The sequence below is a fragment of the Thermomonas sp. HDW16 genome, assembly GCF_011302915.1.
Classification (GTDB): domain Bacteria; phylum Pseudomonadota; class Gammaproteobacteria; order Xanthomonadales; family Xanthomonadaceae; genus Thermomonas.
Map to the genome: position 1 here is coordinate 740880 of NZ_CP049872.1, position 56365 is coordinate 797244.

Annotated in this window: 47 protein-coding genes, 2 tRNA genes, 3 rRNA genes, 1 pseudogene and 1 riboswitch (2 of these 54 only partly in view); of the genes and pseudogenes, 25 read left to right on the forward strand and 28 right to left on the reverse strand. The window is 64.6% G+C overall.

The features are described from left to right. Positions 1-103, forward strand: partial view of an O-antigen ligase family protein gene (locus tag G7079_RS03275; RefSeq protein ID WP_166055524.1) — the 3' portion only. It extends 1190 nt beyond the left edge of the window; 103 of the gene's 1293 nt are visible here — the last part of the coding sequence; its start codon lies beyond the left edge, outside the window; its stop codon occupies positions 101-103. Then, complete coding sequence (locus tag G7079_RS03280; RefSeq protein ID WP_166055526.1) at positions 100-858, forward strand: glycosyltransferase family 2 protein; 759 nt, start codon at positions 100-102, stop codon at positions 856-858. The genes G7079_RS03275 and G7079_RS03280 overlap by 4 nt, the downstream gene beginning before the upstream one ends. On the opposite strand, the gene lpxL is transcribed toward G7079_RS03280, so the two are convergent. Further along, on the reverse strand, positions 837-1769 hold the full coding sequence (lpxL, locus tag G7079_RS03285; RefSeq protein WP_166055528.1) for an LpxL/LpxP family Kdo(2)-lipid IV(A) lauroyl/palmitoleoyl acyltransferase: 933 nt from the start codon (positions 1767-1769) through the stop codon (positions 837-839). The two genes, G7079_RS03280 and lpxL, sit on opposite strands and share 22 nt — an antisense overlap. Before the next feature lie 44 nt (positions 1770-1813). On the opposite strand from lpxL, the gene waaA reads away from it, so the two are divergent. Next, positions 1814-3106 (forward strand): lipid IV(A) 3-deoxy-D-manno-octulosonic acid transferase, encoded by a 1293-nt coding sequence (waaA, locus tag G7079_RS03290; RefSeq protein WP_166055530.1) that lies wholly within the window; start codon positions 1814-1816, stop codon positions 3104-3106. Between the two features lie 5 nt (positions 3107-3111). Here waaA and G7079_RS03295 read toward each other — a convergent pair whose 3' ends face one another. From G7079_RS03295 to G7079_RS03305, 3 genes are all read right to left on the reverse strand, one after another. After that, on the reverse strand, positions 3112-4443 hold the full coding sequence (locus G7079_RS03295; RefSeq protein WP_166055532.1) for a TolC family outer membrane protein: 1332 nt from the start codon (positions 4441-4443) through the stop codon (positions 3112-3114). Positions 4444-4480: 37 nt separating this feature from the next. After that, positions 4481-5134, reverse strand: coding sequence for a protein-L-isoaspartate O-methyltransferase (locus G7079_RS03300; RefSeq protein WP_166055534.1), 654 nt, complete (start codon positions 5132-5134; stop codon positions 4481-4483). Between the two features lie 147 nt (positions 5135-5281). Then, positions 5282-5950, reverse strand: coding sequence for a TetR/AcrR family transcriptional regulator (locus tag G7079_RS03305; RefSeq protein ID WP_166055536.1), 669 nt, complete (start codon positions 5948-5950; stop codon positions 5282-5284). 95 nt (positions 5951-6045) lie between these two features. On the opposite strand from G7079_RS03305, the gene G7079_RS03310 reads away from it, so the two are divergent. Both G7079_RS03310 and G7079_RS03315 read left to right on the forward strand, forming a co-directional pair. Next, the gene (locus G7079_RS03310; protein ID WP_166055538.1) at positions 6046-7125 is read left to right on the forward strand and encodes an efflux RND transporter periplasmic adaptor subunit; all 1080 of its coding nucleotides are present in this window, start codon (positions 6046-6048) and stop codon (positions 7123-7125) included. Positions 7126-7131: 6 nt separating this feature from the next. After that, positions 7132-10311 (forward strand): efflux RND transporter permease subunit, encoded by a 3180-nt coding sequence (locus G7079_RS03315; RefSeq protein WP_166055540.1) that lies wholly within the window; start codon positions 7132-7134, stop codon positions 10309-10311. A gap of 224 nt (positions 10312-10535) precedes the next feature. Here the strand turns inward: G7079_RS03315 and leuB are convergent, their stop codons facing one another. The 9 genes from leuB to ilvC are packed head-to-tail and all read right to left on the reverse strand — an operon-like array spanning position 10536 to position 20209. Then, complete coding sequence (leuB, locus tag G7079_RS03320; protein ID WP_166055542.1) at positions 10536-11624, reverse strand: 3-isopropylmalate dehydrogenase; 1089 nt, start codon at positions 11622-11624, stop codon at positions 10536-10538. After that, positions 11624-12214, reverse strand: coding sequence for a 3-isopropylmalate dehydratase small subunit (gene leuD, locus G7079_RS03325; protein ID WP_166055544.1), 591 nt, complete (start codon positions 12212-12214; stop codon positions 11624-11626). The genes leuB and leuD overlap by 1 nt, the downstream gene beginning before the upstream one ends. Further along, positions 12214-13629, reverse strand: a complete 1416-nt coding sequence (gene leuC / locus G7079_RS03330) for a 3-isopropylmalate dehydratase large subunit (RefSeq protein ID WP_166055546.1) — start codon at positions 13627-13629, stop codon at positions 12214-12216. Before leuC ends, leuD begins: the two co-directional genes overlap by 1 nt. Next, positions 13629-15173: a 2-isopropylmalate synthase gene (locus G7079_RS03335; protein ID WP_166055548.1), complete on the reverse strand. Its 1545-nt coding sequence runs from the start codon at positions 15171-15173 to the stop codon at positions 13629-13631. Before G7079_RS03335 ends, leuC begins: the two co-directional genes overlap by 1 nt. Beyond that, positions 15170-16276: a threonine dehydratase gene (locus tag G7079_RS03340; protein WP_166055550.1), complete on the reverse strand. Its 1107-nt coding sequence runs from the start codon at positions 16274-16276 to the stop codon at positions 15170-15172. The genes G7079_RS03335 and G7079_RS03340 overlap by 4 nt, the downstream gene beginning before the upstream one ends. Before the next feature lie 4 nt (positions 16277-16280). Beyond that, entirely contained in the window at positions 16281-17216 is a 936-nt protein-coding gene (locus tag G7079_RS03345; RefSeq protein ID WP_166055552.1) for an aminotransferase class IV, read from the reverse strand. Then, a complete protein-coding gene (locus G7079_RS03350; RefSeq protein ID WP_166055554.1) occupies positions 17207-17443 on the reverse strand; it encodes an ACT domain-containing protein in 237 nt (78 codons plus the stop codon). Before G7079_RS03350 ends, G7079_RS03345 begins: the two co-directional genes overlap by 10 nt. Position 17444: 1 nt before the next feature. Beyond that, complete coding sequence (gene ilvG, locus G7079_RS03355) at positions 17445-19190, reverse strand: acetolactate synthase 2 catalytic subunit (RefSeq protein WP_166055556.1); 1746 nt, start codon at positions 19188-19190, stop codon at positions 17445-17447. Continuing rightward, positions 19190-20209: a ketol-acid reductoisomerase gene (gene ilvC, locus G7079_RS03360; protein ID WP_166055558.1), complete on the reverse strand. Its 1020-nt coding sequence runs from the start codon at positions 20207-20209 to the stop codon at positions 19190-19192. The genes ilvG and ilvC overlap by 1 nt, the downstream gene beginning before the upstream one ends. 372 nt (positions 20210-20581) lie before the next feature. Here ilvC and ilvD point away from each other — a divergent pair, with 372 nt between their 5' ends. The 3 genes from ilvD (at position 20582) to G7079_RS03375 (ending at position 25244) form a co-directional block, all read left to right on the forward strand. Next, on the forward strand, positions 20582-22423 hold the full coding sequence (gene ilvD, locus G7079_RS03365; protein WP_166055560.1) for a dihydroxy-acid dehydratase: 1842 nt from the start codon (positions 20582-20584) through the stop codon (positions 22421-22423). A gap of 40 nt (positions 22424-22463) precedes the next feature. Continuing rightward, positions 22464-22566, forward strand: a riboswitch (TPP riboswitch). A 70-nt stretch (positions 22567-22636) separates the two neighbouring features. Beyond that, on the forward strand, positions 22637-24523 hold the full coding sequence (thiC, locus tag G7079_RS03370; protein ID WP_166055562.1) for a phosphomethylpyrimidine synthase ThiC: 1887 nt from the start codon (positions 22637-22639) through the stop codon (positions 24521-24523). A 25-nt stretch (positions 24524-24548) separates the two neighbouring features. Continuing rightward, positions 24549-25244, forward strand: coding sequence for a potassium channel family protein (locus tag G7079_RS03375; RefSeq protein ID WP_166055564.1), 696 nt, complete (start codon positions 24549-24551; stop codon positions 25242-25244). Positions 25245-25268: 24 nt separating this feature from the next. Here the strand turns inward: G7079_RS03375 and G7079_RS03380 are convergent, their stop codons facing one another. From G7079_RS03380 to G7079_RS03390, 4 genes and pseudogenes are all read right to left on the reverse strand, one after another. Next, positions 25269-26165 (reverse strand): DUF2785 domain-containing protein, encoded by an 897-nt coding sequence (locus G7079_RS03380; RefSeq protein WP_166055566.1) that lies wholly within the window; start codon positions 26163-26165, stop codon positions 25269-25271. Positions 26166-26283: 118 nt separating this feature from the next. Continuing rightward, positions 26284-26832 (reverse strand): inorganic diphosphatase, encoded by a 549-nt coding sequence (ppa, locus tag G7079_RS03385; RefSeq protein WP_166055568.1) that lies wholly within the window; start codon positions 26830-26832, stop codon positions 26284-26286. A gap of 154 nt (positions 26833-26986) precedes the next feature. Beyond that, complete coding sequence (locus tag G7079_RS13390) at positions 26987-27442, reverse strand: OmpA family protein (protein ID WP_343160886.1); 456 nt, start codon at positions 27440-27442, stop codon at positions 26987-26989. Between the two features lie 9 nt (positions 27443-27451). After that, positions 27452-29482: pseudogene (locus G7079_RS03390) on the reverse strand (sodium-translocating pyrophosphatase); the annotation flags it as partial. A gap of 208 nt (positions 29483-29690) precedes the next feature. Here G7079_RS03390 and G7079_RS03395 point away from each other — a divergent pair. Beyond that, positions 29691-30200 (forward strand): hypothetical protein, encoded by a 510-nt coding sequence (locus G7079_RS03395; protein ID WP_166057821.1) that lies wholly within the window; start codon positions 29691-29693, stop codon positions 30198-30200. Positions 30201-30207: 7 nt separating this feature from the next. Here the strand turns inward: G7079_RS03395 and G7079_RS03400 are convergent, their stop codons facing one another. From G7079_RS03400 to G7079_RS03410, 3 genes are all read right to left on the reverse strand, one after another. Beyond that, positions 30208-30432, reverse strand: coding sequence for a DUF167 domain-containing protein (locus tag G7079_RS03400; RefSeq protein ID WP_166055572.1), 225 nt, complete (start codon positions 30430-30432; stop codon positions 30208-30210). Between the two features lie 71 nt (positions 30433-30503). Next, positions 30504-31304, reverse strand: a complete 801-nt coding sequence (locus G7079_RS03405; RefSeq protein ID WP_206203241.1) for a CsgG/HfaB family protein — start codon at positions 31302-31304, stop codon at positions 30504-30506. 90 nt (positions 31305-31394) lie between these two features. Continuing rightward, positions 31395-32651, reverse strand: coding sequence for a 6-phosphofructokinase (locus tag G7079_RS03410; protein WP_166055576.1), 1257 nt, complete (start codon positions 32649-32651; stop codon positions 31395-31397). 134 nt (positions 32652-32785) lie between these two features. Between G7079_RS03410 and G7079_RS03415 the strand changes: the two genes are divergently transcribed. The 3 genes from G7079_RS03415 to G7079_RS03425 are packed head-to-tail and all read left to right on the forward strand — an operon-like array spanning position 32786 to position 35331. After that, positions 32786-33364 (forward strand): adenylate kinase, encoded by a 579-nt coding sequence (locus G7079_RS03415; protein ID WP_166055578.1) that lies wholly within the window; start codon positions 32786-32788, stop codon positions 33362-33364. Between the two features lie 22 nt (positions 33365-33386). Beyond that, entirely contained in the window at positions 33387-34748 is a 1362-nt protein-coding gene (gene mpl, locus G7079_RS03420; RefSeq protein WP_166055581.1) for a UDP-N-acetylmuramate:L-alanyl-gamma-D-glutamyl-meso-diaminopimelate ligase, read from the forward strand. Continuing rightward, on the forward strand, positions 34741-35331 hold the full coding sequence (locus tag G7079_RS03425) for an LON peptidase substrate-binding domain-containing protein (RefSeq protein WP_166055584.1): 591 nt from the start codon (positions 34741-34743) through the stop codon (positions 35329-35331). The genes mpl and G7079_RS03425 overlap by 8 nt, the downstream gene beginning before the upstream one ends. A 7-nt stretch (positions 35332-35338) precedes the next feature. On the opposite strand, the gene G7079_RS03430 is transcribed toward G7079_RS03425, so the two are convergent. Then, entirely contained in the window at positions 35339-37270 is a 1932-nt protein-coding gene (locus G7079_RS03430; RefSeq protein WP_166055586.1) for a bifunctional DedA family/phosphatase PAP2 family protein, read from the reverse strand. A gap of 59 nt (positions 37271-37329) precedes the next feature. Between G7079_RS03430 and G7079_RS03435 the strand changes: the two genes are divergently transcribed. From G7079_RS03435 to G7079_RS03460, 6 genes are all read left to right on the forward strand, one after another. Continuing rightward, entirely contained in the window at positions 37330-38148 is an 819-nt protein-coding gene (locus G7079_RS03435) for an NAD(P)-dependent oxidoreductase (protein WP_166055588.1), read from the forward strand. 39 nt (positions 38149-38187) lie between these two features. Then, the gene (locus tag G7079_RS03440; RefSeq protein ID WP_166055591.1) at positions 38188-38751 is read left to right on the forward strand and encodes a sigma-70 family RNA polymerase sigma factor; all 564 of its coding nucleotides are present in this window, start codon (positions 38188-38190) and stop codon (positions 38749-38751) included. Next, on the forward strand, positions 38748-39833 hold the full coding sequence (locus tag G7079_RS03445; RefSeq protein WP_166055593.1) for a FecR domain-containing protein: 1086 nt from the start codon (positions 38748-38750) through the stop codon (positions 39831-39833). The genes G7079_RS03440 and G7079_RS03445 overlap by 4 nt, the downstream gene beginning before the upstream one ends. Before the next feature lie 99 nt (positions 39834-39932). Next, positions 39933-41072, forward strand: a complete 1140-nt coding sequence (locus tag G7079_RS03450) for a kelch repeat-containing protein (RefSeq protein ID WP_166055595.1) — start codon at positions 39933-39935, stop codon at positions 41070-41072. A gap of 106 nt (positions 41073-41178) precedes the next feature. Next, positions 41179-41610, forward strand: coding sequence for a VOC family protein (locus G7079_RS03455; RefSeq protein ID WP_166055597.1), 432 nt, complete (start codon positions 41179-41181; stop codon positions 41608-41610). After that, positions 41607-42836: an acetylornithine transaminase gene (locus G7079_RS03460; RefSeq protein WP_166055599.1), complete on the forward strand. Its 1230-nt coding sequence runs from the start codon at positions 41607-41609 to the stop codon at positions 42834-42836. The genes G7079_RS03455 and G7079_RS03460 overlap by 4 nt, the downstream gene beginning before the upstream one ends. Here G7079_RS03460 and G7079_RS03465 read toward each other — a convergent pair. The 4 genes from G7079_RS03465 to thiE are packed head-to-tail and all read right to left on the reverse strand — an operon-like array spanning position 42829 to position 46769. Further along, a complete protein-coding gene (locus G7079_RS03465) occupies positions 42829-43956 on the reverse strand; it encodes a PLP-dependent transferase (protein ID WP_166055601.1) in 1128 nt (375 codons plus the stop codon). The genes G7079_RS03460 and G7079_RS03465 overlap by 8 nt on opposite strands. Before the next feature lie 7 nt (positions 43957-43963). After that, entirely contained in the window at positions 43964-44839 is an 876-nt protein-coding gene (locus G7079_RS03470) for an ion transporter (RefSeq protein WP_166055603.1), read from the reverse strand. A gap of 2 nt (positions 44840-44841) precedes the next feature. Then, the gene (gene hemL, locus G7079_RS03475) at positions 44842-46125 is read right to left on the reverse strand and encodes a glutamate-1-semialdehyde 2,1-aminomutase (protein WP_166055605.1); all 1284 of its coding nucleotides are present in this window, start codon (positions 46123-46125) and stop codon (positions 44842-44844) included. Positions 46126-46151: 26 nt separating this feature from the next. Further along, entirely contained in the window at positions 46152-46769 is a 618-nt protein-coding gene (thiE, locus tag G7079_RS03480) for a thiamine phosphate synthase (protein ID WP_166055607.1), read from the reverse strand. Between the two features lie 62 nt (positions 46770-46831). Between thiE and G7079_RS03485 the strand changes: the two genes are divergently transcribed. Next, positions 46832-47026, forward strand: coding sequence for a rubredoxin (locus tag G7079_RS03485; RefSeq protein WP_166055609.1), 195 nt, complete (start codon positions 46832-46834; stop codon positions 47024-47026). Between the two features lie 9 nt (positions 47027-47035). Here G7079_RS03485 and G7079_RS03490 read toward each other — a convergent pair whose 3' ends face one another. Next, positions 47036-47482 carry a DUF192 domain-containing protein gene (locus G7079_RS03490; protein WP_166055611.1) on the reverse strand — a complete coding sequence of 149 codons (447 nt, stop codon included), beginning with the start codon at positions 47480-47482 and terminating at the stop codon, positions 47036-47038. 437 nt (positions 47483-47919) lie between these two features. On the opposite strand from G7079_RS03490, the gene G7079_RS03495 reads away from it, so the two are divergent. The 5 genes from G7079_RS03495 to rrf all read left to right on the forward strand — a co-directional run bounded on the left by G7079_RS03495 (position 47920) and on the right by rrf (position 53065). After that, positions 47920-49464: ribosomal RNA gene (locus G7079_RS03495) — 16S ribosomal RNA — on the forward strand. Positions 49465-49555: 91 nt separating this feature from the next. Next, a tRNA-Ala gene (locus tag G7079_RS03500) sits at positions 49556-49631 on the forward strand. A gap of 18 nt (positions 49632-49649) precedes the next feature. Beyond that, positions 49650-49726, forward strand: a tRNA-Ile gene (locus tag G7079_RS03505). 216 nt (positions 49727-49942) lie between these two features. Then, positions 49943-52806, forward strand: a 23S ribosomal RNA gene (locus G7079_RS03510). Positions 52807-52950: 144 nt separating this feature from the next. Continuing rightward, a 5S ribosomal RNA gene (rrf, locus tag G7079_RS03515) occupies positions 52951-53065 on the forward strand. Together the 16S, 23S and 5S rRNA genes with 2 tRNA genes alongside form the textbook arrangement of a ribosomal RNA operon. Before the next feature lie 265 nt (positions 53066-53330). Here the strand turns inward: rrf and G7079_RS03520 are convergent. Further along, a complete protein-coding gene (locus G7079_RS03520) occupies positions 53331-54782 on the reverse strand; it encodes a DNA polymerase (protein ID WP_166055613.1) in 1452 nt (483 codons plus the stop codon). A 125-nt stretch (positions 54783-54907) separates the two neighbouring features. On the opposite strand from G7079_RS03520, the gene G7079_RS03525 reads away from it, so the two are divergent. Continuing rightward, positions 54908-55744, forward strand: a complete 837-nt coding sequence (locus G7079_RS03525; RefSeq protein ID WP_166054337.1) for a hypothetical protein — start codon at positions 54908-54910, stop codon at positions 55742-55744. 27 nt (positions 55745-55771) lie between these two features. On the opposite strand, the gene rpiA is transcribed toward G7079_RS03525, so the two are convergent. After that, positions 55772-56365, reverse strand: the 3' portion of a protein-coding gene (rpiA, locus tag G7079_RS03530) for a ribose-5-phosphate isomerase RpiA (RefSeq protein WP_166055615.1). Its footprint extends 54 nt past the window's final position; the window shows 594 of its 648 coding nt (coding positions 55-648); its start codon lies off the right edge, out of view; it ends in the stop codon at positions 55772-55774.

Here is a 56365-nt window from a genome sequence, read left to right on the forward strand (position 1 = left end):
GTTCAACACGCACCTGGCCGCGTACTCCACGTTCTGGGGCGGTGTATTGCTGCTGCTCGCGGCCCTGTACGCCGGCAGCCTGTTGGCGCGTGAGCCGGGATGACGCTTCGGCTTTCCGGCGTGGTGACTACGCTGAACAACGCGGCGACGTTGGAGGCATGCCTGTCCAGCTTGGCGTTCTGCGACGACCGAGTAGTACTGGATTCCGGATCAACCGACGCTACCCTCGATATCGCGCGCAGGTACGGCGCGCGCATCGAAACACAGGCGTTTGCCGGTTATGGGCCGCAGAAGCAGGCGGCCATCGAGTTGGCGTATGGCGAATGGATTCTGTTGCTGGATGCCGATGAGCATTTGTCGGATCACGGTCGGGACATGATCGAACGCGAACTCGCAGCGCCACTCGCGGACGGCTATCGGCTACCCCGCCAGGAGTGGTTGTTCTGGCGTTGGCCGCACGCAGGCACGCGCGCGAACTGGCAGCTGCGGCTGTTTCGCAAGGCGCACGGGCGGATGAACATGGTGCCGGTGCATGCGGCGCCGGAAGTCGAGGGTCGCGTGCTGGACCTGGACGCACCATTTCGTCATTACGGCGAGCCGCACCTCGCTGACCGCGTCGACAAGGTCAACCGCTATTCCACTGGGCTGGTCGAGCACAAACGCGGCAAGCGTCCGTGTTTTATCGGGATGCGCCTGCTGTTCTATCCGGCGGTCGCGTTCCTCAAGCTCTACTTCGGCAAGCGCTACTTCCTCAATGGCTGGGCCGGGTTCTTCGCGGCGAAAACGCAGTCGTTCTATGCCTTCCTCAAGTACGCGAAGGTGTTGGAAGCGCAGCGTCAGGGCGCTTTGCACGAATAGCGCGGCGGCGCACCTCCGGGCTGCCGCTTGAAGCGCCGGTGCAGCCACAGGTATTGCGTGGGCGCCTCGCGCACCATCGACTCGATCGCGGCGTTGACGGCGGTGGTATCGACCACGGCATCGTCGGTGGGGAATGGCGCCAATGGTTCGGCGATGCGCAGCACGTAGCGGTCGTTCTCGCGGCGATGGAAGAAAGGCACTACCGCGCAGCCGGTCAGGCGCGCGAACTGGTGGGTGGCGGTGATGGTGGCCGCGGGGATACCGAAGAACGGTGCGAACACGGTGTCCTTGCCGCGCATGTCCTGGTCCGGTGCATACCACAGCAGTCCGCCGCGCTTGAGGTGGCGGATCGCCGCACGGGTATCGCCATTGCCGAACATCGCGCTGGCATAGCGCAAGCGGCCACGCAGCACCGCCCATTCCATCACCGGGCTGCGGTGCTTCCGGTACATGCCGGCTAGCGGCACATGGTCGCAGATCAGGCGACCACACATCTCCAGCGTCATGAAATGTCCCGAGACCAATAGCACCCCGCGGCCTTCGGCCTGCAAGCGCTTCAGGATGTCGAGGCCCTCGATGGTCGCGGTACTCCGCATCGGCGCGGCATCGCCCCACCAGGCACGGGCGAATTCGAACAGGCCGATGCCGACATCACGGAAGTTCTCGCGCAGCAACTGCCCGCGTTGTGCTTCGTCCAATTCCGGCAGGCACAGCGCGAGGTTGGTGCGCGCGGCCTCGCGACGACGGCGCGACAGTCGCAAGGCGAGCCAGCCGACGCCCGCGCCCAGCTTGCGCTGCACCGACCATGGCAGGCGCGCCAGGCCCATGCAGACGGCCAGCCCGAACCACACCGGCCAGTGGCGAGGGCCAAGGGGTGGGTTGGGGAGCTCGGGTGCTGTGCTTGCGGGCATGTTTCCGATTCTACCTAGCCCCGCCGCTTCGCTATGCTGTACCGATGCGGGCCGACCTCACCGAGCGCGTGCTGCGCGGCCTGTATTCCGCCGCCCTGTACATCCTTGCGCCGATCACCCTTTACCACCTGATTTGGCGCGGGTTTCGCCAGCGTGCCTATTTCCAGCGCTGGGGCGAGCGCTATGCAAGCTACCCGACCATCGCCGTCGAGACGCCGTTGTGGTTGCACGCGGTTTCGGTGGGAGAGGTCAACGCCGCCGCGCCGCTGGTCACGCGCCTGCTGCAGGACCATCCCGGATTGCGATTGGTTGTCACCACCATCACGCCCACCGGCTCCGAGCGCGTGCAGGCCCTGTGGGGCGACGCGGTGGTGCATGTCTATCTGCCCTACGACTTGCCCGGCGCAGTGGCGCGGTTCCTCGATCAGTTCAAGCCGAAGCTGGCGCTGATCGTGGAAACGGAGTTGTGGCCGAACCTGCTGTTCGCCTGCCGTGATCGCGGGATTCCTGCCTATATCCTCAATGCGCGGCTGTCGGCGCGTTCGCTGCGTGGGTATCGCGTACTCGGCCCGTTGATCAGGCGCGCCCTGCGCGGCGTGTCGCTGATCGCGGCGCAATCGGAGGACGACGGCAAGCGCTTCATCAAGCTCGGTGCGCAGCCGCAGCGGGTGAAGGTGATCGGCAACTTGAAGTTCGACACCTTGCCGGTGGACGACACGGATTTCGTGCGCGAACTCCGCCACCATCGTGGCATCGGCACGGTCTGGATTGCCGCGAGTACGCACGAAGACGAGGAAGTCGCCGTGCTGGAAGCGCATCGCATGGTGTTGCAGGCGCACCCGGATGCGCTGTTGCTTTGGGCGCCACGCCACCCGGAACGTTTCCGTGCGGTCGCGCAACGTGCGGCGGAGGTCGGTTTCATGGTCGCCACGCGCAGTGAACAGCGCTGGCCGCGGCCTGGGACGCAGGTATTCGTGGTCGATACGTTGGGTGAGCTGGTGAAGTTCTACGCCTGCGCGAAGATCGCCTTCGTCGGCGGCAGCCTGCAGGCGATCGGCGGGCACAACCTGCTGGAACCGGCAGCCACCGGCACTGCGATCCTCAGTGGCCCGCACCTGCACAACTTCGCCGACATCGCGAAGCGCCTGCTTGAAGCGGATGCCATGCGCATCGTCGAGGACGCGCCCGCGCTTGCGGCGGCATTGCTGGAGTTGTTCACCGATGAGGACGTGCGCGAACGCATGGCAGCGAGTGCGCAACAGCTGCTGTTGGCGGGGCGGGGTGCGCTGGAGCGCACCATGGCCTTGATCGAACCCGCGTTGCCACGGGGTGATTGATCCAATCAGGGTGCGGTGGTCGCCGCCGCAACCGATTCGTCGGTGGTGAGCAGGCGGTTCACGTCCTCGACATCGGACACTTCCAGCGTACCGGCGGCCTGCTCCAGCAGCAGGCGGCTCTGCAGGAAGTTGTACTTGGCCTGCGAATAGGCCTGTTGCGCGGCGAACAGGGTGCGCTGGTTCACCAGCACGTCGAGCACGGTGCGGGTACCGACTTCCAAGCCCACCTGCGAGGCCTCGTAGGCGCTCTGCGCGGAGATCACCGCCAAGCGGCGTGCTTCCACTTCGCTGATGCCGGCGACCAGCGCCTGATAGGCATTGCGGGTGCTGCGTTCGATGGAGCGGCGTGTCTGCTCCAGTGCGTCGGCGGTGGCATCACGCTGGGCCAGCGAGCTGCGCACACCGGACTGGGTGGCGAAGCCGGAGAAAATTGGAATGCTCAGGGTCAGGCCGACATTGGTGGTGGCCTTGTTACTGCCACTGAATTCCGGGTTTCCGTACAGGCCCGGGATCGCCCGACCATAGGAGGCGCCAAGGCCGAGGGTCGGGTAGTGGCCGGAACGTGCCGTGGCAACGTTCGCCTCGGCGGCTTCCAGATCCGCAGCCTGCGCCTTGAGCGAGGGATTCTCGGACAATGCGGTGGCTACCCAGCCATTGACATCGCGCGACTCCGGCAGCGACGGCTTGAAGTCGTCCGGCAGGCCCTTGAGGTTGCCGACCGGGGTGCCGGTGATTTCGACCAGTGCCTGGTAGGCATCTTGCACCGCGTTGCGGGCGAGGATGGTGTTGGCGCGCGCGGCATCGTATTGGGCGCGTGCCTCGTGTACGTCGGTGATCGGCGCCAAGCCGACCTCCAGGCGCTTGGAGGCGAAATCGAACTGTTTCTGCAGCGCGGTTTCCGCGGCTTCGGCGGCGGACAGCGTCTCCAGCTGCACCAGCACGTTGAAGTAGGCGGCCGACGTGCGGGTGATCAGGCTATGGCCTGCGGCATCCAGGTCGAAGCCGCCGGCGCGATCCTGCGCCTTGGCAGCGCGCAGCGCGGTGTAGTTGCCGTAATCGAACAACGATTGCTGGGCGCTGACGCCCCACGAGCCGGTGCGACGCGCATCGCCCGGGGTGCCGATGCGGTCGAAGCCGACCGAACCGTTCACCTGCGGCAACAGCGCGGCGCGTGCCTGCACCGGACGTTCGGCGGCGATCGCGCGGCTGGATTCCGCTGCGGCGTACTGCGGGTCGCTGCTGCGCGCATTGTTGTAGCTCTGCAGCAAGTCGTCGGCCTGCGCTGCGGCAGGCAGCAGGGCAATGGCAAGGGCGAAGGCGAGCGGGCGACGCAGCATGGGGGATCCTTTGGCGCGAGAGTGTCGTGAGGGATGCTTAGAGGGTGAATTCAGGCTGCGGCGCGGTGCCGGCCAGATACGGCAAGTCGGTTTCGAACAACGATTCGGTGCGCGATCCGTTGACATCGCGATGCACCAGGGTGGCTTCCATCGCCGGCGAACGGCCCTGCACCACGAACAGGCGGCCGCCCGGCGTCAACCATTCCAGGAAGCGAAGCGGCAGTGTTTCCACCGCGGCGTTGACGCAGATCGCATCGAACTGCTGCGTGTTGTCCCAGGACAATGCATCAACGGTTTCGATGCGCACATTGCCGATGCCCTGCGCGGCAAGGCGTGCGCGGGCGGCCTCGGCCAGGTCGGCGCGGCGCTCGATGCTCACCACTTCCCGCGCCAGGCGCGCCAGGCAGGCGGTCAGGTAGCCGCTGCCGGTACCGATTTCCAGCACGCTTTCCTCGGCCTGCGGCAGCAGCGCCTGCAAGGCGCGGCCTTCCAGCACGGGTTTCATCATCGATACGCCATCGCCCAGCGGCAGCGCGGTATCGGCATAGGCCATCGCGCGCAGCGCCTCGGGCACGAAGGCTTCGCGCGGCAGCGTGCCGATGGTCTCCAGCACGCGCGCATCCAGCACGTCCCAGGGACGCACCTGCTGTTCCACCATGTTTTCGCGTGCCTTGGTGTAGTCGATGCTCATGCGCTTGGAATCCGTTGCGGGGAACCGGTCATTTTACCGGTGCTGGCCGTCTTGATGCTTGGCAGTTTGGCTGTGCTAGCACAGCGACACGCAGTGCCGGAAGTCACCGGGACTGGTGTCACCCGGGCCGATGCAGGCGGGCGACCTTCAGGGGCGTACCGCATAGGCACGCAGGAACAAATCGACGACCGAGGCAACGTGCTCTTCCGGAGTATCGGTGCGGCCACTGCAGCTGTAGCCGAACACCGCCTGCGCGTGCGCCTCGCCCTTGAGCAGGGTGAAGAACTGCGACGCGGCGCGGCGGGGGTCATCGATCTCCAGTTCGCCGGCCTCGATCCGGCGCTCCAGCATCTCGGTGAAGGCGTCCTGCACGCGCTTGGGGCCGGCTTCCCAGAACAGGCTGGGCATGCCCCGGGCGGTCGCTTGCGGGGTGCACAGGACGCGGTGACCGGCGATCGCCTCGGGCGTCATGATCATCCCGAAGAACGCATGGCCGATGTCGGTCAGGCGCTCGCGAACGGGTTTTTCGGGCTCGGCGACGAACAGGCTGGATGGCATCGCCTGCTCGCAATGCGCGCGCACCGCCTCGGCGAACAGGCTGTCCTTGTCGCCGAAGTGGCTGTAGACGGTGAGCTTGGAGACGCCCGCCTCGGAGGCGATCTGATCCATGCTGACGCCATCGAAACCATCCTGGACGAACATCCGCTTGGCCGCGTCCAGGATCGCCGCGCGCTTGCCCGGATCCTTCGGACGCCCTGGCCCAGCCGACTTGGTTGTCGTGCTCTCGGTCGCCTTCGATTTGGCCGAAGAAATCATGCGTTAATACTAGACCAGTTGGTTCGATATTTATACTATACCGCTAAGTTCATTAATATTGACGAACCGCTGATGGGGGCGACATGGGGCACAAGATGAAGGTTGCGATGCTGGCGTTGGCGCTCACGGCTACGCTCGCGGCATGCGGCAAACCCCAAGCGCCGGTGGAAACCGCGCGCCCGGTGTTGGTGGTACACCCGTCCGGCGGCGCGCAATCCGCGTTCAGCGCCTATGCCGGCGAGATCCGCGCCCGCGAGGAAAGCGCGTTGTCGTTCCGCATCGGTGGCAGCCTGGTGAAGCGGCTGGTCGATGCCGGCGACCGCGTGCGCCGTGGCCAGCTGCTGGCCGAACTCGACCCTGGCGATGCCGGCCTGCAAGTCGCCGCCGCGCAAGCGGAGATGGCGCGCCTTGGCGGCGATCTGGAACGCTATCGCAAGCTGGTTGCGCAGAAACTGGTCAGCCAATCGACCTTCGATGCACAGCAGGCCGCCTATCGCGCCGCACGCGCGCAGTACGAATTGATGCGCAACCAGTCCGCCTACACGCGCCTGCACGCACCGCGCGATGGCGTGATCGCGAATCGCCTGGCCGAAGCCGGGCAGACCGTTGCCGCCGGACAAACCGTTTACACATTGGCGGGTGATGCTGGTCGCGAAGTGGCGATTGCCCTGCCGGAATCGCGCGTGCGCGACGTGCAGGTCGGCCAGCCGGTGCTAGTTGAATTGTGGAGTGCACCCGGCGAGCGATTGCCAGGCCGCGTGCGCGAAATTTCTCCCGCCGCCGACCCGCAGGCGCGCACCTATGCCGCGCGTGTTGCGCTGGATGGCGATGCGGCCAGTGCGGTCGAACTCGGCCAGAGCGCGCGCGTGTACATGCAGGAACATGGCGAAGCTGCCGCATTGAGCGTGCCGCTGTCTGCCGTGCAACGCGCCGCGGATGGCAAGCCGGCTTCATTGTGGGTGGTCGATCCGACGTCGCGGCGCGTGCATCTGGCGCCGGTGCAACTAGGCGCGTATGCCGAAGAAGCTGTACCGGTGTTGGGAGGCGTGGGCGCGAATGCGTGGATCGTCGCCGCTGGCGGTCACCTGCTGCGCGAGGGCCAGCTGGTCGCGCCGGTGGATCGCGACAATCGACCGGTGTTCGATAAAACCGCACCCGCGACTGCGGCGAAGTAAGCCGCCATGAAATTCAATCTTTCCGAATGGGCGCTGCGCAACCGCACGCTGGTGCTGTACGCGATCCTGATGCTGGGTCTGCTCGGCGCGTGGTCGTACCGCCACCTCGGCCAATCCGAGGATCCGCCGTTCACCTTCAAGGCGATGGTGGTGCGCACGATCTGGCCGGGCGCGACCGCGGAGGAAGTCTCGCGGCAGATCACCGACCGCATCGAAAAGAAATTGATGGAAACCGGCCAGTACGAATTCATTCGCGCCTACTCGCGGCCAGGCGAGTCGCAGATCATCTTCATCGCCAAGGACTCTCTGCGCAGCAAGGACATTCCGCCGCTGTGGTACCAGGTGCGCAAGAAGGTCGGCGATATCAAGGCGACACTGCCGCGTGATGCCATCGGCCCGTTCTTCAACGACGAATTCGGCGATACCTTCGGCAATATCTATGCGTTGACCGGCGATGGTTTCGACTACGCCGTGCTCAAGGACTACGCCGAGCGGCTGGAGCTTGAACTGCAGCGCGTTCCGGACGTCGGTAAGGTGGATTTGCTCGGTCTGCAGGACGAGAAGATCTACATCGAGCTGTCCAACACCAAGCTGGCATCACTCGGGATTCCGTTGACCGTGGTGCAGCAGGCACTGGACGAACAGAATGCGGTGGTGCCGGCGAGTTATTTCGAAACCGCTGGCGAACGCGTGCAGATGCGGGTCAGCGGTCGCTTCGATTCGGTGCAGGCGATACGCGACTTCCCGATCCGCGCTGGCGACCGCACCTTCCACCTGGGCGAGATCGCCAAGGTCACCCGCGGTTTCTCCGACCCGCCAGCGCCACGCATGCGCTACATGGGCGAAGACGCGATCGGCCTTGCGGTGTCGATGCGCGATGGCGGCGACATCCTCAAGCTGGGCAAGTCGCTGGAAAGCGAATTCGCGCGCCTGCAAAAGACCCTGCCGACCGGCATGCAGCTGCGCAAGGTCTCCGACCAGCCGCTGGCGGTGACGCGTTCGGTCGACGAGTTCATCAAGGTGCTGACCGAGGCGGTGGCGATCGTGCTGCTGGTCAGCTTCCTGTCGCTCGGCCTGCGCACCGGCACCGTGGTCGCGCTGTCGATCCCGCTGGTGCTGGCGATGACCTTCGCCGCGATGCATTACTTCGGCATCGGCTTGCACAAGATCTCGCTCGGCGCGCTTGTGCTCGCCTTGGGTCTGCTGGTGGATGACGCGATCATCGCGGTCGAGATGATGGTGGTGAAGATCGAGCAGGGCTACGACCGGATCAAGGCCGCTGCCTTCGCCTGGGAAAGTACGGCATTCCCGATGCTGACCGGCACGCTGGTGACCGCGGCCGGCTTTTTGCCGATCGCCACCGCGGCATCGAGTACAGGCGAATACACGCGCTCTATCTTCCAGGTGGTGACGATCGCGTTGCTGATTTCCTGGGTGGCGGCGGTGGTGTTCATCCCGTACCTGGGTTACCAGCTGTTGACCGAGCAGGGCGAGGAAAGCGAACCGAAGGGCCGCATCGCGCGCGGGTTCCGGCGACTGCGCGATGCCTTCGCCGCAGGCGTGTCGCGCATTCCGCGCATCGGTAGCGCTATCTCGGATCACATCACTGCCAAGCACCACCACGAAGCCGCGCACGATCCCTATCAGTCGGCCTTCTACCAGCGCTTCCGCAAGTTGGTCGCGTGGTGCGTGGAATATCGCAAGACGGTGATCGCGGTGACCGTGGCGATCTTCATCGCTTCGCTGATGCTGTTCCGCTTCGTGCCACAGCAGTTCTTCCCGGCGTCCACGCGGCTGGAGCTGATGGTGGACATGGAGCTGGCCGAAGGCGCTTCGCTCAAGGCCACCGCGGCGCAGGCGAAGAAGCTGGAAGCGATGTTGCAGAAGCAGGAAGGCGTCGAAAGCTATGTCGCCTATGTCGGTACCGGTTCACCGCGTTTCTACCTGCCTCTCGACCAGCAGTTGCCCGCGGCGAATTTCGCCCAGTTCGTGCTGCTCACGCATGACATCGAATCGCGCGAAGCCGTGCGCAAGTGGTTGATCGAGGAAGCCGCACCGGCGTTCCCGGAACTGCAGGTGCGCGTCACACGCCTTGAGAACGGTCCGCCGGTCGGTTACCCGGTGCAGTTCCGCGTCTCCGGTGAACACATCGGCCGCGTACAGGCCATCGCGCGACAAGTGGCCGACAAAGTGCGCGCGAATTCGCATGTGACCAACGTGAACCTGGACTGGAGCGAACCGAGCAAGGTGGTGCGTCTGCGCATCGACCAGGAACGCGCACGCGCGCTGGGCGTGAGCTCGGCGGCGGTGGCGAAGTTCCTGTCCGGTTCGCTATCCGGCACCTCCGTCAGCACCTATCGCGAAGACAACGAGGCGATCGAGATCCTGCTGCGCGGGCCGGGCGAGGAGCGCGAACGGCTGGGCATGCTCGGTTCGCTGGCGGTGCCGACGATGAGCGGCAAGGCGGTATCGCTGAGCCAGATCGCCACGCTTGAGGACGGCTTCGAGGACGGCATCGTCTGGCATCGCAACCGCCTGCCGACGGTCACCGTGCGCGCCGACATCTACGGCAAGGAACAGCCGTCCAGCGTGATGGCGCAGATCTCGCCGACCTTGGATGACATCCGCGCCACGCTGCCCTCCGGCTACCTGCTGCAGCTCGGCGGCACGGTGGAGGATTCCGCGCGCGGGCAGAACTCGGTGAACGCCGGCATGCCGCTGTTCGTGCTGGTGGTGACCACGTTGCTGATGCTGCAGCTGCGCAGCTTCTCGCGGGTGCTGCTGGTGTGGCTGACCGCGCCGCTGGGGCTGATCGGCGTCAGTCTGTTCCTGCTGGTGCTGCGGGTGCCGTTCGGCTTCGTGGCGATGCTCGGCACCATCGCGCTGTTCGGCATGATCATGCGCAACTCGGTGATCCTGGTCGATCAGATCGAACAGGACATCGCCGCCGGGCATGCGCCGTGGCAGGCGATCATCGACGCCACCGTGCGCCGCTTCCGCCCCATCGTGCTGACCGCGCTGGCGGCGGTGCTGGCGATGATCCCGCTGTCGCGCTCGGTGTTCTTCGGGCCGATGGCGGTGGCGATCATGGGCGGGCTGATCGTGGCGACCGCGCTGACCCTGCTGTTCCTGCCGGCGTTGTATGCGGCGTGGTTCCGGGTGAAGCCGGAGCCGTCGCACGCCTGACGCAGCGAGGCTTCGCGCCGGTGCTATGGGTGCCGTCGCGTCGCCCCCGGCATCGGCCAAAAGCGCCGATGCCTCCTCCTTGATTGCGCGTCGGCATGCATCACGCCGATGCACCCGAGGTGTATGGCAATGGAAAAGGGGTCAGAGTGAATTTTGCGTCGACTCGAATCGGCTTGACCGGAAATCCCGGTCGCAAAACTTCACTCTGACCCCTTTTCCTTTCGTCAATCGCGCAGTTCCGCCACGTAGCAATCGGCTTCGATGTGTTCGAGCACCGCACGAGTCGCTTCCGCTGTGCGAACGCCACGGCCCGCGGGCGCCAGGTCGGCGGTCAGCACGCCGGCATCCAGCGCCTTGCCTACTGCCAGCTCGATACACGCGGCTTCGCGCTCGAGTCCCAGCGAATGGCGCAGCAGCATGGCGGCGCTGAGGATCGTCGCATAGGGATTCGCGATGCCCTTGCCTGCGATGTCCGGTGCGGAGCCGTGGATCGGCTCGTACAGGCCAACCTTGCCATCGCCCAGCGACGCACTCGGCAGCAGGCCCAGCGAGCCGGCCAGCATCGAGGCCTCGTCGGTGAGGATGTCGCCGAACATGTTCTCGGTGACGATCACGTCGTACTCGCGCGGCTTGGCTAGCAGGTGCATCGCCATCGAATCGACCAGTTGGTGTTCCAGTTCGATCTCGGGGAATTCCTCGTGCACCACGCGTTCGGTGGTTTCGCGCCACAGGCGCGAGGTCTCCAGCACGTTGGCCTTGTCGACCGACGTCACCTTGCCGCGGCGGCCACGTGCCAATGTGCAGGCGCGTCGCACCACGCGTTCCACTTCGGCCACGCTGTAGCTGCACAGGTCGCTGGCATTGTCGCCATCGCGCGATTTTTCGCCGAAGTAGATGCCGCCAGTCAGTTCGCGTACGACCACCAGATCCACGCCGTTGAGCAGGTGCGGCTTGATCGGTGAGGCACCCAGCGTCGCCGGGTGCGGCTTCACTGGGCGCAGGTTGGCGTACAGGCCCAGCGCCTTGCGGATCGCGAGCAACCCTTGCTCGGGTCGTACCTTCGCTTTCGGGTCGGACCACTTCGGGCCGCCGACCGCACCTAGTAGCACGGCATCTGCCTTGCGTGCGGCATCCAGCGTCGCCTGCGGCAGCGGTTCGCCAGTGGCGTCGATCGCGGCGCCGCCGATCAGCTGTTCCTCGAAATGGAAGTCGTGGCCGTAGCGCTTGGCAACGGCTTGTAACACCGAAACTGCAGCAGCAGTCACTTCCGGGCCGATGCCGTCACCCGGCAATACGACGATGTTCGCGTTCATCAAGCGGCCTCTGCCGCGTCGCGCGCGGCTTCGAATTGTTGGATGTCGGGTTTTTGTTTCAGCAGGTAGCCGAGTTGATCTACGCCATCGAGCAGGCAGGTCTGCGCGAACGCATCCAGTGGGAAGGCGAAGCTGCGGCCGTCGGGCAGCGTCAAGGTGCGCGCGGCGATGTCGATCGACAGTTCGATGCCGGGCTGCGCCAGCAGTTCGTCGACGACGGGCTGATCCAGCACGATCGGCAGCAGGCCGTTCTTAAGCGCGTTGCTGCGGAAGATGTCGGCGATCTCGCTGCTGACCACCGCGCGCAGGCCGAGGTCGAGCAGCGCCCACGGCGCGTGCTCGCGCGAGGAGCCGCAGCCGAAGTTGCGGCCGGCGACCAGAATCTGCGCGCCAGCGTTCTCTGCTTGATTGAACGGGAATTCCGGGTCCGGCGAGCCATCCGGCAGTGAACGCCAGTCGTTGAAGGCATGCTTGCCGAGGCCCTTGCGCTCGGTGGTGGTCAAAAAGCGCGCGGGGATGATCTGGTCGGTATCGATATTGCGTTCGCGCAGCACGATGGTGCGCGAGGTCAATTGCTTGAACGGCTGCATCACGCGGCCTCCTTCTGGCTCAGGAATTCGCGCGGGTCGGTGATCTCGCCGGCCACTGCGCACACCGCAGCCGTCAAAGGCGAGGCCAGCACGGTGCGTGCGCCCTTGCCCTGGCGGCCTTCGAAGTTGCGGTTGGACGTCGAAACCGCCAACTGTCCCGGTTGCACCAGGTCGCCGTTCATCGCGATGCACATCGAGCAGCCAGGCTCGCGCCATTCGGCACCGGCGGCGCGGACGATGGCGTCGATGCCTTCGGCTTCGGCATCCTTCTTGACCTGCTCGGAGCCGGGCACAACCAGCATGCGCACGCGCGGATGCACCTTGTGGTTCTTCAATATCGACGCGGCTTCGCGCAAGTCGCTGAGCCGCGAATTGGTGCAGCTGCCGATGAACACCACGTCCACCGCGCGCCCGGCCAGCGGCGCCTGCGCCTCCCAACCCATGTAGTCGCGTGCCTTGGCGTCGTCGCTGTTGGTATCTGCCGGGATGTGCCCGGCAATCGCGGCGACTTGACCCGGATGCGTGCCCCAGGTAATGGTCGGCGCGATGTCGCGCGCGTCGATCCGCACTTCGCGATCGAACGCCGCGCCTTCGTCGGTGCGGAATACGCGCCAGCGTTCGACGGCCGCATCGAACGCCGCACCCTGTGGTGCGCGCGGGGTGTTGCGCAGGAACTCGAAAGTGATGTCGTCCGGCGCGATCAGGCCCGCGCGCGCGCCGGCTTCGATCGACATGTTGCACACGGTCATGCGCTCGTCCATTGACAGCGAATGGATCGCGCTGCCGCGGTATTCGATGACATGGCCGGTGCCGCCATTGACGCCGATCACGCCGATCACGTGCAGGATCAGGTCCTTGGCGGTGACGCCGGGGCCGAGCTCGCCGTCGATGGTGATCGCCAGCGTCTTCGGCTTGCGTTGCAACAGGCATTGCGTGGCCAGCACGTGGCCGACTTCGCTGGTGCCGATGCCGAACGCCAGTGCGCCGAATGCACCGTGTGTGGCGGTGTGGCTGTCGCCGCAGACTATCGTCATGCCGGGCTGGGTGATGCCGAGTTCGGGGCCGATGACATGCACGATGCCGCGGTGCGCACTGCCGAAGTCGAACAGTTCTACGCCGAACTTCGCGGCGTTCTCGCGCAGCTTCGCGACCTGCGCTTCCGCTTCAACGTTCGCGTACGGCAGCTTGCCGGTGGCATCTGCAGGCAAGGTTGGCGTCGAATGATCCAGTGTGCCCTTGGTGCGTTCCGGCCTTGCGACCGGCAGGCCGCGTGCGTCGAGTTCGGCGAAGGCCTGCGGCGAGGTGACTTCGTGGATCAGGTGCAGGTCGATGTACAGCACCGCCGGCGCGGAATCGGTTTCCGGCGCGACCAGGTGCGCGTCCCACAACTTGTCGAACAATGTCTTCGCAACCATCACGCAGCCTCCACGCGTGGCTGCGCCTGGCGTGCGCGCAGCACGCGGTTGGCGACATCCAGCCAGGCGATCGCGCTGGCTTCCAGCACGTCGCGACTGGTGCCTTGCCCGCTCAATGTTTCGCCATCGATGCGACCGCTCAGGTTGGCTTCGCCGCGCGCGTCGCGGCCGATGCCCATGCTGTGCACTTCGTAGCTTTCCAGTTCGAAATCGACGCCGGTGGCTTGCGCCAGCGCGGCGAACACGGCGGCGATCGGGCCTTCGCCTTCCGCGCTTTGCAGCAGGTGCTTGCCGTCGGGATCGGACAGGTCGACGTGCGCGCGGGTGTGCTGGCCGTAGTCGGTCAGGCTCAGCGCGGAGATGCGCCAGCCGGGGCCGTAACGCTCGCCTTCGACCAGCCGTTGCAGGTCGGCATCGCCGATCACGTGCTGGGTTTGGGTCAACGCCTTGGCGCCGGCGATCACTTGGTCGAGCTGTTCGTCTTCCAGCACATAGCCCAGCTGGCGCAGGCGGTCGGCGACCGCGGCGCGGCCACTGTGGCGGCCCAGCACCAGTTGCGAATCGGGCCAGCCCACGTCCTGCGGGCGCATGATTTCGTAGGTGTCGCGGTTCTTCAGCATGCCGTGCTGGTGGATGCCGGATTCATGCGCGAACGCGTTCAGCCCGACGATCGCCTTGTTGCGCTGCACCTGGATGCCGGTGATGCGCGACAGCAGGCGCGAAGTCTCCAGCAGCTTGCGCGTATCGATGCAGGTGTCCGCGCCGTACCAGCCGCCGCGTACCTTCATCGCCATCACCAGCTCTTCCAGCGCGGCATTGCCGGCGCGTTCGCCGATGCCGTTGATGGTGCATTCGACCTGGCGCGCGCCGCCTTCGATCGCGGCGAGCGAATTGGCCACCGCCAGGCCCAGGTCGTTGTGGCAGTGCGCGCTGAAGGTCACGCCGTCCGCGCCTTTCACGTTGGCGCGCAGGTAGCGGAACAGTTCGCGGATTTCCTCCGGCGTGGCATAGCCCACGGTGTCCGGTACGTTCAGGGTGCGCGCACCAGCGGCCACCGCGGCATCGAACACTTCGACCAGGAACTCGCGCTCGGTGCGGAAGGCGTCCTCCGCGGAGAACTCCACATCGTCCACGTGCTTGCGTGCCAGTTGCACGCCCATCGCCGCGTGCTCGATCACCTGTTCACGGCTCATGTTGAGCTTGTGCTGGCGGTGCAGCGGGCTGGTGGAGATGAAAACATGGATGCGCGGCGCGGCGGCATCGTCCAATGCGCGTGCGCAGGCTTCGATGTCGCCCGGATGGCAGCGGGCGAGGGTGGCGATGGACGCTCCGCGCACCTCGCGGGCGATGGCCTGCACCGCGCCGAAATCGGCGGGGGAGCTGTTGGGAAAGCCGGCTTCGATCACATCGACGCCGAGATCGGCCAGCGCATGGGCGAAGGCGATCTTCTGCGACGCGCTCATGGTGAAACCGGGCGATTGTTCACCGTCGCGCAGGCTGGTGTCGAAAATGCGAATGCGATCGGTCGTGTTTGCGTGGGTCATGCGGGGAGTTCTTCGAAAGAGGGGGCGGTGCGCTTGCTGGGCGCAGGCGGAACGGACAGCAGGCCGACGGGAAGCGCGTTCGCGGAAGGCGTGCGCTTCGTCGCCGGCGCGCTAAGTCGCTCCTGCGCGCGTTGCCGCGGTTTGCGCGGCGGGCGTGGGCGCACCTCGGACAGCAACCGCGCGAGAACCCCGGCATCCAGGTTGCCGCCGGAGACCACCGCGCATTTGCGCTTGGCGGCGATGCGTCGGCCAGCGGCCAGCGCCAGCGCGCCGGCACCTTCGGCGATCACGTGTTCTTCCAGCGCCAGCCGCACCAGGGTTTCGCGCAGTTCGGCTTCGCGCACGATCACCACGTCGTCCAGCAACTCGCGAAGCAGTACGCGGGTCAGTGCACCGGGTTCCTTGACCTTGATGCCATCGGCCAGCGTGGCAACCGGGTCGCGCGGCGTGTGGTCGCCTTTCAATGCGCGCGCCATCGCATCCACGCCTTCGACCTGCGCACCGATGATGCGTACGCCCTGCGATTTCAAGGCCAGCGCGACGCCAGCCGCCAGGCCGCCACCGCCGATCGGCACCAGCACCACGTCGGGCGACAGCGTGGTGGCGATCTCCAGGCCGACCGTGCCTTGCCCGGCGATCACGTCGGGATCGTCGAAGGCGGACAGCAGGCGATAGCCGTTGTGCGCGGCCAGTTCGATGGCGAAGGCCTTGGCCTCGTCGTAGCTATCGCCATGCAGGCGCACGGTCGCGCCCCAATGGGCGACGCCGGCGATCTTGGTTTCCGGCGCGCAGCGCGGCATCACCGTGATCACCGGCATGCGCAGGCGGTAAGCGGCCCATGCAAGACCTTGCGCATGGTTGCCGGCGGACGCGGCGATCACCGTGCGCGCATCGCCGCGCTCGCGCGCGACCAGCAATGCGTTCAACGCGCCACGCACCTTGTACGAGCCGGTGCGCTGCATGTTCTCGAGTTTCAGCCAGCAGCCAAAGCGTTCCGCGTGATGCATCGGGGTGACATCGAGGTAACGACGCAGCCGTGCATGCGCCGCCAGCACATCGCTGGCGGTGGGCATGCGTACATCGCTGGCTACGTCGCTTGGCATCGGCTCAGACCCGGGTCAACCAGCGGCCTGACCAGCTGCTTTCGCCGCGCACGGTGGCCGCGTACACCGCGGCGATCTCGCGCGACAGCGGGCTTTGCGCGTCGAACGTGCGGCCGTCGATTTCGGCGATGGGTGCGACTTCGGCGGCGGTGCCGCAGGCGAACACTTCGTCTGCATCCAGCAGTTCTTCCATGCTGACCGGCCGCGAATCGGCGCCGGTCAGGCGGATCAGGGTGTCGCGGGTGATGCCGGGCAACGCGTCGCGATGCTCGACCGCGGTGATCGCGCCATCGCGCACGAAGAACAGGTTGGCACCGGTGCATTCGACGACGTAGTTGTCGTCGTCGACGAACATCGCTTCGTCGAAACCGCGCGCCTTGGTTTCGCGCTTGGCCAGGATCGAGTTGACGTAGGCGCCACACAGCTTCAGCGGTGGCAGCGAGCTGGCCGGGTTGCGCCGCCACTTCGACACCGACACCCGCGTGCGGTTGCCGTTGAGATGCAGGTTGGTGGCCGAGGTGGCGACCATCAGGTGGTGCGCGCGGCCGCTGACATCCAGGCCGAAACCGCCGTCGCCATACCAGGCCAGCGGGCGGATATAGGCATCGCCGAGTTTGTTCGCGCGCAGCGTCTGCAGCACTGCCTCGGTCGCGAGTGCGATGTCGAAGTCCATGCCCAGCAGTTCGCAACCCTTGCGCATGCGTTCCAGGTGCTCGGGCAGGCGGAACACGGCGGCGCCGTCGCGGGTGGCATAGGCGCGAATGCCTTCGAACACGCCGCTGCCGTAATGCAGGGCATGCGTGCCCAGCGTGGCCTGCAGCTTCGATGCGTCCTGCAGTTCGCCATCGAACCACAGTTGTTGCGGCGTATCGGTCGATGTCGATTCGCTGCGCGTCGCATCGCCGCGCGCCTCGCTCGCGGTGCCGTCGTTCAATTGCATGGCTGCACCTGCACGTCCAGACAGTCGTACAGCTTGGATAGCTGCTCATGCAGGTTGTCGGCGGTGCGGTCGCCTTCCACGGTCATCTGCAGGTGCCAGCGGTCACCTTCGGATTGGGCTTCGCCTTCCACCGCCAGCGGCCGGAAGCCGCGGCGTTCGGCGGTGCCGAGCACGCGGGCGAGCGCGCCTTCGGCCTGGCGCAGGGTGAGGTCGAGTCGATAGCGCATGTCAGGCCTCCTGGACGGACGTGTGGTGGTGTGGGGAAGGAGTGGCGATGGCGGGCGTTGCGGCGGCGGGCGCGTCGTCCAGCATGTCGCTGTTGCTGCGGTTCGGCGGCACCAACGGCCAGACATTGGCGGCGGTGTCGATGGCGACGTGCAGCAGGGCCGGGCCTTTCGCCTCCAGCAACGCCTGCAGCGCGGCATCGACGTCTTCGGCGCGTTCGACATGAAGGGCCTCGATGCCGAACGCCTGCGCCAGCGCGACGAAATCCGGGTTGTCGGACAGGTCGATCTCCGAATAACGCTTGTCGAAGAACAATTCCTGCCATTGGCGGACCATGCCCAACGCCTGGTTGTCGAGCAGCACGATCTTCACCGGCAGGTCGTAGCGGCGCAGCGTCGCCAGCTCCTGGATATTCATCAGGATCGAGCCGTCGCCGCTGACGCAGACAACCCGTGCAGTCGGATCCTGCATCTGTGCGCCCATCGCGGCGGGGATGCCGAAACCCATGGCGCCCAGCGCACCGGAGGTCAGGTGCTTGCGCGGATGATCCATGCGCCAGTGCTGCGCCACCCACATCTGGTGCTGGCCGACATCGCAGGCGACCACTGCATCCGGCGCCAGTTCGGACAAGCGCTTCAGCAACGCGGGCGCAAACACGGTCTTGCCGGGGGCGTCGTAACGCGCGGCATGTTGTTGCGCGCGTTGCTGGCACTGTGCGCGCCAGGCCTTGCGGGCGGCGCCGTTGCGGCCGTGCAGATGGGCCGCGCAGGGCAGGGTCAGTTTCGCCAGCGTGGTGCGGATATCGCCGCGCACGCCGGCATCGGCGGCACGCAGTTTGCCGATCTCGCAGGCATCCAGGTCCATGTGCACGACGCGCGCGTTCGGCGCGAACTCGGCCAGTTTTCCGGTAGCGCGGTCATCGAAACGCGCGCCGACCACGATCAGCACATCGCATTCCTGCACCGCCAAATTCGCCGCGCGCGAGCCGTGCATGCCTAGCATGCCCGAGTTCAACGGATGCTGCGTCGGCAATGCGCCCAAGCCCTTCAAGGTCAGCACGGTCGGGATCTGCGTCGCATCGACGAAGGTGCGGAAGTCCTGCAGCGCATCGCCCAACGCGATACCGCCACCGCCATAGATGACCGGACGCTGTGCCTGCGAGATCAGCGCCAAGGCTTCGTGCAGCGAGGCATCCTTCGGCGCTTCGGCGGCATCCACCGGCAGCGGTGCATGCGCGGGCAGATGCGAGGCATCGGCCATCTGCACGTCCTTCGGCAGGTCGATCAGCACCGGGCCGGGGCGGCCGCTGCGTGCCAGCCGGAACGCTTCGGCCACCATCATCGGCAGGTCATCGATGCGGCGGGCGATGAAGCTGTGCTTGACCATCGGCAAGGTCATCGCGAACACGTCCAGCTCCTGGAACGCGTCGGTGCCCATCAGCGTGGTCGGCACCTGGCCGGTCAGCACCACCATCGGCACCGAATCCAGCATCGCATCGGCGATGCCGGTGACCAGGTTGGACGCGCCCGGGCCGGAGGTCGCCACGCACACGCCGACACGCCCGCTGGCGCGCGCATAACCGTTGGCGGCAAAGGCCGCGCCCTGCTCGTGGCGTACCAGCACATGCTTCAGTGCCGGGGTGCCGTGCAGGGCGTCGTAGAAGGGCATGATCGTGCCGCCGGGATACCCGAACAGCGTGTCCACGCCTTCCGCGACTAGGGCCTGCGCCAGCCAGCGGGCGCCGTTCATCAGGCGGCCTCACTCTGCGGTTGTGCGGCTTCGGTCGCGGGCTTTGCAGGTGCCGCTTGCGAGCTGGCCAGCCACTTCATGTTGGCGCGAAGCTTCTTGCCGATGGCTTCGATCGGATGATCGAGGTCGGCCTGCTTCATCGCCTTGTAGTTGGCGTTGCCGGCCGCGTATTCGGCGATCCACTGGCGGGCGAAGGTGCCGTCCTGGATTTCGGTCAGCACCTTGCGCATCTGCGCGCGGGTGTTGTCGTCGACGATGTAATTGCCGCGGGTCAGTGCGCCGTACTGCGCGGTCTCGCTGATGAACTCGTGCATGCGGGTGATGCCGCCTTCGTAGAACAGGTCGACGATCAGCTTCAGCTCGTGCAGGCATTCGTAATAGGCGACTTCCGGCTGGTAGCCGGCTTCGACCAACGTTTCCCAACCGGCCTGCACCAGCTTGGTCGCACCGCCACAGAGCACGGCCTGCTCGCCGAACAGATCGGTCTCGGTTTCTTCCTTGAAGGTGGTCTTGATGGCGTTCTGGCGCGCGCCGCCGATGCCGGCGCAGTAGGTCAGCGCGAACTGTTCGGCCTTGCCGCTCGTGTCCTGGTGGATCGCATAGACCGAAGGCACGCCGCGGCCGATTTCGTATTCGCGGCGCACCAGCGCGCCCGGGCCCTTGGGCGCGACGAGGACGACATCGAGATCCTCGCGCGGGGTGATTTGCCCGTAATGCACGTTGAAGCCGTGCGCGAACAGCAGGCAGGCGCCCTGCGCGATGTTCGGCTCGATGACTTCGCCGTACAGCTGCGGCTGCACCATGTCCGGGGTCAGGATGGCGACGATCTCGGCGTCTTTCACCGCGTCGGCCGGCGTTTTCACCGTGAAGCCGTCAGCCTTCGCCTTGAGCTCGGTGGGGCCGCCGGGGCGCAGGCCGATGGTGACGTCGAAGCCGGAATCGCGCAGGTTGAGCGCATGCGCGCGGCCCTGGCTGCCGTAGCCGACGATGGCGATGCGGGGTTTGGTGGGGCTGGTCATTGCGGGTGTCCTGAGGTTGGAGTCGTGGTTGGAGGAGGTTTCGAAAGGCCCAAAACGAAAAACCCCGCACCTTGCGGTGCGGGGTTTGCGATTCCTGGGCTGTGTTTCGTTGTTACGCGCCGGATCGTCCCGCACCTGTGGGCGAGGTAATAAGTACGAGTACGAGGACGGACGCCGCAGCGGATGCGGTCGTGGTGGGCGTCAGTGATGTGCGGCGGTGCAACATGGGGCGAGCAGAACACGGCGAATGCGCTACTGTCAACAGGCGCCGTCATTCCGATTTCGCATGAAAGACGGTTGCAACTGAAACCGTGGAAACCCAGCAGAATCAAGGCTTCCAGCGGTTCGTCCCCACGACGCAGCGAAACTCCCATGCCCGACTACCGTTCGAAAACCTCCACCCACGGCCGCAACATGGCGGGTGCCCGCGCGCTGTGGCGCGCCACCGGCATGGGCGATGACGACTTCCACAAACCGATCATCGCCATCGCCAATTCCTTCACCCAATTCGTGCCCGGGCATGTGCATTTGAAGGACATGGGCCAGCTGGTCGCGCGCGAGATCGAACGCGTTGGCGGCGTGGCGAAAGAGTTCAACACGATCGCGGTGGACGACGGCATCGCCATGGGCCACGACGGCATGCTGTATTCGCTGCCCTCGCGCGAATTGATCGCCGACGCGGTGGAGTACATGGCGAACGCGCACTGCGCCGACGCGCTGGTGTGCATCTCCAACTGCGACAAGATCACCCCGGGCATGTTGATGGCGGCGCTGCGTTTGAACATCCCGGCGGTGTTCGTCTCCGGCGGGCCGATGGAAGCGGGCAAGACCAAACTTGCCGAACACAAGCTCGACCTGGTCGATGCGATGGTGCTGGCCGCCGATCCGAATGCGAGTGACGAACAAGTGGCGGCGGTCGAACGCAGCGCCTGCCCGACCTGCGGTTCCTGCAGCGGAATGTTCACCGCGAATTCGATGAATTGCCTGACCGAAGCGCTGGGACTTTCATTGCCCGGCAATGGCACCGTGCTTGCGACACACTCGGATCGAGAAGCGCTGTTCAAGCGCGCCGGTGTGATCGCGGTGGAGTTGTGCCATCGCTGGTACGGTGCGGAAGACGCGAGTGCATTGCCGCGCGGCATCGCCACGTTTGAAGCCTTCCAGAACGCGATGACCCTGGATATCGCGATGGGTGGTTCGACCAACACCATCCTGCACCTGCTCGCCGCCGCGCAGGAAGCGGAAGTGGATTTCACCATGCGCGACATCGACGCACTCAGCCGACGCGTGCCGCAGTTGTGCAAGGTGGCGCCGAACACCCAGAAGTACCACATCGAAGACGTGCATCGCGCCGGCGGCATCATGGCGATCCTCGGCGAACTTGCGCGCGGCGGCTTGCTGCACACCGATGTTGCCACCGTGCACGCGCGCACGCTGGGCGATGCGATTTCGAAGTGGGATATCGCCACGGTCGATGACGAGGCGGTATCCACCTTCTTCAAGGCCGGCCCGGCCGGCATCCCGACCCAGGTTGCATTCAGCCAGAGCACGCGCTGGCCGTCGCTGGACGACGATCGCGCCGAAGGCTGCATCCGCAGCGTCGAACACGCCTATTCGCAGGAAGGCGGGTTGGCGGTGCTGCATGGAAACATCGCGCTCGACGGTTGCGTGGTGAAGACCGCTGGCGTGGACGAATCGATCCATGTGTTCGAAGGCAATGCCCGCGTCTATGAAAGCCAGGACGCGGCGGTGAAGGGCATCCTCGACGACGAGGTGAAGCCGGGCGATGTCGTCGTCATCCGCTACGAAGGCCCGAAGGGTGGGCCGGGCATGCAGGAGATGCTGTATCCGACCAGTTACCTGAAGTCGAAAGGTCTCGGCAAAGCGTGTGCGTTGCTCACCGATGGACGTTTTTCCGGCGGCACCTCCGGCCTGAGCATTGGCCATGTGTCGCCGGAAGCGGCGGCGGGTGGCGCGATTGGCCTTGTGTGCGACGGCGACCGCATCCGCATCGACATCCCGAATCGCTCTATCGAATTGCTGGTGCCGAACGAGGTACTCGATGCGCGTCGCTCCGAGCAGGACGCGAAGGACTGGAAGCCCGCGCAGGCGCGCCCGCGGAAGGTTAGTGCCGCGTTGAAGGCTTATGCGCTACTGGCGACCAGCGCGGACAAGGGCGCGGTACGCGACAAGGCCCTGCTGGACGCGGTCTGACCGACGGTCGGCCGGTGCCGTGGGCGTTGTGGTCTAATTCGCCCCGAAGCGGGGGTACCGCGCCGATCCATGGCGCGGTTGAGACAGACCCATCGAACCTGATCCGGTTGAGACCGGCGTAGGGAAGCTTCGCAACACGCCCGTGGCGTGCCTGCGCCTTCGCTTCGTTCACGGCCCGCGAATCCTTCGCGGCCGAGCCAATGGACGATGCCGATGAATGCCATTCCCAAGCCCGCCGCCGACCTCTTGCAGCAGACCGGGCAATTGTCCGAATCCGTGACCCGGCCGATCCCCGGTTCGCGCAAGATCTTCGTGGAGGGTTCGCGGCCTGACCTGTGGGTGGCGATGCGCGAGATCGCGCAGACCCAGACGCCGACGCTGTTCGGCGGCGAGACCAATCCGCCGATCACCGTCTACGATCCGTCCGGCCCGTACACCGACCCCGATGCGCGCATCGACCTGTCGGCCGGCCTGCCTGCGCTGCGCGCGAAGTGGATCGAGGAACGCGGCGATACCGAGTTGCTGTCGAAGCTCAGTTCCGAGTTCGGTCGTGCGCGCGAAACCAATCCGAAGCTGGACGCGGTCCGCTTCCCCAATCGCACGTTGCCGCGCGTGGCCAAGGCTGGCGCCAACGTCAGCCAGATGCATTACGCGCGCAAGGGCATCATCACCCCGGAGATGGAGTACGTCGCCATCCGCGAGAACCAGCGCCTGGACGCGGTGCGCGATGCGTTGCTGCTGAAGCAGCATCCCGGCGAATCCTTCGGTGCCAGCATCCAGAAGTTCATCACGCCAGAATTCGTTCGCGACGAAATCGCCCGTGGCCGCGCGATCCTGCCCAACAACATCAACCACCCGGAAAGCGAGCCGATGATCATCGGCCGCAACTTCCTGACCAAGATCAACGCGAACATCGGCAACTCCGCGGTGAGTTCCGGCATCGCCGAGGAAGTGGAAAAGCTGGTGTGGTCGATCCGCTGGGGCGGCGACACGGTGATGGACCTGTCGACCGGCAAGCACATCCACGAAACCCGCGAGTGGATCATCCGCAACTCGCCGGTGCCGATCGGCACGGTGCCGATCTACCAGGCGCTGGAGAAGGTCGATGGCCGTGCCGAGGAACTGACCTGGGAGATCTTCCGCGACACCCTGATCGAGCAGGCCGAGCAGGGCGTGGACTACTTCACCATCCACGCCGGCGTACTGCTGCGCTACGTGCCGCTGACAGCGAAACGCGTCACCGGCATCGTTTCGCGCGGCGGTTCGATCATGGCCAAGTGGTGCCTGGCGCATCACAAGGAGAACTTTCTCTACACGCACTTCGAGGACATCTGCGAAATCATGAAGGCCTACGACGTGGCCTTCAGCTTGGGCGATGGCCTGCGTCCCGGCTGCATCGCCGATGCCAACGACGCCGCGCAGTTCGGCGAGTTGGAGACGTTGGGCGAACTCACCAAGATCGCGTGGAAGCACGACGTGCAGACCATGATCGAAGGCCCCGGTCATGTGCCGATGCAGATGATCAAGGAGAACATGGACAAGCAGCTGGCCGAGTGCGGCGAGGCGCCGTTCTACACGCTTGGTCCACTGACCACCGACATCGCGCCGGGTTACGACCACATCACCAGTGCGATCGGCGCGGCGATGATCGGCTGGTTCGGCACCGCGATGCTCTGCTATGTCACGCCGAAGGAACACCTGGGGCTGCCGAACCGCGAAGACGTGCGCGACGGCATCATGGCGTACAAGATCGCCGCGCATGCCGCGGATCTGGCGAAGGGCCATCCCGGTGCGCAGGTACGCGATAACGCCTTGTCCAAGGCGCGTTTCGAGTTCCGCTGGGAAGACCAGTTCCACCTGGGCCTGGATCCGGAAAAAGCCAAGTCCTTCCACGACGAAACCCTGCCCAAGGACGCACACAAGGTCGCCCACTTCTGCTCGATGTGCGGCCCGCACTTCTGTTCGATGAAGATCACCCAGGACGTCCGCGACTATGCCGCCGAGCATGGGGTGGACGAGGCGGCGGCGCTGGAAGCAGGCATGGCGGAGAAATCGGCCGAATTCCGCGAGCAGGGCGCCGAAGTGTATCGAGACGCGTGAGCACGACGCACGCTAGCATCGCCTGATGAAACTTCCTTCGCCAGGCTTGTCGCCGTTCGTCCACTTCCTGGCATCGCTCAGGCGCTCGCCATCGCGAGCGCTGCTGGCGGTGCAGTTCCTTGCCTTGCTGCTGTATCCGATGGCGCACGATAGCCCCGCCGGGCAGATCGCCACCAGCGTGATCAGCGTGGGCGTGCTGGGCGTGGCGGTGTGGATGGTGCACAAATCGCCGCAGGCCGGTTGGTTCGCGGCCCTGTTGGCGGTGCTCGGCGTGGGCCTGTGGAGTGCGTACAACGCCGACGATGGTGCCTGGCTTGGCGTGGTGGGTAGCACGTTCTATGCCGCAGCGTATTTCTACGCCGCGTATTCGCTGATCTCGTACATGATGGAAGACGAGCACACCAGCACGGACGAACTGTGGGCGGCGGCGGCCACCTTCATGCTGCTGGTCGAAGCTTATGCCTGGTTGTTCATGGGCACGCAATTGTTGCAGCCGGGTGCGTTCACCGCGATCGCCGCCGATGGTAGCCAGCCGGTGCGCAGTTGGGTGGAGTTGCTGTTCTTGTCCGGCACGAATTTTTCCGCAACCGGGCTGTCCGATATCGTCCCGCTGACGCCTTTTTCGCGGATGCTGTGCATCATCGAACAGTGGAACGGCGTGATGTACTTGGCTATCGTGGTGGCGCGTCTGGCGGGTATGTTGAAGTCGAAATCGGCCTGAGGCATTGCGTTGCACCCGCGTCGCTCAAGGCAATTCCTGCATCGTCGCGCGTGCCCCGGCCGCCAGTGCGGTCAACGCAGGCGACTGGTCGCCATCGGCGAGGTAGGCCAGCGCATGCAGGAAGTTCTCCAGGTTCGCACGACGTACCCACCAGACTGCTTGTGGCGCGGTTTCGGGGCGAGGGCCGAGCGACTGAGCAAGTCCTGCTAGCCATGCGTCGACTGTTGGTTGTTCCAGGTCACCGCGTGCAATGGCATAGGCGACTGGCCGCGCAAGGCGGCCCGGTTCGCCGAACGCGTAAGCATGTCCATCGGCAGGCATGGCCTGTGAGCCAATCGCAGCCAGCAGCGACAGGACTTGTGACGGCGAAAGCGCCTTGTTGAGCGCTAGTTGCAGGATCCAGTCCGCGCCATGCGCAACGCCGTGTCGCCAACCTTCGCCATCGACATAGCCGCGATAGTCGCGCACGGATGTCAGGTACTCCGTTGCTGCCGCGGTCATCTGCCTGCGTTCGTCCGCCGTCATCCATGGCTGCACGCGATCGGTGCGTGCGACCTCGGACAACACCAGCGCGGTGAACGGTTTGCGAAAACCGTCCACATCCGCGCCTTTGAGTTGCTGCAGCAGGCGTTGCTGGAGCAGGCGCAAGGTGTCGGGATCGAGCTGCTTGCCGCGCATCCAGGTCGACAGCGCTTCGAAGGCGGTGCCATCGCGCAGTAGTGGATCGGGATCGCCCAGGCAATCCAGCAGTTCGAACGCGCGGCGGTTGCGGTTTTCGGTGTCGACCGTCGCGAATCCCGAAGTTTTCCATTGATCGAGCATGGCCGGTGCTTCATCGGCCAGCGCGCAGTGCGCCCACGCCGGTAGCGGCATCGGCAGGCAGGCACAGGCAAGCAGCAGGGCGGGGAAAAATGTGTGCATGGTCGTGAGTGCGAAATTGAACCAATGCACTCTAAGCCAGGTCGTGTTTTTCCGCCGCGGCCGTTTGTCATGAAAAACCCCGGACGTTGCCGGGGTTTTTTCGGAACTTCGGCTTGCTTCAGAACTTGGGCTTTTCCGCCGTCGCCTCGTAGCGTTCGACCGATTCGACCAGCAGCTGCCGCGCTTCGTCGCGGCCGCCCCAGCCGTCGAGCTTGACCCACTTGCCGGCTTCCAGGTCCTTGTAGTGCTCGAAGAAGTAACCGATTCGGTCCAGCCAGTGCTTCGGCACGTCATCCAGGTGCTGGATGTGATCGTAACCGGGGTAGACCTTGCTGATCGGCACGGCGAGGATCTTCTCGTCCGCTCCGGCCTCGTCGACCATGCGCAGCACGCCGACCGGGCGCACCCGGATCACCGAACCGGGGATCAACGCCAGCGGCATCAGCACCAGCACGTCGGCCGGGTCGCCGTCGCCGCACAGGGTGTGCGGCACGTAGCCGTAGTTGCAGGGATAGCGCATCGGGGTGGACAGCACGCGGTCGACGAAGATCGCGCCGCTGGCCTTGTCGACCTCGTATTTGACCGGCTCCGCGTCCTTCGGGATCTCGATGATGACGTTGAGTTCATCCGGCGGGTTCTTGCCGGTGGGGACGAGGTCCAGGCCCATGCGTGTGCTCCGATGTGATGTATCCGACGCATGGCAGCGGCGGATGGTGTGGGGCGCGCATTCTAACCGGTGCCGCCTGAGCGATCGCTCGGGGGCGGGGCGCAGACATGAAAACGGCGGCCGTGGCCGCCGTTTTCGCATCGCTTGAAGCCGATTACCGGATCGTGACTTCGACCCGACGCGCTTCGGCCGGATCGCTGCCGGCCACGGCCAGCACCGGTTTGACCAGGTCGATCCGCGCGGTATCGATCCCGGCCACGGCCAGCGCATTGGCCACGTTCTGCGCACGCTGCTTGGCGAGCTCGGCGTTCACCGCCGGGTCGCCGCTGGCATCGTGGTAGCCGGAGATCGTGGCCTTGCGCCCTGCATCGTCCTTCAGGGTCTGGATCACCTTCGCCAGGGTATCGCTGGCGTCGGCCGGCAGCTGCGCGGAGCCGGATTCGAAGTACACCGCGGCACGGTGCGTATCCGGCAACGCGGCATCCGCGATTTCGGCAGGCGTCATCGCCACGTTTGCGTTCGGATCCATCGCGACATTGGCGGACGCATCGGCATTGGCCGCCGCCGTCATCGCGGCAGGTGCGGCTGCATGGCCATCGGCTCCGGCCATCGTGACCGGCAACAACGGCACCAGCAGCAGGGCGACGATGTTGATGATCTTGATCAGCGGGTTGATCGCCGGGCCGGCGGTGTCCTTGTACGGGTCGCCGACGGTGTCGCCGGTGACCGCGGCCTTGTGCGCCTCGGAACCCTTGCCGCCGAAGTTGCCGTCCTCGATGTACTTCTTGGCGTTGTCCCAGGCGCCGCCACCGGTGGTCATCGAGATCGCCACGAAGATGCCCGTCACGATCGTGCCGATCAGCAAACCGCCCAGCGCCTGCGCACCGAGGGTCAGGCCCACCACCACCGGTACCGCGACCGGCAACAGCGAAGGCACGATCATTTCCTTGATCGCGGACTTGGTCAGCATGTCCACGGCCTTGCTGTAGTCCGGCTTGCCGGTACCTTCCATGATGCCGGGGATATCGCGGAACTGGCGGCGGACTTCCTCCACCACGCTGCCCGCGGCACGGCCCACGGCTTCCATCGCCATCGCACCGAACAGGTAGGGGATCAGGCCGCCGATCAGCAGGCCGACGATCACCATGTGGTTGCTCAGGTCGAAGGTGAAGTTCACCCCCGGATGCGCGGCCTGCAGGTTGTGCGTGTAATCGGCGAACAGGACCAGCGCGGCGAGTGCGGCGGAACCGATCGCGTAGCCCTTGGTCACCGCCTTGGTGGTGTTGCCGACGGCATCCAGCGGATCGGTGATGTTGCGCACCTCAGGCGGCAGTTCCGCCATCTCGGCGATGCCGCCGGCGTTGTCGGTGATCGGGCCATAGGCGTCGAGCGCCACGATCATGCCCGCCATCGACAGCATCGAAGTGGCGGCGATGGCGATGCCGTACAGGCCGCCCAGCTTGTAGGCCAGCAGGATCGACGCGCAGACCGCGAGTACCGGCAGTGCGGTCGACTTCATCGACACGCCCAGGCCGGCGATGATGTTGGTGCCGTGGCCGGTGGTCGAGGCCTGCGCCACGTGCTGCACCGGCTTGTACTGGGTGCCGGTGTAGTACTCGGTGATCCAGACGATGGCACCGGTCAGCACCAGGCCAACCACTGCGCACCAGTACAGATTCATCGCGCCGTGGCTGGAATCGGCCATCAGCGACTTGGTGATCGGGTAGAACGCGATCGCCGCCAGCACCGCCGAAACGATCACGCCCTTGTACAGCGCGCCCATGATGTTGGGCTTGTCGCCGTTCACCTTGACGAAGAACGCGCCGATGATCGACGCGATGATCGACACGCCGCCCAGCACCAGCGGGTACAGCACCGCATTCTTGCCGGCGGTGGCGACCATCAGGCTGCCCAGCAGCATGGTGGCGATGATGGTGACCGCGTAGGTTTCGAACAGGTCGGCGGCCATGCCGGCGCAGTCGCCGACGTTGTCGCCCACGTTGTCGGCGATCACCGCCGGGTTGCGCGGGTCGTCCTCGGGGATGCCGGCTTCGACCTTGCCGACCAGGTCCGCGCCGACGTCCGCACCCTTGGTGAAGATGCCGCCGCCGAGGCGGGCGAAGATCGAGATCAGCGAGGAGCCGAAGGCCAGGCCGACCAGCGCGTGCAGGGCTTCGGCCTCGGTCGATCCGAGGTGCTTGGTCAGCAGCGCGTAGTAACCGGCTACGCCGAGCAGGCCCAGGCCGACCACCAGCATGCCGGTGATGGCGCCGCCCTTGAAGGCCACGTCCATCGCCTGGCTCATGCCTTGGCGCGCGGCTTCGGCGGTGCGCACGTTGGCGCGTACCGAGACGTTCATGCCGATGTAGCCGGCCACACCGGACAGCACCGCGCCGATCAGGAAGCCGATCGCGGTATGCCAGCTGAGGAAGAAGCCGATCAGCACGAACAGCACCACGCCGGCAATGGCGATGGTGGTGTATTGGCGGTTGAGGTAGGCGCGTGCGCCTTCCTGGATGGCGCCGGCGATTTCCTGCATGCGCGCATTGCCAGCGGGTTGTTTGTTGATCCAGCCAGCGGCCCACAGGCCGTAGGCGATGGCGACGACGGCGCAGATGACCGCCAGCAATAAACCGTGTTGCTCCAGCATGAAACCCCTCCCCGGAGTGTTCGTATGGAAGACCGTGGTTTGTCGTGCCCACCCGTGGGGCGGGCGACCGGTCGACTATCGCATAGCAAGGCGCTCGCTGGACGCCCGCTGAAGCAGGAAATGGGCCATGAACCCGGGATTCAGCCCATGCATGCCAGCCTGCAGCCGGATTCAATGCTCAAGAGGCATCCCGATGCTGCGACTGCACATGATTTGCGCCAGTCTCTTCGCCATCTTCACGGCGGCCTCACTCCCCGTCGGTGCGGCAGAGCCGAAGCCGGAAATCCAGCGCGCCGTGGGTGCCCCGCAAGCGGTCGGCGTCGCGCATACCCTGCGCACCATCCCAGAAGCCTGCGCACGCCTGGAGGGCCAGTTCACCGGAGATGCCGCCAACCCGTACAAATTCGCCGCCGCACGTACCAGCGAGCGCTGCCAGCCGCGCGCACGCCTGGTCGATGCCGCAGGCGCCAAGGCGTCCGCCGCCAACGGCTGGGTGTTGAACGACGTGATCCGCGTACCGAATGCGGGCTGTGCATCGCAGCAAGCCGTGGTGCGCGTGTGGCGCAAAGATGCGAAGGCCGTGCCGCCGAAGCTGGACGCGCAGGGCCGTTCGCGGATCTATCTCAAGGAAGGACTGGATTCGGCACGTGGCGGTGATCTTGGTCCGATCCCGGTCTATGCCGCGGCGATGAAGATGGAAGGCGTCGCCTGCAAGTGATCCGGGGCTAGTCGGGAATTTCCACGCGCTTGTAGCGACTGCCGGCGCCGGATTTCACCAATACCGCCGACTTCACGCAGCCAAATTCCCGCGCCACCAGCTCGATCAACTCCGCATTCGCTTTGCCATCCAGCGGCGGCGACTTGAGCTGCGCCAACCACGTACCGTCGGCCTGCTGCGACAGCAGCGACACGCGTGAGTTGGGCTTGGCTTTGACCTGGATGATCGGCATGAGGCCAGTGTGCCGAAAACGAAAACGCCCGGCATTACCGGGCGTTTCGCTGGGAACCGGTGAGGGTCCGGTCAGTTGCCGACCTTGAGCTTGCCGCCCTTGCCCAGGCCGCCCTTCACTTCCTGCGGGCGGTAGTCGCGCATGGCGACGACCAGGTTGTTGTACGCGTTGGCAAAGGCGGCGGCCAATGCCTTGCCTTCCGGCGTGTTGCTGTAGCCGCCCAATGCACCGAAGCCACCGCTGCCACCGCCGCCGATACCCAAGCCGAAATCGGTCTTGGTGGCGTTACCCTGGGCCACGCCGATCTGCACGCCGGAGCGGTTGTCGATCATGGTCAGCATGGTTTCCGCTTTCTTGAATTTCAGGCCGCCGACCAGCGCGCCCACGGCGCCGAGGCGGCCACCGAACGCGCCGAGCACGCCGCCGATGCCGCCGGCATTGCTCTGCGAGAAGTTGATGCTGGGATTCAGGGTGTAATCCGCGGCCACCATCTTGCCCTTGCCGAAGTCGCTGCCCTGGCGCAATTCGCCGCTGTCCATCAGCGCGCGTTCCTGCATCATGTTCTGCATCGCGCGGCCGCGTTCGACCACCACGAAGCAGTTGGACTGCTGGATCAGCATGCGGATCACCGGCACGGTCGAGGGCAGGCGCAGGTCGCTGCTCAGGTAGCGATACCAATCGCCTTCCTGCTCTTCGACCACCGCGATCGTGCCCATCGGCTCGTCGCAGGATTCCAAGTTGATGGCCGCGCCCTTGGCGTTGGCGCCGGCGGCTGCGCCTTGCGGATCGTTCTGTTTCTTGCTCCATTGCGCCTGCGCGGGCGCGCAGGCAATCGCCATGGCCAACGCGACGATCAGATAATGCTGTTTCATCATTTCCCCTAATGTTGTTCGCTTGGGTTGCGTTCCGTGCACAAGCGCCCCGCATGCGCGGAGCCCCGGGTGAGTGTATCGAGCTCCGGGTCAGCTTTCCCAGCGCGGCAGTTTGCGTCGCAGGGTGGCTTGATCGACTTGAACGTAATCCGGCAGCCCGTTCCGGCCAAACGGCGGGAATGCCTCGCCCTCGATCAGCGGCTGCAGGTAACGGCGCGCGGCGGCGGTGATGCCGTAACCATCCTTGCGGATGAACCCCTTCGGCATGGTCTTTTCGTGGTTGGCGATGCGCGAAAGCGGGGCGATGTCGACGTGCCAGCGGTACGGCGCGTCGCTATCGCGCACGATCACCGGCATCACCGCGTTCTGCCCGGCCAGCGCGCATTCCACTGCGGCGCGGCCGACCGCCATCGCCTGGTCGAGATCGGTCTTCGAGGCGATGTGGCGCGCCGAGCGTTGCAGGTAGTCCGGCATCGTCCAGTGCACCTTGTAGCCCAACGCATCCTTGACCCGGCCGGCCAGCTGCGAGGCCACGCCGCCGAGCTGGGTATGCCCGAACGAATCCTTGCCGCCGCCGGCATCGGCGACGAAGCGGCCATCGGCGGTGCGGATGCCTTCGCTGGCGACCACCACGCAGTAACCGACGCGTTTCACCACCGCATCCACGCGGGCCAGGAAATCGGCTTCGTCATAGGCACGTTCGGGGAACAGGATGATGTGCGGCGCGTCGTCCTTGCCTTCGCCCGCCAAGCCCGCGGCGGCGGCCAGCCAGCCGGCATGCCGGCCCATCGCCTCGTACACGAACACCTTGGTCGAGGTCTCGGCCATCGCCGCCACGTCCAGCGCGCATTCGCGCACCGAGACCGCGGTGTATTTCGCCGCCGATCCGAAGCCCGGGCAGCAGTCGGTGACCGCCAGGTCGTTGTCGATGGTCTTGGGCACGCCGATGCAGGTCAGCGGATAGCCATATTCCGCCGCCAATTGCGACACCTTGAGCGCGGTATCGGCGGAATCGTTGCCGCCGTTGTAGAGGAACCAGCGCACGCCATGGGCCTTGAACACGGCCAGCAGGCGTTCGTATTTGGCGCGGTCGGCGTCCAGCGACTTCAGCTTGAGCCGGCAACTGCCGAACGCTCCGCCCGGGGTATGCGCCAGCGCCTTGACCTGCGCCAGCGACATCGCGGCGGTATCGATCAACTCCTCGCGCAGGACGCCGAGGATGCCGTTGCGCGCGGCCAGTATGCGGACTTTCTTCACCCGCCCAGCCTGGATCACCGCCGAGGCAGTGGCATTGATGACGGCAGTGACGCCGCCGCTTTGGGCGTAAAGCAGGGTGCCTGCGGGCATGGGGGACGTCCTTTGTGGCCGGTTCGCGGAGGTGCCGGGTACCTGAATTCGGGTCGGGATACGGTAAGCTGACCGTGTTGCGGGCCCGGATGCAGTCTAGCGCCGGTTCCGCGTGGCGATTCTGGAGCGATTCGATGCGATTGGTTCTGTTGGGCGCGCCCGGCTCCGGCAAGGGCACCCAGGCGGCACGATTGAAGGAGCACCTGCAGGTGCCGCACATCTCCACGGGCGACCTGCTGCGCGCGGAAGTGGCGGCCGGCAGCAAGCTCGGCCTTGCAGCCAAGGAAGTGATGGCGCGCGGGGAGTTGGTCAGCGACGCGATCTTGCTGGGCATGCTGGAAGACCGCTTCTCGCGCCCGGACACCGCCGGCGGCTTCATCCTGGACGGTTATCCACGCAACCTGGCCCAGGCCGATGCACTGGACGGCCTGCTGACCCGCCTCAAGCAGCCGTTCGATTACGCCGTGCAGCTGGATGTGCCGACCGAGCTGCTGGTCGAGCGCATCGCCGGTCGCGCCAAGGCCGAAGGCCGCGCCGACGATTCGCCGGAATCGGTGCGTACCCGTCTGAAGATCTACAACGACCAGACCGCGCCGGTGATCGACTACTACCGCCAGCACGGCCAGCTGACCGTGGTCGATGGCGTGGGCGAGCTGGATGAGGTGTTCACCCGCATCCTCGAGGCGATCCAGCCGGGGCATGACATCGGCTAAGTGCCGATCGACGACGAGACGCATGAAACTCCACATCCTCGGCATCGCCGGTACCTTCATGGGTGGCGTCGCCGCGCTGGCGCGCGAACTCGGCCATGCGGTCGAAGGCAGCGACCAGAACATCTATCCACCGATGTCGACGCAGCTGGAACACCTCGGCATCGCCCTGAAACAGGGCTACCTGCCGGGCAATATTTCCGCCGATTGCGATGAAATCGTCATCGGCAATGCACTGTCGCGCGGCAACGCGGCGGTCGAAGCGGTGCTCGATGCCGGGCGCAAGTACACCAGTGGCGCGCAATGGCTGAGCGAGCAGGTGCTGCCCGGTCGCGACGTGTTGGCGGTTGCCGGTACCCACGGCAAGACCACGACCACGACCATCCTGTCCTACCTGCTGGAACGCGCCGGCCGCGCGCCGGGCTTCCTGATCGGCGGCGTGGCCGAGGACTTCGGCGTGTCCGCGCGGATTGGCACGGGCCGCGAATTCGTGGTCGAGGCCGACGAATACGACACCGCCTTCTTCGACAAGCGCAGCAAGTTCGTCCACTACCGCCCGCTGGTCGCCATCCTCAACAATCTGGAATACGACCACGCGGACATCTTCCCGGACGTGGCCGCGATCCAGCGCCAATTCCATCATCTCGTTCGCACCGTTCCGCGCCGTGGGCGACTGATCGTCAACGGCCACGACGAGCGCCTGCGTGAAGTGCTGGCGATGGGGTGCTGGACGCCGGTCGAACGTTTCGGCTTCGACAGTTCGTTCGAGTGGAGCGCGCGCAAGCTGCGTGAGGACGGCAGTGCGTTCGTGGTGGTGCATGACGGCAAGGAGCTTGGCACGGTCGAGTGGCCGATGCTCGGCGATCACAATGTGTTGAACGGCCTGGCCGCGCTCGCTGCGTGCAATGCGGTCGGCGTCGATGTGGTATCGGTCATTCCGTCGCTTGCGGATTTCAGCAGCGTGAAGCGCCGGATGGAAGTGATCGGCGAACACGGTGGCATCACCCTCTACGACGATTTTGCCCATCACCCAACCGCCATTGCGACCACGCTGGCCGGCTTGCGCGCGAAGGTCGGCGACGCGCGCATCGTGGTGGCGATGGAGCCGCGCAGCAATTCGATGCGCCTTGGCGCGCATGCGGATGCGCTGGCGCCGTCGCTCGACATCGCCGATGTGGTGGTCTTCCTCGCCCGTCCGGAATTGCCGTGGGATGCGGACAAGGTGGTTTCCGCGATTCGTGGCGATGCGCAGGCGGTGCCCGATGCCGACACGCTGATCGCGCGCCTGCGCGAATCCGTGCGCCGCGGCGACCACGTGGTGTTCATGTCCAATGGCGGCTTCGATGGCGCGCCACGGCGTTTCCTCGCTGCATTGCGGGATGCCTGAGGCCGCTTCGTTACCGTTGTTTCCGCTGCACGCCGTGCTGGTGCCCGGTGCGGCGCTGGAGCTGCGAATCTTCGAGCGGCGCTATCTGGACATGATCCGTGACTGCAGCCGCGTTGGCGGCGGCTTCGGCGTTTGCTTGATCCTTGAAGGTGATGAAGCCGGCGCGCCAGCTACGCCTGCGGCCTTCGGTGCCGAGGCGCTGATCGAGGATTTCGACAACACGCCGGAGGGTTTGTTGTCGCTGCACGTGCGCGGGCATCGGCGCTTCCATGTGTTGCGTACCCGGGTGAAAGACACGGGCCTGGTCGTTGCCGATATCGAATGGCGCGAGGAAGGCGCGGCTTCGCCACGCTTGCGTCCGGAGCACGCGCTGCTGGCAGAGTTGCTGCGGCGGATGCTGGAGCAGATCGGTGGCAACCATGTCGATCCTTCGCCTGCGCTGTTCGAGAACGCGGCGTGGGTCGGCTGGCGTATGGCGGAGCTGTTGCCGCTGTCGATGTTGCAGCGGCAGGAGTTGCTGCAAGTCGACGATCCGCACGCGCGGCTGCAACGCTTGCTCGAAGGGATTGCCGAAACCGAGTGAGTGTGGCTCAGCGCGGGGCAACACGCACATGTACGGCCGCATCGGCCTGCGCTGACACGCCGGTCATCGCCTGCAGGTCGGCTGGTAGCGCTTCTCCATGCGGGAGTGGTTGCCACAACGTGAGCAGGCGCAAGCGCGTGCGCGCCTGCATGCGTTCGTAGCGCGCGACCCACAGCGGCGTGCCATCGTCCAGCTGCGCAGGCGCTGGCCAGATTCGCAGAACTTCGATTCGCGTGCCGTCGGTGCCGTCGCGACGCAACAGCAGGCGCTCGGGATGCGCATCCAATGCCAGGGGCAGCACCGGCTTGTGCGCAAGCGGACGGTCGTCATCGAGCAGGCCCAGCACCGAAACCCAATCGGCCGGCGGCTGCACCTGCCAGCCCTGTGCCTGCAGCTGCTGTTGCAAGGCCCGCAAGTCGCCTGCGGCCTGCAGGTCGAAATGACGCGGATCGGCGATTCCCTGCGCCTGCCAGTGCGGCAGCGAGAGATGCTGCTGCGGCATGGACGGCACGAATTGCGCAAGGGTGGCATCCGCACTGCGCGGTGCGTACCAGGCCAGCGCCAGCGCGAAGCTGCCGTAGAACACCGCCACCAGCGGACGGATGAAGAACGAGCGCGCGCTGTGCCGGCGATAGGCGATACCGATCACCAGCAGCCAGACCACGCCCAGCAGCACCCCGGCGACCACGTCGCTCAGCCAGTGCGCGCCCAGGTAGAGCCGCGCGAAGGCAACCAGCGCGGTGGCGACGCCGGCGACAAGGTAGGGCCAGACCCGTTGGCGACCGGGGAATTCGCGTGCGATCAGCACGGCGAAGAAGCCGAACACCACCGTGGCCATGGTGACCGCGATCGAGGGGAAGCCGAAGCCGGCCGCGGCGGTCGGTGGGCGTGGCGTATCCACCAAGGCATCCAGGCCCGCGGTGAGCAGCAGGCCCACCGCGATGGCCGCAAGCCAGTGCGTGGCAGCCATCCAGCGCTTGCGCCACGACAGCCACAGCAAGGCGGCGGTGGAGGCGGCACCCAGCACCGGCGCACTGCCGATCGCGGCCAGGGACGCCATCGTGCGATCCGCCAACGGATTGCGCAGCGCGAACATCGCAGCCTGGACCGCGTGGTCGAACGGCAACGGTTCGCCGCGTACCAACAGCCACGTGGTCAAGCCGGCCCATAACCAGGCCACCGCGAACAAGCAGGCCGCGAGCAATGCCAACGAGGCCGATTCCGGCCGCCGCGGATCGATCAGTGCCGCCGCATAACGGCCCAGCCGTGGGTGCGCCCGCGTCCACAACAGTGCCCGTGCAAGCAGGTTGTCCGCATGCGCGGCGAACCAGCGCCACGTGTACAGCACCAGCGCCCAGACCAACGCCAGCGCGGCGAGCAGGCCAAGCAACACCAGTGCGAGTTTGTCGGCGACCGCGGCCACTGCATCGTAGGACGCGCCGAAGATCCAGCCCGGGGCGAGGAACACCCCCGCCCAACTCAGTGCGGCGAACGCGCTTGCCGGCGCATAGCGTTTCAGCGGCATGTGCAGCATGCCGGCCACCGCCGGTACGAACGGGCGTACTGCGCCGACGAAGCGCGCGATCACGATACCCTTGGTGCCGTGCCGGCGGAACATCTGTTCGCCTCGATCCAGCAACTGCGGGTAGCGCTTGAACAGCCAGAGTTCGCGCATGGCCGGCCCCCAGCGATGGCCGATCCAGTAGCTCAGGGCGTCGCCGACAAAGGCGCCGGCTGCGGCGCAGAGCAGGGCGTACGGGCCATCCAGATGGCCCAGGCCGATCAGCGTGCCCACCGCGAACAACAACGGCAGAGCAGGCACCACGATACCCACGACCGCCAACGCATCGCAGAACGCGATCAGGAACACCAGCCCGCCCGCGGCGTGTGGATGCGCACTGATCCAGGCGATGGTGGCGTCGAACCAGGCGCTCTGCATCCGGCGATTATAGGCGGCGGCAATTACACTTCCCGCTTCCTCGTTGTTGTGGAAGCGAAATGACCAGCCTGTCCGGCAAGACCCTGTTCATCACCGGTGCCTCGCGCGGGATCGGCCTGGCCATCGCCCTGCGTGCTGCGCGCGATGGCGCGAATATCGCCATCGCCGCCAAGTCTTCGGTGGCAAACCCGAAGCTGCCCGGCACCATCCACAGCGCCGCGGAACAGATCGAAGCCGCCGGCGGCCGCGCGCTGGCGCTGAAATGCGACATCCGCGAGGAAGACGAAGTGCATGCCGCGGTCGCGGCGACCATCGATACGTTTGGCGGCATCGACATCCTGGTCAACAACGCCAGCGCGATCTGGCTGCGTGGCGTGCTGGACACGCCGATGAAGCGCTTCGACCTGATGCAGCAGGTCAACAGCCGCGGCAGCTTCCTGTGCGCGCAGGCCTGCCTGCCACATCTGCTGCAGGCGCCCAACCCGCACATCCTCACCCTGGCGCCGCCACCGTCGCTCAAGCCGAAGTGGTGGGCCGCGCACACCGGCTACACGCTGGCGAAGATGGGCATGAGCTTCGTGACCCTGGGCCTGGCCGGCGAATTCGGCCGGCAGGGCGTGGCGGTCAATGCGCTGTGGCCGAAGACCGTGATCGCCACCGATGCGATCAACATGATTCCGGGCGTGGATGCGCGTAACTGCCGCACGCCGCAGATCGTGGCCGATGCCGCGCACGCCGTGCTCGTGCGCGATTCACGTGGCTTCGCCGGCAATTTCCTGATCGACGAAGACGTGCTGCGCGAAGCCGGTACCAGCGATTTCGACCAGTACGCAGTCGAACCCGGCCAGCCGCTGTTGCCGGATTTGTTCCTCGACTGATGGCTTGTTAACACCGCGCCCGTCCGCTGCGTCCTGTCCATGAATCGCGATGATTGGGACGATGTGGACGAGGCGGACGCACTACCCGCGTTGGTCGATGCCGCGCGCCGGGGTTCCGGTAGCGCGCAGGATGCGTTGTACCGCCGTTTCGCGCCGGTGGTGCATGGCGTGTTGCTGGGCTACGTGCAGAAGGCCGATGCCGACGACCTGACCCAGGACGTGTTCGAGACCGCCTTGCAGCGCCTCGATCAACTGCGTGAAGCCGCCGCGTTCCCGGGCTGGCTGCTCGGCATCGCGCGGCATGCGGCGCTGGACACGAAGCGCCGGCGCGCACCGCTGACCGGCATCGAGATCGAAGCGGTGGACGTAAACGCGACACATGAGGATCGGCTGGATGCGCAGCGCTCGTTGGCGGCGATCCGCGGTTTGCCGGAGGCCTATCGGGAGACGCTGATGCTGCGATTGGTCGAAGGCTTGAGCGGGCCGGAAATCGCGCAGCGCACCGGCCTGTCGCCCGGCGGGGTGCGGGTCAACCTGCATCGCGGCATGGCCCTGCTGCGCGCGGCGCTGGCTGACGAACGAACGGGAGCACGCGCGCGATGAACGGAAACGAGCGCATGCAGGACAATGGCATGGACAACGATTACCTGTGGGATCGCAGCGATCCTGTGGATATTGAAGTCGCGCGGCTGGAGCGCTTGCTGCGCGGGCATGCGCATGTCGATGCGCCGCGTCGCGCGCGAGTCGTTCCGCCGGCGAAGGTGCTTGCGCGTCGCCGTCGCGGCTGGCGCGTTGCGTTCGCGGTGGTAGCCATGTTCGCCATCTGCGCCATCGGCCTTCGCGTGTGGTACCAGCAGCGGCTGCAATGGGAGGCCGGCAAGCCCTGGCAGGTCGTCGCGCAACAGGGCGATGTCCGCATCGATGGCCGCAAGCAACAGGCGCTCGCGCTGCCGCTCGACGGCACGCTGGAAACCGGCGCGAACGCGACGACCCTGCTGCGCGCCGCGGGCATCGGCGAAGTCGTGCTGGGTGCGGGCTCGCGCCTGCGCCTGGTCGAAACCCGCACCGGTCGCCATCGCGTGCAGCTGCAGCAGGGCAGCCTGTTGGCGCGGGTGTGGGCGCCGCCGCGGCAATTCGGCGTGAGCATCATGGGTGCGGAGGTGACCGACCTCGGCTGCGAATTCCTGATCAAGGTCGATGCCGAGGGCAACGGCAGCCTGAGCGTGCTCAGTGGCTGGGTGCAGATCGACAACCTGCGCCGCGAAGTGCTGGTGCCGCAGGGCACGCGGGTGAGCGTCAATGGCGATGGCGCGGCCGGCACGCCGTATTCGCAGTCGGCCAGCCCGGCGTTCATCGCTGCGCTGGAAGCGATCGATGCGAGTGATGGCGCAGTCGATGCACATGGACAGGAAGTGCAACGCCTGCTCGCAGCCACGCGGACGCAGGATGCGATCAGCCTGCTGGTGTTGCTGCGCGATTACCCGCAGCTCGCCGAAGGCCCGATGTTCGAGCGCCTTGCGCAGTTGCTGCCGATCACGCCCGTCGCCACCCGCGAGGCCTGGCACGCCGACCGCATGGCCCTGCTCAACGCCTGGTGGGACGCGCTGCCATATCCGCGGCTCAAGCGTTGGTGGACGCAATGGCCGGATGCGTTGCCGTCGCGCGGCACCAGGATGGCCGGCTGATCGCGCACGCATGCCAATGATTGGTGCCAACGGAAGCCGCAAGTGCAGCTCGGTGCAGCGGAAATCCCGAGATCGATTCCATCCTGCTGGAGAACGTCCATGAAAGGAAAGCCGTGGAGCTGCCTCGCGTCGCTGATGGTTGCCGCGACACTCGGTCTTGGGCTGCCAAATGACGCTGCCGGCACGAGAAGCGAGCCAGGGCAGCCGTCGACAGGATCATTGATCGCCATCGCCGACATGCAGGTGGCGCGCTCGGCGCACAGCGCAACCGCGCTTGCCGATGGCCGCGTGTTGGTCGCAGGTGGCTTCATCGTGAAGGGTTCGTCGGTGGGTGCCCAGGCCTACCAGCCCGCTACGAGGCGCTTCGTCGCCTTGCCACCCATGATCACCACACGCCACAGCCACACAGCGACCTTGCTTCCCGACGGGAAAGTGCTGATTGCCGGTGGTTACGGCGAGGGCGCCGTGACGCTGGGGTCGGCGGAGTTGTTCGATCCTAGGACGAATGCGTTCGCGCCGACCGGTGCGATGAAAACACCTCGCGCCGATCATGTCGCCATTCCCTTGATCGGTGGGAAGGTCCTGATCGCAGGAGGCTTGGGATCCGGCTGGAACTATCTTGCGAGCGCCGAGATCTACGATCCCGCGACAGGCCGCTTTTCACCCACGGGCGAGATGACGATGCCCCGCGAGAGCCACCGAGGCGTTCTCTTGCCTGACGGCAGAGTGGTCGTGGTAGGTGGGCACAACGGCCAGCGAAAGAATCTCACGATTCTGGCGTCCGCCGAACTCTACAACCCTGCCTCGGGACGGTTCAGTCGTGCAGGCGCCATGCGCATGCCGCGTCACAAGCATGATGCCGTGCTGCTTCCGGAAGGCCGCGTGTTGATTACGGGTGGTGCGGATCATCGGGATGATCGCGGGGTCTACAGTTCCAGCGAACTGTTCGATCCCAAGACCGGCTCATTCATCGCCGGCCCCGAAATGAAGCTTGGGCGATACAAGCATGGGGGCAGCAGCCTTGTCCTTCCAAACGGGAAGGTGCTGGTTTCGGGAGGCGCTCCCCAGGCGGAGATATACGACCCTACGAGCAGGGTCTTCCGACTTGTGCCAGGCAAACCGAGAATGGCGGGCCAATTCTCTGCGGCTGCGCCGATCAGTGGCGGCGAAGTCTTGATCACGGGCGGCTACGGCAACGGTACCGGTCCGCGTGCATCCGCTTGGTTATACCGCCCGTAGCGTTGTTCGTGGGCCGGCTTCTTACGCAATGCCTTGACCCCCGTGGCCTTGGTTGTCGGGCGTGGCTTCATGGGATCATGGCGGCATCCAATCCACGGATACCGTGATGAAGTATTTGCACACCATGATCCGCGTCCGCGACCTGGACGCCACCCTGCGTTTCTTCATCGACGGCCTGGGCCTGAAGGAAACCCGGCGGATGGAGCACGAGCAGGGGCGTTTCACCCTGGTGTTCCTGGCGGCGGACGAAACCCCCGGTGCCGAAATCGAGCTGACCTATAACTGGCCGAACGAAGACGGCACGACCGAGGACTACGGCAGTGCCCGCAACTTCGGCCACCTCGCGTTCCGCGTTGCCGACATCTACGCCACCTGTGCCCACCTGCAATCGATGGGTTACACGATCAATCGCCCGCCGCGCGATGGCCACATGGCCTTCGTGCGTTCGCCCGATCTGATCTCCGTCGAACTGCTGCAGGACGGCCACCTGCCGCCGCAGGAGCCTTGGGCTTCGATGCCGAACACGGGGGTCTGGTGAGCACGATGGACAGCAACGATCTGCTCACGCTGGGGCGCGATCGCTACCTGCCGGTGTACCGCCCGCGCGAACTGATCCTGCAGCGCGGACAAGGCGCGCGGCTGTGGGATGCAGAGGGTCGCGACTACGTGGACTTCGGTGCCGGCATCGCGGTGTGCAGCCTGGGCCATTGCGACCCGGATCTGGTCGCCGCGCTGCACGAACAATCGAACAAGCTCTGGCACACCAGCAACGTGTTCTACAGCGAACCACCGTTGCGGTTGGCGGATGAGCTGGTGGCCTCTTCGCGCTTCGCGCAGCGCGTGTTCCTGTGCAATTCCGGTGCGGAAGCGAATGAAGCCGCGATCAAATTGGTGCGCAAATGGGCCGCATCGCAAGGTCGTGGCCCCGACCAGCGCGTCATCCTCACGTTCCGCGGCAGCTTCCACGGCCGCACGCTGGCCGCGGTCACTGCGACCGCGCAGCCCAAGTACCAGGAAGGCTACGAACCGTTGCCAGGTGGTTTCCGCTACACCGACTTCAATGATCTCGATGCCGTGGCGGCAGCGATGGCGGCCGGCGATGTCGCTGCGGTGATGGTCGAGCCGGTACAGGGCGAGGGTGGAGTGATGCCGGCGGCGCCCGGCTTCCTCGCCGGCCTGCGCGCGCTGTGCGATGCGCACGACGCCTTGCTCGTGTTCGATGAGATCCAGTGCGGCATGGGTCGCACCGGCAGCCTGTTCGCACACTGGCAAGATGAAGTGATGCCGGACATCGTGACGCTCGCCAAGGCGCTGGGTGGTGGCTTCCCGATCGGTGCGATGCTGGCCGGCCCGAAAGTCGCAGAGGTCATGCAGTTCGGCGCGCACGGCACCACCTTCGGCGGCAATCCGTTGGCGGCCGCCGTTGCGCGGGTCGCGTTGCGCAAACTCGCCTCGGACGACATCGCCGCCAATGTGCGGCGTCAGGCGCAGGCGATTCGCGACGGCATCGCGGCGATCAACGCGGAGCTCGACCTGTTTTCCGAAGTGCGCGGTCGCGGTTTGATGCTGGGTGCGGTGCTCAAGCCCGAGCACGCAGGCAAGGCTGGCGCGATCCTCGATGCCGCCGCCGCGAATGGATTGTTGCTGTTGCAGGCCGGCCCGGATGTGCTGCGCTTCGTGCCGGCCTTGAACATCCGCGACGACGAAATCGCCGACGGCCTGGCGCGCTTGCGCAAGGCGCTGCAGGCGTTCGCGCTTAGCTGAGCGCCTGGGCGAGGTCGGCGATGAGGTCGTCGCCGTCCTCCAGCCCCACGGAGAGCCGCAGCAGGTTCTGCGGCGAACGCGGGTTCGCGCCTTCCACCGAGGCGCGATGTTCGACCAGCGATTCGCAACCGCCCAGCGAGGTCGCATTGGTGAACAAGTGCAGTTTGCCGGCCATCGCCAGCGCGGCCTCGCGACCGCCACGGAGCTGGATGCTCATCATCCCGCCGAAGTCGCGCATCTGTCGTGCGGCGATGTCGTGGCCGGGATGGATCGACAGTCCCGGCCAGTTCACCCGTTCGACCGCCGGATGCGTCGCCAGGAAGTCCGCGACCTTGCGCGCGTTCGCGCAGTGCATCGCCATGCGCGCGCCCAGCGAGCGGCAGCCGCGCAGCGTGAGCCACGCGGAGAACGGCGCCAGCACCGCGCCGGTCACGTGCAGTCGGTGCGCGACCTTGTGCGCGAGCGCGTCGTCTTCGGCGAATACCAGCGCGCCGCCGAGCACGTCGCTATGGCCGCCGAAATACTTGGTCGTCGAATGCATGACGATGTCGGCACCCAACGCCAGCGGACGCTGCAGCAATGGCGTGGCGAAGGTGTTGTCCACCACGACCGTGGCGCCCGCGCGATGGCCGATCTCCGCAAGTGCGGCGATGTCGGCGACCTTCATCAATGGATTGGAAGGCGTCTCGATCCACAGCATCGCAAGCGGCGTGGTGCACGCGGCGCGCACGGCATCGAGATCGGCCATGTCGACCACGGTTGCCTGGATCCCGCGTTCGGGCAGGAATTCCTCGAACAGCATGCGCAAGCCGGTGTAGCAGTCGTCCGGGAACAGCACGCGCGCGCCGTTGGGCAGGCATTCCAGCAAGGTGGTCATCGCCGCCATGCCGGAGGCAAAGGTCATCGCTTGCTTGCCGCCTTCCAGCGCCATCAGCGCCTCGCGCAGGCGGTCGTTGGTCGGGTTGCCTTCACGCTGGTATTCGTAGCCGGCGCTGCGCTCGCCGGCGGGGCCGTGGCGGAAGGTGGTGCTCAAGTGCAACGGCGGCGCGACCGCGCCCGTCGTCGGATCGGGCTCGTTGCCGACATGGACCGCGAGGGTGGCGGGCTGTTTCGCGGTCATGCAAACCTCATTCGCAGGGAAGGGTGCGGCCGCATTTGCGGCAATGCCAGGCGTCGCTTTCATGGTCGAGCAATCCGCATTCCGGGCAACGCGCATGCCGCCGTTTCGGTTGCATCGTGCGCGCCAGTTCAGCGGTGTAGATGCCGGTGGGCACCGCGATGATGCTGTAACCGATCACGATCAGGATCGAAGTGATGAAGCGGCCGAAGGCGGTGGAAGGCGCAATGTCGCCGAAACCCACCGTCGCTACCGTCACCACCGCCCAGTACATGCCGGTGGGGATGCTGGTGAAACCGTGTTCCGGGCCTTCGACCACGTACATCAATGCACCGAAGATCACCACGATGGTCAGCAAGGTGGCGATGAACACGAAGATCTTGCGTCGGCTACGCAGCAGGGCGTCGATCAGTACGCCGGCTTCGCTGGAATATTCCACCAGCTTCAGTACGCGGAACACGCGCAGCAAGCGGAGTGCGCGGATCACCGTCAGCGAAGCGCTGGCCGGGAACAGCAGCGAGAGGAAGGTGGGCAGGATCGCCAGCAAGTCGATGATGCCGAAGAAGCTGCGCGCATAACGCAACGGCTTGCGCACCACCCAGAGCCGCAAGGCGTACTCCGCGGTGAACAGCAGGGTGAAGAACCACTCGGCCAGATACAGCACGCCATGCCACTGCGCCTTGATCGACGGCACGCTGTCCAGGATCACCACGGCCACGCTGGCCAGGATCGCCATGATCAGCCACAGGTCGAAATTGCGCTCGTCGCGTTCGTCGTGGTGGAAGATCAGCCGATACCACTTGTACCGTGCGCCGTCCGGCACGGCCGGGAAATGCTCCTGCTCGAACACGTTGCGCGGCCGGGCGTCGGTGTGCGGTTGCTCCATGGCTACAGGCTAGCAAACGCCGCGCGGGCTGCTTCGATGGTGGAGGCGATGGCGTCGTCGTCATGCGCGCTGGACATGAAACCGGCTTCGAACGCGGACGGCGCCAGGTACACACCGCGCTCCAGCATCGCGTGGAAGAAGCGATTGAACGCGGCGGTGTCGCAGGCCATCGCCTGCGCATAGGTATCGACGATCTCGCTGCTGAAGAACATGCCGAACATGCCGCCCACGCGCTGGGTGGTGAACGCCACGCCGGCATCACGCGCAGCGGCTTCAAGTCCATCGCACAGTGCATTCGTCTTCGCTTCCAGCGCATCGTGGAAACCCGGTGCCTGCACCAGCTCCAGCATCGCAAGGCCCGCCGCCATCGCCACCGGATTGCCGCTCAGGGTGCCGGCCTGGTAGATCGGGCCGGCCGGTGCGATTTGCTGCATCAGCTCGCGACGGCCGCCATAAGCGCCCACCGGCATGCCGCCGCCGATGACCTTGCCGAATGTCGACAGATCCGGCGTCACCCCGTAGCGCGCCTGCGCACCGCCCAATGCGACGCGGAAGCCGGTCATCACTTCGTCGAAGATCAGCAACGCGCTGTGCTTGGTGCACAACTCGCGCAGGTGTTGCAGGAAGCCAGGGCGTGGAGGCAGGCAGTTGGCGTTGCCGACCACCGGCTCCACGATCAGGCAGGCGATGTCGCTACCGCATTCGTCGAACAACGCCGTGGCCGCATCGAAATCGTTGTAGGGCAATGTCAGGGTGAGGTCCGCCAGTGCCTTGGGCACACCGGGCGAAGTGGGCACGCCGAAGGTCAGCGCGCCGCTGCCGGCCTTGACCAGGAAGCTGTCGCCGTGGCCGTGGTAGCCGCCCTCGAATTTCACCATCCGCATGCGCCCGGTCGCGCCGCGCGCGAGGCGAATCGCCGATAGCGTCGCCTCGGTGCCGGAGTTGACCATGCGCACCATCTCGCAGCTGGGGATCAGCCGGGTGAAGACTTCGGCCATCGTCACTTCCAGCGGATTCGGCGTGCCGAAACTCAGTCCGTTGCGCGCGGTCTCGATGACGGCTTCCAGCACCTTCGGATGATTGTGGCCAACGATCATCGGCCCCCACGAACCCACGTAGTCGATATAGCGGTTGCCGTCGACATCGAACAGATACGGCCCTTCAGCACGTTGTGCGAAGAATGGCTCGCCGCCTACGGATTTGAACGCGCGCACCGGTGAGTTCACGCCGCCGGGCATCAGCTGTTGGGCGCGGGTGAAAAGATCGTGCGAGCGTTCGTTGTTCATGGGCTGTGGTCTTCGGAATTTATGTTTCAGAACAGGGAGAGGTAGGCGCGTGCCGCGGCGATGGGATCGGGCGCATCGAACACGCCGCTGATCACGGCGAGCAGGTCTGCGCCGGCGTCGACCAATGGCCGTGCATTGTCCGGGGTGATGCCGCCGATCGCCACCCGCGGCACACCAAGGCCGGCGCTGTCGCGCAGCAGGTCGATGTTCGCGCGCCGCGCATGCGGCTTGGTTGGCGACGGGAAGAATGCGCCGAAGGCGATGTAGTCCGCACCGGCTGCGGCAGCGTCGCAGGCGAGCTGCAGGTTGTCGTAGCAGGAGGCGCCGATGATCGCGTCGCGACCAAGCCGCGCGCGGGCTTCGCCGATCGCGCCGTCATGTTCGCCGAGGTGAATGCCATCTGCATCGAGTGAACGCGCCAGTTCGACATCGTCATTGACGATGAAGGGTATGCGTGCCACAGCGCATGCGGTGCGCAGTCGCGCGCCGACATCACGCAGTGCGCCGGCATCCATCACCTTGTTGCGCAGCTGCAGGCACGACGCGAACGGTAGCAACGGCAAGGTGCGCGCGAGCAATCGTTCGCCATCGCGTTCGTCGGGTGTGATCAGGTACAGACCGCGTTGGAGCCGGCGTCCGGGCATGTTGCTTCCGTAGTTCGGCGCGGGATGGGACAATCGCGCCAGTTCCCACATTATCCGCCCCGATGCCCGAATCTGCCGCTGTAGACGCCCCGTATCGCACCTGGATGTGCGTGGTCTGCGGTTTCGTCTACGACGAGGCGCAGGGCTTGCCCGAAGACGGCATCGCGCCTGGCACGCGCTGGGAAGATATTCCGGATACCTGGACTTGCCCGGATTGCGGCGTCAGCAAGGACGATTTCGAACTGATGCAGGACTGAGCCTGCGTTTCACTTCGCAGGCGGAATGCCGGGGCCGAATTTCAGTTCCGCGCCATCCTGCAGTTTCAGTCGCGCCGCTTCGCCGGCATTGAGTTCCAGCACGTAGCGGGCAGGTGCATTGCTTGGATACGACGGGCAGCGATCGCCGAGCGAGCAGGGTGGGATGTCGCGCTGTTGCGTCACCAGCTTGCGGCTATTGTCGAAGTAGAGGATGTCCAGTGGGATCTTGGTGTTCTTCATCCAATACGCCTGCGGCTCTTCGGCGTCATGGATGAACAACATGCCGTTCTGTGCGGGCATTGCATCGCGGTACATCAGCCCGCGTGCGCGCTCTGCATCGTCGTCGGCAACTTCAATGGCATAGCGTTGCCCGGCCAGCTCCACCCACGGGCCACGCCCGCTTGCACAGGCAGTCAGCGAACAGGCAGCGAACAGGGTCAGGGCAAGTGCGCGCATGCGTATTTCCTCGGGAAAGTGGGGCACCTTCGCGCGGAGCACGGATTGCGTCAAGGCGCAAGACTTCCGCTTCGCTTTCCGATTCGGCATGATGCGCGCCCTGCCGAGCTGCGGACTCGTTCCGAAGCGAAGGCGGTCGAAAAAGTCGCTTCACAGGGTGTTGACGGTCAGTAAAAACCTTGTATGATGTGCGGCTCGCTTCGCTGAAAGTGATTTCGGTGGGGCAACGGGAAAGGCGCTGAGGCCGGCCCCGAAGATCTTTGACAGTGTGCGCAGGTGACTTGTGCGGGCGTCTGGTGGTGGCAGTTGACCATCAGCAGATGTCTGAACAGATCACATGATTCAAAGTATTCGTACGCAAGTACAACGTACAGCGAGTAAGTGAGCTGGACGGGCTCTGCATCTAAAGCAATTTGGCCTTTAAGGCTATGCAGTTTTAAGTGAAGAGTTTGATCCTGGCTCAGAGTGAACGCTGGCGGCAGGCCTAATACATGCAAGTCGAACGGCAGCACAGCAGAGCTTGCTCTGTGGGTGGCGAGTGGCGGACGGGTGAGGAATACATGGGAATCTGCCCAGTCGTGGGGGATAACGTAGGGAAACTTACGCTAATACCGCATGCGCCCTTCGGGGGAAAGCCGGGGACCTTCGGGCCTGGCGCGATTGGATGAGCCCATGTCGGATTAGCTAGTTGGCGGGGTAAAGGCCCACCAAGGCGACGATCCGTAGCTGGTCTGAGAGGATGATCAGCCACACTGGAACTGAGACACGGTCCAGACTCCTACGGGAGGCAGCAGTAGGGAATATTGGACAATGGGCGCAAGCCTGATCCAGCCATGCCGCGTGAGTGAAGAAGGCCCTCGGGTTGTAAAGCTCTTTTGTCCGGAAAGAAAAGCATCCAGTTAATACCTGGGTGTCCTGACGGTACCGGAAGAATAAGCACCGGCTAACTTCGTGCCAGCAGCCGCGGTAATACGAAGGGTGCAAGCGTTACTCGGAATTACTGGGCGTAAAGCGTGCGTAGGTGGTTTGTTAAGTCTGATGTGAAAGCCCTGGGCTCAACCTGGGAATGGCATTGGATACTGGCAGGCTAGAGTGCGGTAGAGGGTAGTGGAATTCCCGGTGTAGCAGTGAAATGCGTAGAGATCGGGAGGAACATCTGTGGCGAAGGCGACTACCTGGACCAGCACTGACACTGAGGCACGAAAGCGTGGGGAGCAAACAGGATTAGATACCCTGGTAGTCCACGCCCTAAACGATGCGAACTGGATGTTGGGCTCAACTTGGAGCTCAGTATCGAAGCTAACGCGTTAAGTTCGCCGCCTGGGGAGTACGGTCGCAAGACTGAAACTCAAAGGAATTGACGGGGGCCCGCACAAGCGGTGGAGTATGTGGTTTAATTCGATGCAACGCGAAGAACCTTACCTGGCCTTGACATGCACGGAACTTTCCAGAGATGGATTGGTGCCTTCGGGAACCGTGACACAGGTGCTGCATGGCTGTCGTCAGCTCGTGTCGTGAGATGTTGGGTTAAGTCCCGCAACGAGCGCAACCCTTGTCCTTAGTTGCCAGCACGTAATGGTGGGAACTCTAAGGAGACCGCCGGTGACAAACCGGAGGAAGGTGGGGATGACGTCAAGTCATCATGGCCCTTACGGCCAGGGCTACACACGTACTACAATGGTGGGGACAGAGGGCTGCAAGCCGGCGACGGTAAGCCAATCCCAGAAACCCCATCCCAGTCCGGATTGGAGTCTGCAACTCGACTCCATGAAGTCGGAATCGCTAGTAATCGCAGATCAGCATTGCTGCGGTGAATACGTTCCCGGGCCTTGTACACACCGCCCGTCACACCATGGGAGTTTGTTGCACCAGAAGCAGGTAGCTTAACCTTCGGGAGGGCGCTTGCCACGGTGTGGCCGATGACTGGGGTGAAGTCGTAACAAGGTAGCCGTATCGGAAGGTGCGGCTGGATCACCTCCTTTTGAGATAATGGCAACGCATTGCCAGACGTCCGCACAAGTGACCTGCATTCAGAGAACGTGATCCCGCAGGGGGTTGCGTGTCCCGTATTACGGGGCCTTAGCTCAGCTGGGAGAGCACCTGCTTTGCAAGCAGGGGGTCGTCGGTTCGATCCCGACAGGCTCCACCACTACTAAGCAAGACTTTTGGGTCTGTAGCTCAGGTGGTTAGAGCGCACCCCTGATAAGGGTGAGGCCGGTGGTTCGAGTCCTCCCAGACCCACCACTCTGAATGTTCTGCGCACGCACACATTGAATGCCTCGACGTTGAAGTCGGGGCATGTTCTTTGAAAATCGGGAAGAAGAGTCAAACGAGCGTTTGAGATGCAAGTCTTGCAAACGTGTCGAGGCTGAGGCGAGATGGCGTAAGCCATCTTTATCAAAGTGATAGTCGTACCATTCGCTGGTATGCGTATCGCTCCGAGGCAACTTGGGGTGATATGGTCAAGCGAATAAGCGCACACGGTGGATGCCTTGGCGGTCAGAGGCGATGAAGGACGTGACAGCCTGCGAAAAGTGTCGGGGAGCTGGCAATAAGCTTTGATCCGGCAATGTCCGAATGGGGAAACCCACCCGCAAGGGTATTGCATGGTGAATACATAGCCATGCAAGGCGAACGCGGTGAACTGAAATATCTAAGTAACCGTAGGAAAAGAAATCAACCGAGATTCCGTAAGTAGCGACGAGCGAACGCGGACTAGCCCAAAAGTCGATCTTGTTTTAGCAAAACACTCTGGAAAGGGTGGCCATAGCGGGTGACAGCCCCGTATGCGAAAGGGCCTGATCGATGAAATTGAGTAGGGCGGGGCACGTGAAACCCTGTCTGAACATGGGGGGACCATCCTCCAAGGCTAAATACTCCTGACCGACCGATAGTGAACCAGTACCGTGAGGGAAAGGCGAAAAGAACCCTGGTGAAGGGAGTGAAATAGAACCTGAAACCGTGTGCGTACAAGCAGTCGGAGCTCCGCAAGGAGTGACGGCGTACCTTTTGTATAATGGGTCAGCGACTTACTGTTCGTGGCGAGCTTAACCGTATAGGGGAGGCGAAGGGAAACCGAGTCTGATAAGGGCGCATAGTCGCGGGCAGTAGACCCGAAACCGGGTGATCTAGTCATGGCCAGGGTGAAGGTTGAGTAACATCAACTGGAGGCCCGAACCCACGTCTGTTGCAAAAGACGGGGATGAGCTGTGATTAGGAGTGAAAAGCTAATCGAACCCGGAGATAGCTGGTTCTCCTCGAAAGCTATTTAGGTAGCGCCTCGTATGTATCCTCTCGGGGGTAGAGCACTGTTATGGCTAGGGGGTCATTGCGACTTACCAAACCATTGCAAACTCCGAATACCGAGACGGACTGTACGGGAGACACACGGCGGGTGCTAACGTCCGTCGTGAAAAGGGAAACAACCCAGACCCACAGCTAAGGTCCCAAATTACTGCTGAGTGGAAAACCATGTGGAAAGGCACAGACAGCCAGGAGGTTGGCTTAGAAGCAGCCACCCTTTAAAGAAAGCGTAATAGCTCACTGGTCGAGTCGGTCTGCGGGGAAGATTTAACGGGGCTAAGCAGTAAACCGAAGCTTGGGGTGTGCACCTTTGGTGTACGCGGTAGAGGAGCGTTCCGTAGGCCTGCGAAGGTGGATTGAGAAGTCTGCTGGAGGTATCGGAAGTGCGAATGCTGACATGAGTAACGATAATGCGGGTGAAAAGCCCGCACGCCGAAAGCCCAAGGTTTCCTTGCGCAACGTTAATCGACGCAGGGTGAGTCGGCCCCTAAGGCGAGGCAGAAATGCGTAGTCGATGGGAAGCTGGTTAATATTCCAGCACCTCGCGTAAGTGCGATGGGAGGACGGAGAAGGTTAGGTGAGCCGCGCGTTGGTTGTCGCGGTGAGAGGACTGAGGTGGTGCCCTTAGGCAAATCCGGGGGCGCAACATTGAGGTCAAGGACGAGTCCAATGGGACAAAGTCACCGATATCACGCTTCCAGGAAAAGTCCCTAAGCTTCAGCTTACGCAGACCGTACCGTAAACCGACACAGGTGGGCAGGATGAGAATTCTCAGGCGCTTGAGAGAACTCGGGTGAAGGAACTAGGCAAAATAGCACCGTAACTTCGGGAGAAGGTGCGCCGACCATGGTGAATAGCTGAGGTCGGCCGAAGTGACCAGGCCGCTGCGACTGTTTATCAAAAACACAGCACTCTGCAAACACGAAAGTGGACGTATAGGGTGTGACGCCTGCCCGGTGCCGGAAGGTTAATTGATGGGGTCAGCCGCAAGGCGAAGCTCTTGATCGAAGCCCCGGTAAACGGCGGCCGTAACTATAACGGTCCTAAGGTAGCGAAATTCCTTGTCGGGTAAGTTCCGACCTGCACGAATGGCGTAACGACAGCGGCGCTGTCTCCACCCGAGACTCAGTGAAATTGAAATCGCTGTGAAGATGCAGCGTTCCCGCGGCAAGACGGAAAGACCCCGTGAACCTTTACTATAGCTTTACACTGAACGTTGAGTTCGTCTGTGTAGGATAGGTGGGAGGCTGTGAAACCATGGCGCTAGCTGTGGTGGAGCCAACCTTGAAATACCACCCTGATGTGCTTGACGTTCTAACCTGGGCCCGTAATCCGGGTCGGGGACCGTGTATGGTGGGTAGTTTGACTGGGGCGGTCTCCTCCCAAAGTGTAACGGAGGAGCTCGAAGGTACGCTCAGCGCGGTCGGACATCGCGCACTGTGTGCAAAGGCATAAGCGTGCTTGACTGCAAGATCGACGGATCAAGCAGGTAGGAAACTAGGACTTAGTGATCCGGTGGTTCTGTATGGAAGGGCCATCGCTCAACGGATAAAAGGTACTCCGGGGATAACAGGCTGATACCGCCCAAGAGTTCATATCGACGGCGGTGTTTGGCACCTCGATGTCGGCTCATCACATCCTGGGGCTGTAGTCGGTCCCAAGGGTATGGCTGTTCGCCATTTAAAGTGGTACGCGAGCTGGGTTCAGAACGTCGTGAGACAGTTCGGTCCCTATCTGTCGTGGGCGTTGGAGATTTGAGAGGGGCTGCTCCTAGTACGAGAGGACCGGAGTGGACGAACCCCTGGTGTTCCGGTTGTCACGCCAGTGGCATTGCCGGGTAGCTACGTTCGGAAGCGATAACCGCTGAAAGCATCTAAGCGGGAAGCGCGCCTCAAGATGAGATCTCCCGGGACACAAGTCCCCTTAAGGAACGATCAAGACTAGGTCGTTGATAGGCAGGGTGTGTAAGCGCAGTAATGCGTTGAGCTTACCTGTACTAATGATCCGTGTGGCTTGACCATATCACCTCAAGTTTCTTCGATAACTCGAATGAAACCCTTGGCCTCAACACGTTGATGGCTTGCACGAACGCTCGTTCACTCTTCTTCCCACCCTCTGAGAGCGTGGCGCTACTTCACCTGAAGCCGGCGACCCTCCACCCTCTCCCTGGTGATAACAGCGCTGTGGTACCACCCGATCCCATCCCGAACTCGGAAGTGAAACACAGCTGCGCCGATGGTAGTGTGGCTCAAGCCATGCAAGAGTAGGTCATCGCCAGGGTCTTTATAAAAGCGATACCCCGGGCCGAAAGGCCCGGGGTATTGTCTTTTAAGGTGTCTGGCAATGATCTGACTTGCGCAGAGCTTGCAATACAAACCGCAAGAAACTCACCGAAGCCGTTGCGGAAAGCCGCGCAGCGGCGACCCGCAACAGGTCATCGCCAGGGTCTTTATCCAAAACCCCGCCTCAACAGAGGCGGGGTTTTTCTTTGCATCGCCCAATCGCAGGGACTTAATGTCGCGATTAACTCCACCCTCGGGTGCGATCAGAACAAGGATGGCTGCGGGGAGTTTTGAGTAGCCGGGGCAGCACCCCAGCCAGCAGCCCCGGACGGACGATGCCGCTTCGCGTCGCGTTCGCGGTGGGTTTTCTCCGCCAGCACCTTGAACTGGTTCATCCGCACCTGTAGCAGGTCGGCGGCATTGGTGGGGGCCTGTTCGATGCCGTGCAACCCCGTTTCCTCCTCCAGTGCCGGCTTCGGGATCTGCTGGAAGGGAATCCGCATGGGGGCGGCATCCTTGTCGATGGCCTTGGCCATCGAACCCAGATAGAGCGCACTGTTGCCGTATTTGCCGTTGACCTTGTCCAGCAGGGCACTGGCGGCCTTCGCCCGTCGGCGTTCGGCCATGAGTTCGCCGCAAATGGCGGTGCGTGGCGACAGGTCGACCAAGGTCACCGCCACCGAGAGCGGCGGATGCCGCTTCTGGTTCCAACGCTTGTCCGCCGCCGCACGTTCGAGCCCCTGCAAATGGCGGCCGAGCAGGCGCAACAGCGCCGGCGTGTCATCGAGCGGGGCAAAGCGCAGGTCACGCTCGAAACGCGCATCCATGCCGACGAAGCGGATGCGGATCGCCATGCCGCCCGCCAAAAGTTCTTCGTCGCGCAATCGCATCGCGGCCTTTGCCAGCAATTTGAACAGCACCGAACGCATACCGGCGACATCGCGCAATTCCGGGCCAAGCACATGCGAATGGCCGACCGAGGCGCGTTGCGTCTCCCGTTCCGGCAATTCGAAGCCGCGCAACTGCAGCCAGAAGCGTTCGCCCTCGATGCTGCCCCAGGCGTGGCGAAGCTGGTCGCGCGTGGACGCGCACAGCTGTTCGACCGAATCGATGCCGGCACGCCGCAGCCGCGCTTCCATCGATGGGCCGATGCCGCACAAGTCGCGTAACTCCAATTCATGCAGCGCGTGCGGTAGATCGGCCTGTTCGATCACGGTCAGGCCGTCCGGCTTGTTCATGTCGGATGCGGTCTTGGCCAGGAACTTGTTGGGGGCGATGCCGATCGAGCAGGTCAGGCTGTCGCCGAAGCCGATATCGCGCAGTGCGCGCTTGATGTTGCGGGCGATGGTTTCCGCATTGTCGCGTTGGCGTTCGCGGCCGATCAGCCAGCACGGCACCTCATCCACCGAAGCCGCCTTGCCATGCGGGATGCAGGTCTGGATGGCCTCGAGGAACTGGTGGTGCACGCGCACGTAGCGCGCCGGCCGCGCGATCTGTAGCGCGATGTCGGGGCAGCGTTCGAGTGCTTCCGCGACTCCGGTGCCGGTCTTGATGCCGAAGTCGCGTTTGGCTTCCTTGCTGGCGGCGATGCAGCAGGTGGTGGTGCTGGCGACCGGGATCACCGCGACCGGGCGGCCACGCAGATGCGGTGCGTCGTGCTGCTCCACCGAGGCGAAGAACGAATCGAAATCGACGAACAGGCAGCGCAGGGTCATCGTTGGAATCCGCAGGGCAAGGCAGTATCGGCCGTAGGCGTCGCAACACGGGTTGCGAAACTTCACGGTTCGACTAACGATGCCCGTTCGCTGTCTCGCAGGGAGAGACGGACGGCAGGCGGTTGGTGACCGGCGGCGATGCGTCCTCTTGGGAAGAGCGCACACTGCGCCGAATCCACGAGGAATCTGTCATGGCAAGCAAGATGCGCGCGGTGCTAGCGGTAGGGATGTTGCTTGCGACGGGTGGTGCGGTGGCAAGCGGTATCAACGGCATCAACAACGGGATGCCGAATCGGATCTCGATGAACGTGACGGTGCCCAAGCAGACCCAGGGCGCGACCTTCGGCGAGAAGGTCAGTGGCGGCTTGCATGCCGCCGGCAACGCGGTCGCGCAGGGGGCTTCGCTAACGATCACGGCCGAATGCGGGCAAGCAGCATGCGTGGTCACGCTACCGGATGGGAGCGGCTATCGCGCAGACTTGCAACGGCGGCGGGTTGAGGTGCTGAAGTCGAACAAGGCGGGTGATTCCGATGCAAATGCAGCACGCGAGATCAGTCAGGGCGCATCACTCGTAGGCGGCGCATTGCCGGGCGCCGGCATCGTGTCGGCAGCGGTATCGTCGGTTGGCAACCTCGCGGGAGGTGGAGGTGGTGCTGCCACGGCGAGCTATGCCGCGACCGGGCGGACGGCGGGTCGCGGCATGGAGGCGCTGGCCAGCACAAGCGCGACGCCGGGCGTGATCGATGTGATCGATCCGTTGGCGGACGGCGACTACACGTTGACCCTGATCGTCGACAAGGTTGTCGAGAAGGCGACCAGCGGGCTGAAGGACACGTTGAAGACGCAGGTACGCACGATGGCGCCGCAGCGGGTGGAGATCGTGCTGGGGTTCGGCGTGGAAGCGGGCGTGCTGAAAACCAGGCACGACACCGCCAAGAATTCCATCGCCAACATTCGCTGATTCCCGGCGTAGGCCGGAAACGCGACGTTACAGCACTCGCGGTGGTTCGCCGCCGACGATGACCACGTCGGCCGGACGGCGCGCGAACAGGCCCACGCTGACTACGCCGGGGATCTGGTTGATCTCGCGCTCCAGCGCCACCGGATCGATGATCGACAGGTTGTGCACGTCGAGGATCAGGTTGCCGTTGTCGGTGACCACGCTGTCGCGCCAGACCGGCTGGCCGCCGCTGAGGCGCACCAGTTCACGGGCGACCAGGCTGCGCGCCATCGGAATCACTTCCACCGGCAGCGGGAACTTGCCGAGGATCGGCACCTGCTTGCTGGGATCGACGATGCAGACGAAGGTCTTGCTGGCCTCGGCGATGATCTTCTCGCGGGTCAACGCGGCCCCGCCGCCCTTGATCAGGTGCTTGTGCGGATCGCATTCGTCGGCGCCATCCACGTACAGCGACAACGGGCCTGCGGCATTGAGGTCGATCACTTCGATGCCGTGCGACAGCAACCGCGCGGTGCTCTGCTCGGAACTGGAGACAGCACCGGCGATGCGATCCTTCCATGCGGCGAGCGCATCGATGAAGTAAGCGACGGTGGAACCTGTGCCGACACCGACGATCATGCC

Excerpts from the sequence above, each read along its gene's own strand:
- G7079_RS03280 (WP_166055526.1), top strand. The coding sequence starts at position 100 with ATGACGCTTCGGCTTTCCGGCGTGGTGACTACGCTGAACAACGCGGCG.
- lpxL (WP_166055528.1), bottom strand. The coding sequence starts at position 1,769 with ATGCCCGCAAGCACAGCACCCGAGCTCCCCAACCCACCCCTTGGCCCT.
- waaA (WP_166055530.1), top strand. The coding sequence starts at position 1,814 with ATGCGGGCCGACCTCACCGAGCGCGTGCTGCGCGGCCTGTATTCCGCC.
- G7079_RS03295 (WP_166055532.1), bottom strand. The coding sequence starts at position 4,443 with ATGCTGCGTCGCCCGCTCGCCTTCGCCCTTGCCATTGCCCTGCTGCCT.
- G7079_RS03300 (WP_166055534.1), bottom strand. The coding sequence starts at position 5,134 with ATGAGCATCGACTACACCAAGGCACGCGAAAACATGGTGGAACAGCAG.
- G7079_RS03305 (WP_166055536.1), bottom strand. The coding sequence starts at position 5,950 with ATGATTTCTTCGGCCAAATCGAAGGCGACCGAGAGCACGACAACCAAG.
- G7079_RS03310 (WP_166055538.1), top strand. The coding sequence starts at position 6,046 with ATGAAGGTTGCGATGCTGGCGTTGGCGCTCACGGCTACGCTCGCGGCA.
- G7079_RS03315 (WP_166055540.1), top strand. The coding sequence starts at position 7,132 with ATGAAATTCAATCTTTCCGAATGGGCGCTGCGCAACCGCACGCTGGTG.
- leuB (WP_166055542.1), bottom strand. The coding sequence starts at position 11,624 with ATGAACGCGAACATCGTCGTATTGCCGGGTGACGGCATCGGCCCGGAA.
- leuD (WP_166055544.1), bottom strand. The coding sequence starts at position 12,214 with ATGCAGCCGTTCAAGCAATTGACCTCGCGCACCATCGTGCTGCGCGAA.
- leuC (WP_166055546.1), bottom strand. The coding sequence starts at position 13,629 with ATGGTTGCGAAGACATTGTTCGACAAGTTGTGGGACGCGCACCTGGTC.
- G7079_RS03335 (WP_166055548.1), bottom strand. The coding sequence starts at position 15,173 with ATGACCCACGCAAACACGACCGATCGCATTCGCATTTTCGACACCAGC.
- G7079_RS03340 (WP_166055550.1), bottom strand. The coding sequence starts at position 16,276 with ATGCCAAGCGACGTAGCCAGCGATGTACGCATGCCCACCGCCAGCGAT.
- G7079_RS03345 (WP_166055552.1), bottom strand. The coding sequence starts at position 17,216 with ATGCAATTGAACGACGGCACCGCGAGCGAGGCGCGCGGCGATGCGACG.
- G7079_RS03350 (WP_166055554.1), bottom strand. The coding sequence starts at position 17,443 with ATGCGCTATCGACTCGACCTCACCCTGCGCCAGGCCGAAGGCGCGCTC.
- ilvG (WP_166055556.1), bottom strand. The coding sequence starts at position 19,190 with ATGAACGGCGCCCGCTGGCTGGCGCAGGCCCTAGTCGCGGAAGGCGTG.
- ilvC (WP_166055558.1), bottom strand. The coding sequence starts at position 20,209 with ATGACCAGCCCCACCAAACCCCGCATCGCCATCGTCGGCTACGGCAGC.
- ilvD (WP_166055560.1), top strand. The coding sequence starts at position 20,582 with ATGCCCGACTACCGTTCGAAAACCTCCACCCACGGCCGCAACATGGCG.
- thiC (WP_166055562.1), top strand. The coding sequence starts at position 22,637 with ATGAATGCCATTCCCAAGCCCGCCGCCGACCTCTTGCAGCAGACCGGG.
- G7079_RS03375 (WP_166055564.1), top strand. The coding sequence starts at position 24,549 with ATGAAACTTCCTTCGCCAGGCTTGTCGCCGTTCGTCCACTTCCTGGCA.
- G7079_RS03380 (WP_166055566.1), bottom strand. The coding sequence starts at position 26,165 with ATGCACACATTTTTCCCCGCCCTGCTGCTTGCCTGTGCCTGCCTGCCG.
- ppa (WP_166055568.1), bottom strand. The coding sequence starts at position 26,832 with ATGGGCCTGGACCTCGTCCCCACCGGCAAGAACCCGCCGGATGAACTC.
- G7079_RS13390 (WP_343160886.1), bottom strand. The coding sequence starts at position 27,442 with ATGGCCGGAGCCGATGGCCATGCAGCCGCACCTGCCGCGATGACGGCG.
- G7079_RS03395 (WP_166057821.1), top strand. The coding sequence starts at position 29,691 with ATGATTTGCGCCAGTCTCTTCGCCATCTTCACGGCGGCCTCACTCCCC.
- G7079_RS03400 (WP_166055572.1), bottom strand. The coding sequence starts at position 30,432 with ATGCCGATCATCCAGGTCAAAGCCAAGCCCAACTCACGCGTGTCGCTG.
- G7079_RS03405 (WP_206203241.1), bottom strand. The coding sequence starts at position 31,304 with ATGAAACAGCATTATCTGATCGTCGCGTTGGCCATGGCGATTGCCTGC.
- G7079_RS03410 (WP_166055576.1), bottom strand. The coding sequence starts at position 32,651 with ATGCCCGCAGGCACCCTGCTTTACGCCCAAAGCGGCGGCGTCACTGCC.
- G7079_RS03415 (WP_166055578.1), top strand. The coding sequence starts at position 32,786 with ATGCGATTGGTTCTGTTGGGCGCGCCCGGCTCCGGCAAGGGCACCCAG.
- mpl (WP_166055581.1), top strand. The coding sequence starts at position 33,387 with ATGAAACTCCACATCCTCGGCATCGCCGGTACCTTCATGGGTGGCGTC.
- G7079_RS03425 (WP_166055584.1), top strand. The coding sequence starts at position 34,741 with ATGCCTGAGGCCGCTTCGTTACCGTTGTTTCCGCTGCACGCCGTGCTG.
- G7079_RS03430 (WP_166055586.1), bottom strand. The coding sequence starts at position 37,270 with ATGCAGAGCGCCTGGTTCGACGCCACCATCGCCTGGATCAGTGCGCAT.
- G7079_RS03435 (WP_166055588.1), top strand. The coding sequence starts at position 37,330 with ATGACCAGCCTGTCCGGCAAGACCCTGTTCATCACCGGTGCCTCGCGC.
- G7079_RS03440 (WP_166055591.1), top strand. The coding sequence starts at position 38,188 with ATGAATCGCGATGATTGGGACGATGTGGACGAGGCGGACGCACTACCC.
- G7079_RS03445 (WP_166055593.1), top strand. The coding sequence starts at position 38,748 with ATGAACGGAAACGAGCGCATGCAGGACAATGGCATGGACAACGATTAC.
- G7079_RS03450 (WP_166055595.1), top strand. The coding sequence starts at position 39,933 with ATGAAAGGAAAGCCGTGGAGCTGCCTCGCGTCGCTGATGGTTGCCGCG.
- G7079_RS03455 (WP_166055597.1), top strand. The coding sequence starts at position 41,179 with ATGAAGTATTTGCACACCATGATCCGCGTCCGCGACCTGGACGCCACC.
- G7079_RS03465 (WP_166055601.1), bottom strand. The coding sequence starts at position 43,956 with ATGACCGCGAAACAGCCCGCCACCCTCGCGGTCCATGTCGGCAACGAG.
- G7079_RS03470 (WP_166055603.1), bottom strand. The coding sequence starts at position 44,839 with ATGGAGCAACCGCACACCGACGCCCGGCCGCGCAACGTGTTCGAGCAG.
- hemL (WP_166055605.1), bottom strand. The coding sequence starts at position 46,125 with ATGAACAACGAACGCTCGCACGATCTTTTCACCCGCGCCCAACAGCTG.
- thiE (WP_166055607.1), bottom strand. The coding sequence starts at position 46,769 with ATGCCCGGACGCCGGCTCCAACGCGGTCTGTACCTGATCACACCCGAC.
- G7079_RS03485 (WP_166055609.1), top strand. The coding sequence starts at position 46,832 with ATGCCCGAATCTGCCGCTGTAGACGCCCCGTATCGCACCTGGATGTGC.
- G7079_RS03490 (WP_166055611.1), bottom strand. The coding sequence starts at position 47,482 with ATGCGCGCACTTGCCCTGACCCTGTTCGCTGCCTGTTCGCTGACTGCC.
- G7079_RS03520 (WP_166055613.1), bottom strand. The coding sequence starts at position 54,782 with ATGACCCTGCGCTGCCTGTTCGTCGATTTCGATTCGTTCTTCGCCTCG.